General features: G+C 70.4%; 51 protein-coding genes (1 of these 51 only partly in view). 31 read left to right on the top strand and 20 right to left on the bottom strand.

Going from position 1 to position 57463, the window contains the following annotated elements:
* Positions 1–221: 221 nt before the first annotated feature.
* The 4 genes from tig to ACFQW8_RS01320 all read left to right on the top strand — a co-directional run bounded on the left by tig (position 222) and on the right by ACFQW8_RS01320 (position 4923).
* Positions 222–1592, top strand: a complete 1371-nt coding sequence (gene tig, locus ACFQW8_RS01335; RefSeq protein ID WP_380088552.1) for a trigger factor — start codon at positions 222–224, stop codon at positions 1590–1592.
* A 120-nt stretch (positions 1593–1712) separates the two neighbouring features.
* On the top strand, positions 1713–2180 hold the full coding sequence (locus ACFQW8_RS01330; RefSeq protein ID WP_380085180.1) for an SRPBCC family protein: 468 nt from the start codon (positions 1713–1715) through the stop codon (positions 2178–2180).
* Between the two features lie 242 nt (positions 2181–2422).
* Positions 2423–3904 carry a Gfo/Idh/MocA family protein gene (locus ACFQW8_RS01325; RefSeq protein WP_380085179.1) on the top strand — a complete coding sequence of 494 codons (1482 nt, stop codon included), beginning with the start codon at positions 2423–2425 and terminating at the stop codon, positions 3902–3904.
* The gene (locus tag ACFQW8_RS01320; protein WP_380085178.1) at positions 3901–4923 is read left to right on the top strand and encodes an NEW3 domain-containing protein; all 1023 of its coding nucleotides are present in this window, start codon (positions 3901–3903) and stop codon (positions 4921–4923) included. The genes ACFQW8_RS01325 and ACFQW8_RS01320 overlap by 4 nt, the downstream gene beginning before the upstream one ends.
* 92 nt (positions 4924–5015) lie before the next feature.
* Here the strand turns inward: ACFQW8_RS01320 and ACFQW8_RS01315 are convergent, their stop codons facing one another.
* Complete coding sequence (locus tag ACFQW8_RS01315) at positions 5016–6077, bottom strand: LacI family DNA-binding transcriptional regulator (protein ID WP_380085177.1); 1062 nt, start codon at positions 6075–6077, stop codon at positions 5016–5018.
* 170 nt (positions 6078–6247) lie between these two features.
* On the opposite strand from ACFQW8_RS01315, the gene ACFQW8_RS01310 reads away from it, so the two are divergent.
* From ACFQW8_RS01310 to ACFQW8_RS01300, 3 genes are all read left to right on the top strand, one after another.
* Positions 6248–7564: an MFS transporter gene (locus ACFQW8_RS01310; RefSeq protein WP_380085175.1), complete on the top strand. Its 1317-nt coding sequence runs from the start codon at positions 6248–6250 to the stop codon at positions 7562–7564.
* Positions 7565–7713: 149 nt separating this feature from the next.
* A complete protein-coding gene (locus tag ACFQW8_RS01305; RefSeq protein ID WP_380085174.1) occupies positions 7714–8334 on the top strand; it encodes an ATP-dependent Clp protease proteolytic subunit in 621 nt (206 codons plus the stop codon).
* Positions 8335–8360: 26 nt separating this feature from the next.
* Positions 8361–9020 carry an ATP-dependent Clp protease proteolytic subunit gene (locus tag ACFQW8_RS01300; protein ID WP_380085173.1) on the top strand — a complete coding sequence of 220 codons (660 nt, stop codon included), beginning with the start codon at positions 8361–8363 and terminating at the stop codon, positions 9018–9020.
* 93 nt (positions 9021–9113) lie between these two features.
* On the opposite strand, the gene ACFQW8_RS01295 is transcribed toward ACFQW8_RS01300, so the two are convergent.
* Entirely contained in the window at positions 9114–10511 is a 1398-nt protein-coding gene (locus ACFQW8_RS01295; protein ID WP_380085172.1) for a hypothetical protein, read from the bottom strand.
* Positions 10512–10798: 287 nt separating this feature from the next.
* On the opposite strand from ACFQW8_RS01295, the gene clpX reads away from it, so the two are divergent.
* Positions 10799–12073, top strand: coding sequence for an ATP-dependent Clp protease ATP-binding subunit ClpX (clpX, locus tag ACFQW8_RS01290; RefSeq protein WP_380085171.1), 1275 nt, complete (start codon positions 10799–10801; stop codon positions 12071–12073).
* 62 nt (positions 12074–12135) lie between these two features.
* Positions 12136–12558 (top strand): hemerythrin domain-containing protein, encoded by a 423-nt coding sequence (locus tag ACFQW8_RS01285; RefSeq protein WP_380085170.1) that lies wholly within the window; start codon positions 12136–12138, stop codon positions 12556–12558.
* Between the two features lie 79 nt (positions 12559–12637).
* Here ACFQW8_RS01285 and ACFQW8_RS01280 read toward each other — a convergent pair whose 3' ends face one another.
* Genes ACFQW8_RS01280 through ACFQW8_RS01260 form a run of 5 tightly spaced genes read right to left on the bottom strand, consistent with a single transcriptional unit; the run spans position 12638 to position 16837 of the window.
* Entirely contained in the window at positions 12638–13183 is a 546-nt protein-coding gene (locus ACFQW8_RS01280; protein ID WP_380085169.1) for a hypothetical protein, read from the bottom strand.
* Complete coding sequence (locus ACFQW8_RS01275) at positions 13180–14634, bottom strand: DUF58 domain-containing protein (RefSeq protein WP_380085168.1); 1455 nt, start codon at positions 14632–14634, stop codon at positions 13180–13182. Before ACFQW8_RS01275 ends, ACFQW8_RS01280 begins: the two co-directional genes overlap by 4 nt.
* Complete coding sequence (locus tag ACFQW8_RS01270; protein ID WP_380085167.1) at positions 14631–15644, bottom strand: AAA family ATPase; 1014 nt, start codon at positions 15642–15644, stop codon at positions 14631–14633. The genes ACFQW8_RS01275 and ACFQW8_RS01270 overlap by 4 nt, the downstream gene beginning before the upstream one ends.
* A complete protein-coding gene (locus tag ACFQW8_RS01265) occupies positions 15645–16139 on the bottom strand; it encodes a hypothetical protein (RefSeq protein WP_380085166.1) in 495 nt (164 codons plus the stop codon).
* Entirely contained in the window at positions 16136–16837 is a 702-nt protein-coding gene (locus ACFQW8_RS01260) for a DUF4129 domain-containing protein (protein ID WP_380085165.1), read from the bottom strand. The genes ACFQW8_RS01265 and ACFQW8_RS01260 overlap by 4 nt, the downstream gene beginning before the upstream one ends.
* 108 nt (positions 16838–16945) lie before the next feature.
* Here ACFQW8_RS01260 and ACFQW8_RS01255 point away from each other — a divergent pair, with 108 nt between their 5' ends.
* Positions 16946–17635, top strand: coding sequence for a hypothetical protein (locus ACFQW8_RS01255; protein WP_380085164.1), 690 nt, complete (start codon positions 16946–16948; stop codon positions 17633–17635).
* Here ACFQW8_RS01255 and ACFQW8_RS01250 read toward each other — a convergent pair.
* The 5 genes from ACFQW8_RS01250 to eccD all read right to left on the bottom strand — a co-directional run bounded on the left by ACFQW8_RS01250 (position 17624) and on the right by eccD (position 24990).
* Complete coding sequence (locus tag ACFQW8_RS01250; protein WP_380085163.1) at positions 17624–18331, bottom strand: lysoplasmalogenase family protein; 708 nt, start codon at positions 18329–18331, stop codon at positions 17624–17626. The two genes, ACFQW8_RS01255 and ACFQW8_RS01250, sit on opposite strands and share 12 nt — an antisense overlap.
* Entirely contained in the window at positions 18328–20982 is a 2655-nt protein-coding gene (gene valS / locus ACFQW8_RS01245) for a valine--tRNA ligase (RefSeq protein WP_380085162.1), read from the bottom strand. The genes ACFQW8_RS01250 and valS overlap by 4 nt, the downstream gene beginning before the upstream one ends.
* Before the next feature lie 112 nt (positions 20983–21094).
* Entirely contained in the window at positions 21095–22312 is a 1218-nt protein-coding gene (locus ACFQW8_RS01240) for a S8 family serine peptidase (protein ID WP_380085161.1), read from the bottom strand.
* Entirely contained in the window at positions 22309–23649 is a 1341-nt protein-coding gene (gene eccB / locus ACFQW8_RS01235; RefSeq protein ID WP_380085160.1) for a type VII secretion protein EccB, read from the bottom strand. The genes ACFQW8_RS01240 and eccB overlap by 4 nt, the downstream gene beginning before the upstream one ends.
* Before the next feature lie 9 nt (positions 23650–23658).
* The gene (gene eccD, locus ACFQW8_RS01230) at positions 23659–24990 is read right to left on the bottom strand and encodes a type VII secretion integral membrane protein EccD (RefSeq protein WP_380085159.1); all 1332 of its coding nucleotides are present in this window, start codon (positions 24988–24990) and stop codon (positions 23659–23661) included.
* A gap of 222 nt (positions 24991–25212) precedes the next feature.
* On the opposite strand from eccD, the gene ACFQW8_RS01225 reads away from it, so the two are divergent.
* From ACFQW8_RS01225 to ACFQW8_RS01205, 5 genes are all read left to right on the top strand, one after another.
* Positions 25213–25533: a WXG100 family type VII secretion target gene (locus tag ACFQW8_RS01225; RefSeq protein ID WP_380085158.1), complete on the top strand. Its 321-nt coding sequence runs from the start codon at positions 25213–25215 to the stop codon at positions 25531–25533.
* Complete coding sequence (locus ACFQW8_RS01220) at positions 25533–25826, top strand: WXG100 family type VII secretion target (RefSeq protein WP_380085157.1); 294 nt, start codon at positions 25533–25535, stop codon at positions 25824–25826. Before ACFQW8_RS01225 ends, ACFQW8_RS01220 begins: the two co-directional genes overlap by 1 nt.
* Before the next feature lie 160 nt (positions 25827–25986).
* Entirely contained in the window at positions 25987–26547 is a 561-nt protein-coding gene (locus ACFQW8_RS01215; RefSeq protein WP_380085156.1) for a hypothetical protein, read from the top strand.
* Positions 26548–26549: 2 nt separating this feature from the next.
* Positions 26550–28067: a S8 family peptidase gene (locus ACFQW8_RS01210; RefSeq protein ID WP_380085155.1), complete on the top strand. Its 1518-nt coding sequence runs from the start codon at positions 26550–26552 to the stop codon at positions 28065–28067.
* Positions 28054–29577, top strand: coding sequence for a WXG100 family type VII secretion target (locus ACFQW8_RS01205; protein WP_380085154.1), 1524 nt, complete (start codon positions 28054–28056; stop codon positions 29575–29577). Before ACFQW8_RS01210 ends, ACFQW8_RS01205 begins: the two co-directional genes overlap by 14 nt.
* Before the next feature lie 54 nt (positions 29578–29631).
* Here ACFQW8_RS01205 and ACFQW8_RS01200 read toward each other — a convergent pair whose 3' ends face one another.
* Complete coding sequence (locus ACFQW8_RS01200) at positions 29632–31266, bottom strand: hypothetical protein (RefSeq protein ID WP_380085153.1); 1635 nt, start codon at positions 31264–31266, stop codon at positions 29632–29634.
* A 139-nt stretch (positions 31267–31405) separates the two neighbouring features.
* On the opposite strand from ACFQW8_RS01200, the gene eccCa reads away from it, so the two are divergent.
* From eccCa to ACFQW8_RS01185, 3 genes are all read left to right on the top strand, one after another.
* Positions 31406–35374 carry a type VII secretion protein EccCa gene (gene eccCa / locus ACFQW8_RS01195; protein ID WP_380085152.1) on the top strand — a complete coding sequence of 1323 codons (3969 nt, stop codon included), beginning with the start codon at positions 31406–31408 and terminating at the stop codon, positions 35372–35374.
* Between the two features lie 28 nt (positions 35375–35402).
* Entirely contained in the window at positions 35403–35606 is a 204-nt protein-coding gene (locus ACFQW8_RS01190) for a hypothetical protein (protein ID WP_380085151.1), read from the top strand.
* A gap of 77 nt (positions 35607–35683) precedes the next feature.
* Positions 35684–36448 (top strand): lysophospholipid acyltransferase family protein, encoded by a 765-nt coding sequence (locus ACFQW8_RS01185; RefSeq protein ID WP_380085150.1) that lies wholly within the window; start codon positions 35684–35686, stop codon positions 36446–36448.
* Between the two features lie 177 nt (positions 36449–36625).
* Here the strand turns inward: ACFQW8_RS01185 and ACFQW8_RS01180 are convergent, their stop codons facing one another.
* Entirely contained in the window at positions 36626–37165 is a 540-nt protein-coding gene (locus ACFQW8_RS01180; protein ID WP_380085149.1) for an NUDIX hydrolase family protein, read from the bottom strand.
* 166 nt (positions 37166–37331) lie between these two features.
* Positions 37332–37859, bottom strand: coding sequence for a DUF2243 domain-containing protein (locus ACFQW8_RS01175; RefSeq protein ID WP_380085148.1), 528 nt, complete (start codon positions 37857–37859; stop codon positions 37332–37334).
* Between the two features lie 99 nt (positions 37860–37958).
* Between ACFQW8_RS01175 and ACFQW8_RS01170 the strand changes: the two genes are divergently transcribed.
* A complete protein-coding gene (locus ACFQW8_RS01170; RefSeq protein ID WP_380088550.1) occupies positions 37959–39416 on the top strand; it encodes a protein adenylyltransferase SelO in 1458 nt (485 codons plus the stop codon).
* A 138-nt stretch (positions 39417–39554) separates the two neighbouring features.
* Here the strand turns inward: ACFQW8_RS01170 and ACFQW8_RS01165 are convergent, their stop codons facing one another.
* The 4 genes from ACFQW8_RS01165 to ACFQW8_RS01150 are packed head-to-tail and all read right to left on the bottom strand — an operon-like array spanning position 39555 to position 43335.
* The gene (locus ACFQW8_RS01165) at positions 39555–40403 is read right to left on the bottom strand and encodes an ECF transporter S component (RefSeq protein WP_380085147.1); all 849 of its coding nucleotides are present in this window, start codon (positions 40401–40403) and stop codon (positions 39555–39557) included.
* A complete protein-coding gene (locus ACFQW8_RS01160; RefSeq protein ID WP_380085146.1) occupies positions 40400–42016 on the bottom strand; it encodes an ABC transporter ATP-binding protein in 1617 nt (538 codons plus the stop codon). Before ACFQW8_RS01160 ends, ACFQW8_RS01165 begins: the two co-directional genes overlap by 4 nt.
* Entirely contained in the window at positions 42013–43149 is a 1137-nt protein-coding gene (locus tag ACFQW8_RS01155) for an energy-coupling factor transporter transmembrane component T (RefSeq protein WP_380085145.1), read from the bottom strand. The genes ACFQW8_RS01160 and ACFQW8_RS01155 overlap by 4 nt, the downstream gene beginning before the upstream one ends.
* Positions 43150–43170: 21 nt before the next feature.
* The gene (locus tag ACFQW8_RS01150) at positions 43171–43335 is read right to left on the bottom strand and encodes a hypothetical protein (protein WP_380085144.1); all 165 of its coding nucleotides are present in this window, start codon (positions 43333–43335) and stop codon (positions 43171–43173) included.
* Positions 43336–43345: 10 nt separating this feature from the next.
* On the opposite strand from ACFQW8_RS01150, the gene ACFQW8_RS01145 reads away from it, so the two are divergent.
* Positions 43346–43765 (top strand): hypothetical protein, encoded by a 420-nt coding sequence (locus tag ACFQW8_RS01145; protein WP_380085143.1) that lies wholly within the window; start codon positions 43346–43348, stop codon positions 43763–43765.
* Between the two features lie 367 nt (positions 43766–44132).
* Here ACFQW8_RS01145 and ACFQW8_RS01140 read toward each other — a convergent pair whose 3' ends face one another.
* The gene (locus ACFQW8_RS01140; protein WP_380085142.1) at positions 44133–45704 is read right to left on the bottom strand and encodes a hypothetical protein; all 1572 of its coding nucleotides are present in this window, start codon (positions 45702–45704) and stop codon (positions 44133–44135) included.
* A gap of 517 nt (positions 45705–46221) precedes the next feature.
* Here ACFQW8_RS01140 and ileS point away from each other — a divergent pair.
* From ileS to mreB, 11 genes are all read left to right on the top strand, one after another.
* Positions 46222–49581, top strand: coding sequence for an isoleucine--tRNA ligase (gene ileS / locus ACFQW8_RS01135; RefSeq protein ID WP_380088548.1), 3360 nt, complete (start codon positions 46222–46224; stop codon positions 49579–49581).
* A 55-nt stretch (positions 49582–49636) separates the two neighbouring features.
* On the top strand, positions 49637–50110 hold the full coding sequence (locus tag ACFQW8_RS01130; protein ID WP_380085141.1) for a helix-turn-helix transcriptional regulator: 474 nt from the start codon (positions 49637–49639) through the stop codon (positions 50108–50110).
* Positions 50111–50133: 23 nt separating this feature from the next.
* Positions 50134–50577, top strand: coding sequence for a VOC family protein (locus ACFQW8_RS01125; RefSeq protein WP_380085140.1), 444 nt, complete (start codon positions 50134–50136; stop codon positions 50575–50577).
* Positions 50578–50619: 42 nt separating this feature from the next.
* Positions 50620–52020 carry a bifunctional folylpolyglutamate synthase/dihydrofolate synthase gene (locus ACFQW8_RS01120; RefSeq protein WP_380085139.1) on the top strand — a complete coding sequence of 467 codons (1401 nt, stop codon included), beginning with the start codon at positions 50620–50622 and terminating at the stop codon, positions 52018–52020.
* Positions 52021–52179: 159 nt separating this feature from the next.
* Entirely contained in the window at positions 52180–52446 is a 267-nt protein-coding gene (locus ACFQW8_RS01115; protein WP_380085138.1) for a hypothetical protein, read from the top strand.
* Entirely contained in the window at positions 52443–52838 is a 396-nt protein-coding gene (locus ACFQW8_RS01110) for a DUF4233 domain-containing protein (RefSeq protein WP_380085137.1), read from the top strand. The genes ACFQW8_RS01115 and ACFQW8_RS01110 overlap by 4 nt, the downstream gene beginning before the upstream one ends.
* Positions 52839–52847: 9 nt before the next feature.
* Positions 52848–53270 (top strand): nucleoside-diphosphate kinase, encoded by a 423-nt coding sequence (gene ndk / locus ACFQW8_RS01105; protein WP_380085136.1) that lies wholly within the window; start codon positions 52848–52850, stop codon positions 53268–53270.
* 127 nt (positions 53271–53397) lie between these two features.
* Complete coding sequence (locus ACFQW8_RS01100; RefSeq protein WP_380085135.1) at positions 53398–55491, top strand: M14 family zinc carboxypeptidase; 2094 nt, start codon at positions 53398–53400, stop codon at positions 55489–55491.
* 142 nt (positions 55492–55633) lie between these two features.
* On the top strand, positions 55634–56245 hold the full coding sequence (locus tag ACFQW8_RS01095) for a sulfite oxidase-like oxidoreductase (protein ID WP_380085134.1): 612 nt from the start codon (positions 55634–55636) through the stop codon (positions 56243–56245).
* Complete coding sequence (locus tag ACFQW8_RS01090) at positions 56242–56964, top strand: FAD-binding oxidoreductase (RefSeq protein WP_380085132.1); 723 nt, start codon at positions 56242–56244, stop codon at positions 56962–56964. The genes ACFQW8_RS01095 and ACFQW8_RS01090 overlap by 4 nt, the downstream gene beginning before the upstream one ends.
* Before the next feature lie 96 nt (positions 56965–57060).
* Positions 57061–57463 carry the 5' portion of a rod shape-determining protein gene (gene mreB, locus ACFQW8_RS01085; protein ID WP_380085131.1) on the top strand. The gene runs 629 nt beyond the window's last position, so only the first 403 of its 1032 coding nucleotides appear in the window; its start codon is at positions 57061–57063; its stop codon lies beyond the right edge, outside the window.

The following is a 57463-nucleotide window of genomic DNA, read 5'->3' as shown; positions in this document are numbered from 1 at the left end:
TCGGCGAAACGGGTTGCGCGGTGACCATTCGCCTCGGCGATTCGGCCCACGTGGCGCTTGCCCGTTAGCATGTTCGCGAGTTTGATTTCTTTTCGGTATGCCGTGTGCTGACGATCCGTGGTTCGCGGGCAGTGTCCTGCGACCGGCACGCCGATCCTGATCTCACCCGCGAGGTCTCCTCGCAATCATCCGTGATCCCAACACCCTGTGGAGTGCCTGAAGTGAAGAGTGCCGTCGAGACCCTCAGCCCGACCCGGGTGAAGCTCATCGTCGAGGTGCCGTTCGACGAGCTGAAGCCCGACCTCGACGCGGCGTACCAGACGATCGGGTCGCAGATCCAGATCCCCGGTTTCCGCAAGGGCAAGGTTCCCGCTCGCATCATCGACCAGCGCGTCGGCCGTGGCGCCGTCGTGCAGGAGGCCGTGAACGAGGCCCTCCCACGCTTCTTCTCGCAGGCCGTCGACGCCGAGGGCATCAAGGCCATCGGCCAGCCCGACGTAGACGTCACGGCGGTGCCCCTCGAGGACGGCCAGGACCTCGAGTTCACCGTCGAGACCGACGTGCGTCCCGAGATCGAGCTCCCCGAGCTCGACGGCATCGCGGTCGAGGTCGACGAGGTCAAGGCCACCGACGAGGACATCGAGGAGCGCCTCACCTCGCTCCGCCAGCGCTTCGGCACCCTCACCGCCGTCGAGCGTGCGGTCGAGACCGGCGACGTGCTCTCCATCGACCTCAAGGCCGTCATCGACGACGAGGAGATCGACAGCGTCGAGGGCGTCACCTACGAGGTCGGCTCGGGCAACATGCTCGAGGGCCTGGACGACGCCGTCCTCGGCGCCAACGCGGGTGACACCAAGACCTTCACGGCGCCGTTGGCCGGTGGCGACAACGAGGGTCAGGACGCCGAGTGCACCGTGACCGTCCAGTCCGTCAAGACGCGCGAGCTCCCCGAGCTCGACGACGACTTCGCCCAGCTCGCCTCGCAGTTCGACACCTTCGACGAGCTGCGTGCCGACATCGTCACCCAGGCCGAGCAGGCCAAGAAGTTCGAGCAGGGCGTCCAGGCCCGCGACAAGGTCCTCGAGCACCTGCTCGAGGTCACCGAGGTCGCCGTGCCCGAGGGCATCGTCGAGGCCGAGGTGACGAGCCACCTCGAGGGCGAGAACCGCCTCGAGGACGACACGCACCGCGCCGAGGTCGACGAGAGCACCCGCAAGGCGCTCAAGGGACAGTTCCTCCTCGACGCCCTCGCCGAGAAGCTCGAGATCGAGGTCGAGCAGCCCGAGCTCATCGAGTACCTCATCATGAGCGCGCAGCAGTACGGCATGGACCCCAACCAGTTCGCACAGGCCATCGACCAGCAGGGCCAGGTGCCCGCCATGGTCCAGGAGGTCTCGCGCCGCAAGGCCCTGGCCGCCGTCCTCGAGAAGGCGGTCGTCACCGACACCGCCGGCAACTCGATCGACCTCAACGAGCTCGTGCCCCAGGCGGACGTGGTCGAGCCCGAGCTCGAGGACGAGGGCGACCTCGACGAGCTGACCGACGAGGTCGAGGTCGTCGACACCGAGACCGAAGAGCCCGCCAAGGCCTGACGCTGCACCGCACGACCACGACGTATGCCGTGTGCCCACCGCGAGGTGAGCACACGGCATACGTCGTTCCCACTCCGGCGGAGCTTGCGCTTCCGCGTGATCCGTGATGAGGGTGGAGGCATGACCAACGACACGCAGATCACTGTTTCGCGCACGATCGACGCGCCTGCCCAGGCGATCTTCGACGTGCTCAGCAACCCGCAGCGGCACCCGGACCTCGACGGCTCCGGCTTCGTCCGGTCCGTCGAACAGGCCGACCGCATCAAGCAGGTCGGGGACGTGTTCACGATGAACATGACCGGCGACCACATGGGCGGCGACTACCAGACCGACAACCACGTCACCGGCTATGACGAGAACTCCCTCCTGGCGTGGCAGAGCACTCCGGCCGGCGCCGAGCCGTTCGGGTGGGAGTGGGTCTGGCGCCTGGAGCAGCAGGGCCCGGGCCAGACGCTCGTGACCCACACCTACGACTGGTCCAAGGTCACCGACAAGGAGATCCTGCAGAAGGTGAGCTTCCCGCTCGTCTCGCAGGGCCAGCTCGAGGACTCGCTCGCCAGGCTCGCCGAGGTGTCGGCGGGGTCCTGAGGGCGGACCGTGCCCGAGCGATGCCGGGTGCTCACCATGGGGTGAGCACCCGGCATCCGGCGTCCAGGGCGCGGATGCACAACGGGCCCGGGTGAACGATCGCTGCTCATTTGCTCGAATCTGATCATTTAGCGGTCAATTCGTGCAGATATGTTGACACAGGGGATCCCGTGGGCAAGATTCGGTGCCCACAGGGCACTGGCCCCACCGGAGCGGTCGGCCCCCGATGGAAGTGGTTCATCATGACTAGTCACCTTCAACCCAGCCGCCGCGTCCTGCTCGGCGGCACGCTCGCTGCCGGCGCGGTCGGACTCACGACGGGGGGCCCCGCGGCCGCCGTGGTCACGTCCACGGGCAAGATCCCTGCGGCACCCAGGGGCCGCCGGACGATGATCGGCGTCCCCTACGACGTCCACGAGACCGTCCGCATCGGTGTCGTGGGCCTCGGCAACCGCGGCATGGGCATGCTCGGCGGCTGGGTCGCCGTCCCCGGTGCCCGCGTCACCGCAGTGTGTGACGTGCGCGCACCTCGGGCCAAGACGGCTGCCGACCGGGTCGAGGCCGCCGGTCGTCCGCGCCCGGCCGAGTTCAGTGGCACCGCGGGCTATGCGCAGATGCTCGCGCGCGACGACATCGACTTCGTCTACGTCGCGACGCCGTGGGAGTTCCACCACAGCCAGGCCAAGGCGGCGATGCTCTCGGGCCGACACGTCGGCATCGAGCTGCCCATCGCGACGGAGCTGCGCGAGCTGTGGGACCTCGTCGACACCTCGGAGGCCACCAGGCGCCACGCCTTCCTCATGGAGAACTGCAGCTACGGCCGCAACGAGCTCGCCATGCTCAAGATGGCCCACGCCGGTGTCTTCGGTGAGGTGACCAACGGACACGGCGGCTACCTCCACGACCTGCGTGACCTGCTCTTCTCGGACACCTACTACACCGACGCCTGGCGCCGGAAGTGGCACACCCGGAGCACCGCCAGCTTCTACCCGATGCACGGTCTCGCACCGATCGCGGCGGCGATGGACATCAACCGCGGTGACCGCTTCACCACCCTCGCCGCCACCGCGACCCCCGCCAAGGGGCTCGCCGACTACCGCGCTCGCAACGTGCCGGCAGGGCACCCGTCCTGGAGCGAGACCTACGTCAACGGCGACCTCGTCACCTGCCTCATCGAGACCGACAGGGGCCGCATCCTCCGGGCCGAGCACGACGTCTCGACGCCTCGTCCCTACAGCCGGATCAACTCCCTGGCCGGGACCAGGGGCATCATCGAGGACTACGTCGGCACGGACTCCACCGGCGCCCGGGTTTACGTCGAGCCGAACCACTCCGGGCACTCCTGGCGCGGCTTCTCGACGATGCGCGCCGAGTTCGACCACTGGATCTGGAAGAAGGTCGGCGACGACGCGGCCCAGAACGGCGGACACGGCGGGATGGACTACATCCTCCAGTGGCGCGTCGTGCAGCAGATGCGGACCGGGCAGGTGCCCGACATCGACGTCTACGACTCCGCAGCCTGGTGCTCGCCGGTGCCGCTGAGCGTCGCCTCGCTCGAGGCCGACGGTGAGCCGGTGGCCGTCCCCGACTTCACGCGTGGGGACTGGTCCACGCTGCGGATCGGGCTCGACTCGCGCGAGAGCGACATGCCGCCCACCGCCGATGCCCCGGTCGCGGCGACCGGGCTCGACAGCACGCCGACGACGCGGCGGGTGGCGTCATGAGCTCGGTGATGGTGCGCAGTGTGGTCGGCGCCGCTCTCGGTCTCTGCCTGGCGGTGGGGGCGACAGCCCCTGCCGCCGCCGGCGCCCCCGGCTCCGCCTCCGGCTCCTCGGTCCGGGCCGCGCCGGCCGTGGCCGAGCAGGCGGTGAGCATGAGCGTGAGCGAGGTCGACCTTGACGGCCCGGCGGTCAACCCGATCACGGTGACGATCCGGAACGACTCGTCGAAGTCCATGAGCAAGGTCACCGCGAGCATCAGTGGCCCGGTCGGCTGGACCGTGTCCGGGAGCCAGACGCTCCCCAGCCAGATCCGGCCGGGCGCCTCGACCGAGCTGACCTTCTGGGTCCAGGTGCCCGAGAGGCGGCCGGGCTTCCGGACCTACACGTTCTCGGCCACGGCGACCTACCGCGGAGGGGACGGGGCAGGTTCGGTCACGGCGTCGCGCGCGACACACTCCGGGACCGTCCTGCCCAACCTGGCGGCGGCATACAACAACGTCGGCGTCACGAACGAGACGGCGACGACGGCGGGCAACTTCGACGGCGAGGGCAACTCGTTCTCGGCGCAGAAGCTCGCCGACAAGGGGCTGACCCCCGGCGCCGCGGTGTCAGCGCTCGGGGCCTCGTTCACCTGGCCGAGCGCGGCAGCAGGCACTCCCGGCAACGTCGCAAGCGCCGGTCAGGCCGTGGCCCTCTCGGGCAAGGGCAGCCGACTGGCCTTCCTCGGGTCGGGCGCGGGCACCTCGGCGACGGGGATCGCGACGGTCCACTACACGGACGGCACGTCCTCGACCGGCTCGTTCGGCTTCCCGAACTGGTCCTTCCAGGACGCGACGGCCCACGGGGCGACTTTGGTCGCCTCGAGTGTCGGACGCAACCGGCCGAGTGGCTACGGCGACGCCGCCTACGCCTACCGTGTCTTCGCGAACTCGATCACGATCGACCCCACCAAGACGGTCGAGTTCGTCATCCTGCCGTCCAACGGCGCGGTGCACGTCTTCGACATGAAGCTGGTCCCGTGACCTGATCCGGCTGGCGCACAGGCGCATCCACGTATGCCGTGTGCTCACCCTCGAGGTGGGCGCACGGCATACGTGCATCTGGGGACCTGCTCTCAGGCCGGGGGAGCGGTGGTGTCGCCGATGCGCAGACGCACCTCGAACGGTGCGTCGTCGGGTGCCTCGCCAGCGAGAGCTCGACGAGTGAGGGAGCCAAGGAGCCGACCCTTGGCCTCACCCGGCTGCTCGACCGTCGTCAGTCGCCGGTCGAGCCAAGGGAGGTCGACCCCGTCGAAGCCCGTGACGGACACGTCCTGCGGGACCCGCAGCCCGAGACCCTCGGCGGCACGAATCACGCCTGCTGCCAACAGGTCTGACTGGGCGACGATGCCGGTGGGGCGCCGGCGAGCCGGTGCGTCGAGCAGGATCCGGCCGGCCACTTCGCCCTGTGCGACGTCCGGGAACTCGGCCTCGACGAGGGGACTCCCGGGGCCGGCGACCTCGAGGAAGCCGAGGCCTCGGTCACGAGCGTCGGGGTAGGCCGCATGCTCCAGCTCGGCTTCGTCCATCCGATGTGTCGCTCGATGGCGCCCGATCGGCATGAGCACGTGGGCGAGGGCGCTGTGACCGAGGTCGACGAGGTGCTGGGTCACCGTCGCGGACGCCCCGCGCTCGTCGATGACGACATGGACGACCTCGTCGTGGACGGGCGCACCGGCGCCGACCATGGGGATGCGCCGGGCCAGGAGGTGGTCGACGAGGGGACTGACGGTGCGCCCGCAGAGCGGGAAGATCGCGGCGTCGATGGCGTGGGCGGCGAGCGGGTTGGGCTGGCTGTCGCCGTGGTCGGCGACGAGCAGCATGCTCGTCCCCATGTCGTCGAGCTCCTGGGCGAGCCCGTCTAGCACCGCGAGGGCGAACGGGTCACGGAACGCATGGAGCAGCCGGTCCTCGACGATGACGGCCACCGTCCCCGCGCGCCCCTGCCGCAACGAGCTGGCCAAGGGGTCCGGCCCGGCATAGGCGAGCTCGGCCGCTGCGGCGTGCACCCGGCCGGCAGTCGCGGCGGCCACCGGCCCCCTGCCGCTGAAGACGAGCGACGCGGTGCTGATCGAGACGCCGGCCCGCTCGGCGACGTCACGCAGCGTCACCTTGCGCGTTTGACGAGAGGGGCTCATGGGGACCAGACTATCGAATCGATTCGACTGCTCGCGAAACAGCAGCAGGTCGAGTCGAGTGTGCACGACCCGCCGTGGGCCGAGAGCGCCTGCGGCACGTCGCGCACTCTCGACCCGGACCAGCGCAGCCGACCGGACATCGCCAGCCAGACCAGAACCCGAGGACACCCGTGACCAGCCCCGCCGCCCTGCCCCGCGAACGCGTCGTGAGCGCCCGCACCGCAGTCTTCGTCGTCTTCGCCCTCGCCGGCGTCGCCTTCGCCTCGTGGGCCTCGCGCATCGCGGACGCCAAGTCCGGTCTCGACCTCACTGCGGGCCAGCTCGGCGCGACCCTCTTCGCCATGTCGGCCGGCTCCTTGATCGCCATGCCCTCGACCGGGCGCATCGCCGGCCGGATCGGGGTCGTCAACACGATCCGCATCGGCATGCTCATCGGCGTCGTCGGGTTCGCCACCGTGGGTGCAGGGGTGGACCTCGCGCAGTCCCGGCTCGTCGTCGGTGCCGGCCTCTTCCTCATCGGCAGCGGCATCGGTGTCTGGGACGTCGCCATGAACCTCGAGGGCGCCAGTGTCGAACGACTGCTCGGACAGACCGTCATGCCGCAGTTCCACGCCGCGTTCAGCGGGGGGACCGTGGCGTCGGCGCTCGTCGGGTCGGCCATGTCGTGGGCGCAGGTGCCGCTCCTGCCGCACCTGCTCGGCTCCGCGCTGTTCGTGACCGTGGGCGGCTTCTGGGCCATGAGGACCTTCCTGCCACGCGCCGTCGAGGACGCCGACGCCGATGAGGCCCAGCACGACGGCCGCATGATCGGGTCACCCGATCATGCGGCGCTCGACCAGACCAGCCAACCCGGGTCGAGAGGTGCGACGTCGGGTGGAGCGGGCTCGGAGCGCTCGGCCTGGCTCGAGCCGCGCACCCTCCTCATCGGCCTCGTCACCCTCGTCGCCGCCTTCACCGAGGGCACGGCCAACGACTGGCTCGCCGTCGCCTTCGTCGAGGGCCACGACCTGCCCGCATGGGCCGGGGTCCTGGGCTTCGCCACCTTCCTGTCCTTCATGACGATCGGGCGGCTGCTCGGCACGAGGTGGCTCGACACCTATGGCCGCGTCCCGGTCCTGCGCGCCACCTTCGCCCTCGCTGTCCTCGGGTCGGTGCTCGTCATCTTCGGTGCCCCGTGGATGGCCTTCATCGGTGCCGCCATCTGGGGCGTGGGCGTCTCGCTCGGCTTCCCCGTGGGCATGAGCGCCAGTGCCGACGACCCCGCTCGGGCCGGGGCGCGGATGTCGGTCGTAGCCACCATCGGCTACCTCGCCTTCATCGCCGGTCCGCCGGCCCTGGGCTTCCTCGGCGACCACGTCGGCGTCCTGCGCAGCCTGCTCGCCGTGGGCACGATGGCGCTGCTCGTCCAGGTCATCCTCGAGCACGTGCGCGAGCCCGATCGCGACACGACCACGGCGGAGCCGGCGGCAGCGCGCGACGTCCGCTGACCGGCATACCGGATGGTCCGCCGGTCCGTCCCAGCACCGGCGTTGTGCTCACGGCGAACACGGGCCGGCACCGGGAGTGCGGGGGAGGACCCGCGCGTTAAGGTCTGCGAAAGGCAAGACCCCCCACATCACGGCAGGAGCAGATCAGCGTGAGCAGCAACGAGATCGTCGCAGCCGGACCGGGCGAGAAGCTCGGGCTCGACGACAGCATCTACAACCGCCTCCTCAAGGAGCGGATCATCTTCCTCGGCTCCGAGGTGCGCGACGACAACGCCAACGCCATCTGCGCGCAGATGCTCCTGCTCGCCGCGGAGGACTCCGACAAGGACATCTGGCTCTACATCAACAGCCCCGGTGGGTCCGTGACCGCCGGCATGGCGATCTTCGACACCATGCAGTGGGTGCCCAACGACGTCGCCACGGTCGCGATGGGCATGGCCGCCTCGATGGGACAGTTCCTCCTGTCGGCCGGCACCCCGGGCAAGCGCCACGCGACGCCGCACGCCCGCGTCATGATGCACCAGCCCTCGGGCGGCATCGGCGGCACCGCGTCCGACATCAAGATCCAGGCCGAGCAGCTCCTGCACATCAAGAAGCAGATGGCCGAGCTCATCGCCGAGCACACCGGTCAGACGCCGGAGCAGATCGAGGAGGACTCCGACCGCGACCGATGGTTCACGGCGCAGGAGGCCAAGGAGTACGGCTTCGTCGACCACGTGTTCTCGCGTGCGGACCAGGCTGCCAGCACCGACAACCCGGTCACCGACTGACCCGGCGACCAGGAGACGACACAGACATGAACGCGAACTACCCGACCCGCCCCAGCGCTCACAGCGCCCCGGCCCCGTCGAGCCGCTACATCCTTCCGCAGTTCGAGGAGCGCACCTCCTACGGCATGAAGCGGACCGACCCCTACACCAAGCTCTTCGAGGACCGCATCATCTTCCTCGGCGTGCAGGTCGACGACGCGTCCGCCGACGACGTCATCGCCCAGCTCATCGTGCTCGAGTCGCAGGACCCGGACCGCGACATCCTCATGTACATCAACAGCCCCGGTGGCTCGTTCACGGCGATGACCGCGATCTACGACACGATGCAGTACATCCGGCCCGACGTGCAGACGTTCGTCGTCGGCCAAGCCGCCTCGGCTGCGGCCGTGCTGCTCGGCGCCGGCGCCAAGGGCAAGCGCTATGCCCTGCCCAACGCCCGCGTGCTCATCCACCAGCCGGCGATCGAGGGCACGGGCGGCATGGCCTCCGACCTCGAGATCCAGGCCAACGAGGTGCTCCGCATGCGGGGCTGGCTCGAGGACACCATCGCGCAGCACTCCGGTCGCGACGTCGAGCTCGTCCGCAAGGACATCGAGCGCGACAAGATCCTCTCGGCGGCGCAGGCCAAGGAGTACGGCCTGATCGACGAGGTCCTCCTCTCCCGCAAGGGCACTCTCGAGGACTGAGCTCGAGGGGTCCTTCACGGACCCACACGCAAGAACAGGTATGCCGTCCGCTCACTGAGCGGACGGCATACCTGTTCTTGGGCGACCCGAGGGTCAGCGAGAGGTGCGGGCGTCCTCGACCGCGGCCGTGATGGCGGCTCGCTTCTGCTCGAGGTGGTGAGCCGCCGACTGCCGCGCATCGGCCTTGGCGGCCGAGCCGGCGAGGAACTCCGGGAAGGCGTAGTCGAAGGCGCCGAAGGCGTCGACGATCGTGGGCGTCGAGCCGACCGCGTTGTGCACGCGGTACTGCAGGTTCTCGTCCAGGTCGATGAACGTCGAGTTGGCACCGACGGCACCCTTGGAGACGTTGAGGTTGCTCGACTCCGGACGCTCGAAACCGTTGGGGTAGAGCGTCAGGTAGGTGCTGGCCGTGGGCCGCACCGCGGTGGTGTTCGCGACGACGGTGAAGGTGTCGACGTTCGCGACCGTCGCGGGAGCGGTCTGCAGGCGTGCCTCGCCCGCACCCAGCGGCGTCTTCGCGGTCCCGACGCCGGACCGGGTGTCCATGATGCGCTGAGGCGCGACCGGGCGGAAGCGGAGGAACTCGTCGCCGGAGGAGTCGTAGATCCCCACGAGGTCGACGATGACGTGGACGGTGCCGGGTCCACGGTTGACCACATTGAAGCCCAACCCTCCACCGGCGATCGGGTTGGCCTTGACCACGGCCATGTTGGCGAGGGACTGGCCCTTGGTGTAGTTGAGGATCGACGTGCTCGCGGACTCGGTGGAGATGTACCCCGAGCCGGTCGCGCCGGTCACGGTGACGTTCACGGCGACGGCCGCGAGCTTGGCGTCCTCGACCGGGTCTCCTGATCCGAGGTCGATCGCCACGGACTCGCCCGGGGCGAAGGCACCGTCGCCCTGCCGGGAGTCGTAGTAGCGGACCGGCCCGATGTTGAGGTACTGGCTCTGGCGCCCGGCGGTGCTGGGGGTCGCCAGCCCCTGGTAGTAGCCGACGACGTCCGCGAGGATGTGTGTCGTGCCGGCGCTGTTGTAGATCCGCACGCGGCCGTCGCTGCCGACGGGCAGGGTGACGAGGTTGGCCCGGTTGGTGCTCGCCACGACGTTGAGGTTGGAGGTCGAGGGGCGCGTCGTCCCCGACGGGTAGGCCGTCAGGTAGGTGGTGGTCGACGGGGTCACGGCAGTGAGGTTGAGGACGACGGCCGAGAGGCCGCTGGGGACCCCACCGCGACCGGCGATGAGCACGGACACCTCGCCGCCCGCACCCACCAGACCCTTGGGCGCACCATTGCCGCTGCGGGTGTCGAGGAAGCGCGTGGCGTTGATGGGCTCATACGTACCCTGCGCGCCCACGAAGTCCGCGCCGGCGGCGCTCGGCGCGGTGGTCGCTGCGGATGAGACGGGCGCGGCCTGGGCGGCGCTTCCGGCGATGGCGGCGCACAGCGTCGCCGTGGCAGCAACGGCTGCCAGACTGCGAGTCCTGTTGGACATTGATGTTTCCCCTCGGGTCATGGCCAGCTCCATGGCTGGCGATCGAAATGTAGACGACTCGCGCCGTCGGTGCGGCGGTTCGGGCGAACTCGGCATGTCACGGACCGGCGGGGGAGGTTCTGCCCTGAGCGGACAAGGGCGACTCGCGCCGTGTCGGGGGCGTTCAATGGGTTGCGTCGACGGTGCTGCGAGGTAGCGTCGGTCGCGTCGCTCGACGGGTGTTGGCCCGAGCAGTTGCCGATGGCCCAGGAGCGCACCCACCGTCTGGACGAAGGGACCCAAGGCAAGTGGCACGAGTTGGAGAGACCAGCGATCTGCTGAAGTGCTCGTTCTGTGGCAAGTCCCAGAAGCAGGTCAAGAAGCTCATCGCCGGACCGGCGGTCTACATCTGTGACGAGTGCATCGAGCTCTGCAACGAGATCATCGAGGAGGAGCTGGCGGAGTCCTCCGACCTCGGCGGCCTCGACGAGCTCCCCAAGCCCCGTGAGATCTTCGACTTCCTGCAGCAGTACATCATCGGCCAGGACGTTGCCAAGCGCTCGCTCGCCGTCGCCGTCTACAACCACTACAAGCGCATCCAGGCCGGTGAGGGTGTCGGCAAGAAGGACGCCGACCACGTCGAGATCGCCAAGTCCAACATCCTGCTCATCGGGCCGACCGGCTGTGGCAAGACCTACCTCGCCCAGACCCTCGCCAAGATGCTCAACGTCCCCTTCGCCATCGCGGACGCCACGGCCCTGACCGAGGCCGGCTACGTCGGCGAGGACGTCGAGAACATCCTCCTCAAGCTCATCCAGGCCGCGGACTACGACGTCAAGAAGGCCGAGACGGGCATCATCTACATCGACGAGGTCGACAAGATCGCCCGCAAGAGCGAGAACCCGTCGATCACCCGCGACGTGTCCGGTGAGGGCGTGCAGCAGGCGCTGCTCAAGATCCTCGAGGGCACGACGGCCAGCGTTCCTCCGCAGGGTGGTCGCAAGCACCCGCACCAGGAGTTCATCCAGATCGACACGACCAACGTGCTCTTCATCGTCGGCGGCGCGTTCGCCGGCCTCGAGAAGCTCATCGAGTCGCGCAACGGCAAGAAGGGGCTGGGCTTCGGCTCGGAGCTGCACAACCCCAAGGACCTCGCGGAGTCGATCCACGAGGTCATGCCCGAGGACCTCATGAAGTTCGGGCTCATCCCCGAGTTCATCGGTCGCCTCCCCGTCATCACGACGGTCGCGCCGCTCGACACCAGTGCCCTCACCGAGATCCTCACCGAGCCCCGCAACGCACTCGTCAAGCAGTACCAGAAGATGTTCCGCATCGACGGCGTCGAGCTGGAGTTCACCGACGAGGCCGTCGTGGCGATCGCCGAGCAGGCCCAGGCACGCGGCACCGGCGCCCGTGGGCTGCGCGCGATCATGGAGGAGGTCCTCCTCCCCGTGATGTTCGACGTCCCGAGCGACGACGAGATCACCAAGGTCGTCGTCACCGACGAGGTCGTCCGCAAGAACGTCCTGCCGACGATCGTGCGTCGCGACGCCGGTCCCAAGCGTCGCAAGCGCACCGCCTGACTCCCGCGGCGAGCGACGCCGACCGGGACCGCACGCTGGCCTGGTCGGTCGAGCTGCGCACGGTGCACGGTCGTCTTCGGCAAGCACTGGAGCTGGCCCGTGAGGCGATCGAGGACGGCGCCGCAAGGGGGTCCGTCGCGGCGGACCTGCTTCTCCACTGCCACGGCTTCTGCGCCGCACTGGACGGTCACCACCGCAGCGAGGACGCGGGCCTCTTCCCGCAGATCGCCGCCGCTCGACCCGACCTGGCGCCGGTGCTCGCCAGGCTGAGCCAGGACCACAGCATGATGAGCCACCTCATCGGCAACCTCCAGAAGGCGCTCACCTCAGGCGCGGACCCTGGCACGCTGCACGGCCACCTCGACGGCATCGAAGCCATCATGGAGAGCCATTTCCGCTACGAGGAGCGATCTCTCCTCACCGTGCTCGACGGCATACCCCTCGTCCTCGAGAGGCGCGACGCCTTCGGCGCGATCGCCGACTGACCGCGACCCCTGGACGTATGCCGGGTGCCCACCTGGGCGGCACCGCCCACCTCCAGTCCGGGTCAGGGGTCCCGGCGCGTCAGCGCTCCGCCCGAGTCACGGGACTTCGTGGAGACCTGGGATGTTGCACCCGCCAGAACGCGAGCGCGAGGACGGCAAGGGACACGACCGCGGCATACGTGGCCAGGGAGTCTCCAGCAGGAGTGCTCGAGGACTGGATGACGAGCACGGCCCACACCGGGGTCGACAACCCGACCACTGCGAGTCCTCGGCGCCCCCACCGCAGCAGCGTGGGTCGTGGGAGCGGCGCCGACGGTGGCAGTGCCGTCGTCAGGGCTGCGGCGAGATGGATGACGAGCAGCACGGTCGCGGCCACAATGGTGAGCATCCACTCGCCTGAGCGGGTGGGGACAGACGTGCTGGCGAGCCAGTTCACGCTGTGCAGGGCGATGAGCAGGGCGGTGAGACGCGAGCCGGGGTCGAGCACGACGAAGGCCGTGAGCCCGACGAGCACGACCGCGCCGACGACGTTTCCGAAGGGCGTGACAAAGGCAGCGGCCAGTGCCAGCCCTGTGGACGAGACGGCGATGAGCGCCCTCAGTGCCCGGTGCGACGGTGCGATCATCGCGACCTCACCCGTGGCGAGCGTCGTTGGCGACCGATGTCCCGCAGGACGAGGTCGAGGGTGCCGGGGCCGTCCCAGATGACGATGGGCACTCCGCTCTGCCTCGTCCGTGCCAGCTCGCGGGCGCGCTCGAGCAGGCGCAGTCGCCACGCCAGACTCGCGGCGGTGGACACGCCCTGTCCGGGGACGAGCCCGTCCAGCAGCTCGTCGGGGAGCCGCGGGTCGGACATGGTCCGCGGAAGCGTGTCGACGACCACCGTCGACCTTCCCTGACGGGCCAGGGCACAGGCGTGGGCCAGGACCTCGACGGAGACGGCCGGGGTGAGGATGACGACGAGCGTGCCGGCCGAGACCGGATGACGCAGCTGGCCTCGCAGGCGTCTGTGGTCGACGACGCCACCATCTGCGACGCGGACCCGGGCGAGCACGTCGAGGAGCCTGCGCAGCTGGTTGCTGCCGGGGGCGGGCGGCAGGCGCGGACTCTCGTGCGCCCCGAGGGCCTGCAGCCCCACCCGGTCCCCGACCCGCAGATAGTGCTCGGCGACAGCCGCGGCGGCCCGCACACCGTTGTCGAGGCTGCTGGCGTCACCGTCGAACCCCGAGCTGCGACCGAGGTCCTGCATCGCGTCGACGAGGATGAGGATCTCGCTGTCCTGGTCGGCGTGGGTCGTCGTGACGTGGAGCTCACCGGTGCGCACCGACACCGGCCAGTGGATCCGCCGCAGTCGGTCCCCGAAGCGGAAGGCGCGTACATCGGCGATCTCGCTGCCGTCGCCCTGATGGCGCGAGCGGCTGCGTCCCACGAGCCCGTCGGGGTCGGGGACGGGCGTGCGACCCGAGAAGGTGGCGGGCAGGGGGACCGTGGGCACGAGCGGCGCCTCGACCTGCTCGGGCTCCCACGTGAACGCCCCGAACGCACTGCTGACGGCGCACGTCGCCGGGCCGAGGCGACGCAGCCCCCAGCGGGTGCTCTCGCAGAGGACGTCCAGCTGCCGAGCGCTCCGGCCGACGTCACCGACGGACACGGTCAGGCTCGTGGGGGTGTAGCGGGTGTGGTCGGTCTCGGTCACGCTGAGCCCCACGTCCTCGACACCGTCGCCGGGCTCGACGATCGCGGTCCAGGCGGTCGTCTGCCCCTCGCGCAGGACCGAGTGCCGCAGCCACGCGTGCACGGTCGGTGTGGCGGTGGGGCGTCGCAGCACCGACCACGCGGCGACGACAACGAGGGGGGTGCCGAGTGCGACGGCGTCCGGGCGCCGCAGCAGGACGCCGACGGCGAGCATGAGCAGGCCCAGGGCCACGGCCCTGACGTGCGCCGGCGTGGACCGCCAGCGCGCCGAGAGCTGGCTCCCGGCAGGAGCCCGGGTCGTGATCCGGGAGTGCTCGTCGCCGGTGCCGGTCGCGTCCTGGGTGTCCCCGACGAAGCGGTCGAGGTGTCGGCTGTCGGTCACGGCCGCTCGTACCCGGTCCGTCTCTCTCCCTCGGTCGGGGAGGGGGTCGGGACGCTCGCGAGGATCGAGCCGATGACGCTCTCGGCGGTGACGTCGTTGATCCAGAGCTCGGGCCGCACCGTCACCCGGTGGTCGAGGGCAGCGTGCGCAACCGCCTTGACGTCCTCGGGGGTGACGTAGTCGCGGCGCCGGATCACGGCATACGCGCGGCTGGCCAGCATGAGCGCGAGCGAACCTCGCGGTGAGGCTCCCAGCACCAGGCTCGGGTGCGAGCGCGTCGCCGAGGCGAGGCGCACGCAGTAGCGCCCCACGCTCTCGTCGAGCGTGACGGTCTCCACCGCCCGCTGGAGGGCGAGCAGACCAGCCGCGTCGGTCACGGTGGGCACGGTCTGCGTCTCGCGCTGCCGCTCGACGCGTCGCCGGAGGACCTCCCACTCCTCGTCGCCGGTGGGATAGCCGAAGGACACCCGCAGCAGGAAGCGGTCGAGCTGGGCCTCGGGGAGCGGGTAGGTGCCTTCGTACTCGACCGGGTTGGCCGTGGCCAGGACGTGGAACGGCTGCTGCAGGCCGAACGTCTCGCCCTCGACGGTGATCTGGCCCTCCTGCATCGCCTCGAGCAGCGCGGACTGGGTCTTGGGCGGGGTCCGGTTGATCTCGTCCGCGAGGAGGATCTCGGTGAAGAGCGGGCCCTGCCGGAACACGAACTCCCGGGTGCGCTGGTCATAGATGAACGCCCCGGTCAGGTCGCTGGGCAGCAGGTCAGGGGTGAACTGTGCCCGGGCGAAGTCGAGTCCGAGCGCCTGGGCGAACGAGCGTGCCGCCAGCGTCTTGCCCAGACCCGGGAAGTCCTCCATGAGGATGTGCCCGCCGGCAAGGACGCCGGCGAGGACGAGCTCGAGGCCGGCTCGCTTGCCGACGACGGCCTGCTCGACCGCGTCGAGGATCCGACTCGACACGTCGATGACCTCGTGCAGCGAGGGGTTGTCCGTGCTGACGGGTGTGTCTGTCACCTAGCGCTCCTCGAGGGTGGTCATGAACGATGCGAGCCCGGCCGCGTCGACGCGCCGAGGACCAGACACCAGGTATGCCGTGAGGTCCCGTCCCAGCACCGCTTCGGTCTGGTCCCGGGGGCTGTCGAGGTCGAGTCCGAGTGGAGCGAGGCGGGCCTGCGCCAGCGACCGCAGGACCGACTGGACCGACCGGGAGGCATCCGGGTCGCCCGTGAGGCACGCATCGATGGTGCGGGTCAGGGCGATGAGCCGGTGGTCGGTGCCTCGGACCCGCTGCGCGGTGCCCCCGTAGGTCGACCACCGCAGCTCGTGGTGGTCGCGCACGAGCCAGGCCACGAGACCCACGAGCACGACGAGAAGCCCCGTGCCCGCCGCGATGAGGAGGACCCGGTCGAGTGCGGGTGCGAGCATCAGGGCCAGACCCAGAACGGCGGCGACCCCCAGGGTCGTGACGACCTCGCGTCCGTGGACCAGCTCCACGAGTCGTGCCCTCATCGCTCGGCCACCTCACCCAGGGCACCCAGCGGTCGGGTGAGGTCGGCCCGGACCCGGGCCAGGGCCAGGCGGGCTGCGGCTCGGTGCTCCTCGCCGATCGGGTGGACCGAGAACCGTGCCTCGCGATAGAGCGACGCAAGACGCTCGATCGCCTCAGGGTCGACGGCATGGCTGCCGAGCACCGCGCGCACGAGCTCGGCCGGGGTCCTCGACCGGTCGTCGTCGATGCCGACCGTGACGGCTGCACGCTCGAGCGCCAGCCAGGCGTTGATGACCGCCTCGCTCGAGGAACCGAGGTCGAGCTGTGCCTCACCCTCGCGAACCCCGGCGACGAGCACGTCGGGCAGGACCTCGGCACGCACCTCGTCCTTGAGGGGGTCTGGGGCGAGGCGGAGGCGACGCCAGAGGGCCCGGAGGACGACGAGGAGGATCGCAGCCGCGACGAGGACGAGCAGCGCACGAAGCGTCCACATGAGGATCGTCGTGAGGAGAGGGTCGTCGTCCGAGAGCCGGGACCGGTCGACACGCGGTGATGCGCGGTCGACCCCCTCCTGGTCGAAGATGTCGCCTCGATCCTCGGCCCAGGGCCGGCGTGACGACGGGCTGAAGGCGTTGATCTCCCCGGCCCCGGAGACCCAGGCGGCGAGCAGGAGCGCGCTCCCGGCTCCGAGAGCCCACAACCATGCGCGTCGCCCCATGATGGTGAGACTACGACGGGTTCGCCCGGATGGCGGGGTGCTTCATGCTGGCGCCACCACGGTGGCCCGGTGGTGGCGCGAAGGTCAGGCGCGCGACAGGATGACGGTGTGGCCACGGCATACCGACTTCGCGCAGGTGACACGGGTCCGGTGCAGCAGTCGCCGACGACCTGTGGCTCCGCCTGCCTGACCGTGGCGCGCATGCTCGTCGACCCGATCTTCGCCTCGTGGGTGCGCACCGGGAGCCCGCGCCTGCCGGGCTCGCCCGAGGGTGACACCGAGGCCGAGCGGTTCGCGGCCTACGAACGCGTCGTCATGCACCGGACCAACAGCGCGTTCCCACGACGTCATCGTCTGGGGCTGCCCTGGCCGCGTGCGCTCGGCACACCTCCGTGGGGTGCCAAACGCGAGCTCGAGTACGGCGCAGCCTCGTCGGGCACGCGCTACGACGTCGCGCTCGTCCGACCGCTGACGGACGGTGGCCTGCGCGACGCCTTCGACCACCTCGTCGATGTCGTCGCCGAGGGTGAGCCCGGCCTGCTCTACGTCGGCTCCGCCCACCTGCCCCGCCACGTGGTCCTCGTCCTGCCGGGCGACGGCGACCGGGTCCTGGACGTCTACGACCCGGGCACCGGACGGGTCGACCACCTCCGTCGTGACACCGTCGTCGAGCGTCGGGTCGGGCTCAGTGGCTGGCAGGTCCCGTGGTTCGTCGTCCAGCCGACCGGCCACCGACGGATCCGTGCCTACTCCACCTCACCGTCGCTCAACGGCGCGCGGGTGACCTCAGGCGCGTGACCCCAGCCGGCGGACCACGCCGAGGGTGAGGAGCAGGACCGCGCTGAGATACGTCGCCATGACCCAGAAGCCGGGCAGTGGCACGGCCACGGAGGGCACGAACTCGTCGACGGCGATGAGCCCGTCGGAGACGAGGAAGAGTGCCCCGCCGACACCGGCGAGACGGTGGACACCCGCTGACAGCGACGCCATCAGCGCCAGGGCGGCGGCATACCCGGCGATGCCGAGCGTCAGTGCACCCGCACGCGGCGCGCACACGACGACCATGACGACCGCCAGCGCCCCGTAGCCCCACGCCCAACGGCTCCGTAGCAACGACTCCCGGCGCCACGGCCAGAAGCCGGCGACGAAGAGCACGTGTGCCACGAGGAACGACGCCATCAGCACGATGAACGCCACCGACTCGGGGACGAGGTCCGGTGCCGTGTCGCCCAGCCACGACCACATCAGCCCACCGGCCGCGAACCGCGACAGCCGTGACCGCAGCCCGGTCTGGACGACCAGAGCCAGCAGCAACCACGGAACCGCGAACCACTGGGTCGCGTTCGCGACCGCCTCGGCGTCGGCCAGGTGTGCGACCAGGTGGACGACGACGACGACGGCGTATGCCGCCAGCGCACCTGCCGCTCCCGGCACCAGTCGCTCGCCCAGCGGGGTGTCGGGCGTCGTGGCAGGGACTGGCGCCGCGGTGCTCACGACTGCGGCTTGGGCTTCTCCACGGGGATGAGCTCGACGTCGCTCGCACTCCAGGTGTCGGCTGCCACGAGGTCGAGGGACCCGGTGATCTTGCCGGCGGATCGCAGGTCCTGCTCGCCGGCACGGACGTGCGCGAGCAGCGCCTCCGGTCCACCGAGGACGATGTGGGCGACCTCGGCCCGCATCGACAGCTTGGCCTCGGACTTGCTCTTGCGGACGGTGGCCAGGGCGGCACCCATGGCGCCGAGCATCGCGGGGTCCACGGCCTCGTCACCCGAGACAGCCACCTCGTCGGGCGTCGGCCACGCCGTGACGTGCACCGAGCCGTCGTGCCACCACGACCACACCTCTTCGGTGACGTAGGGGAGGAAGGGAGCGAGCAGCCGCAGCTGGACGTCGAGCGCGATGCGAAGCGTGGCCCGGGCCGAGGCCGCCTCGGCGTCGCCCTGCGAGCCGTAGGCCCTGTCCTTGACGAGCTCGAGGTAGTCGTCGCAGAAGGTCCAGAAGAACGTCTCGGTCGCTTCGAGCGAGCGCGTGTAGTCCCACGACTCGAACCCCGCAGTCGCCTTCTCGACGACGTCGCGCAGGCCCGCGAGGAGCGCCCGGTCGAGCGGGTTCGTCACGTGTGAGACCAGCTCGCCGTCCACCTCTCCGAACGTCAGAGCGAACTTCGACGCGTTGAGCACCTTGATCGCGAGGCGGCGGCCGACCTTCATCTGGCCCACGTCGTAGGCCGCGTCGGTGCCCAGGCGGCCGGAGGCGGCCCAGTAGCGGACCGCGTCGGCGCTGTGCTCACGCAGCACGTCCTCGGGCGTGACGACGTTGCCCTTGGACTTGCTCATCTTCTTGCGGTCGGGGTCGAGGATCCAGCCGCTGATGGCGGCGTTGGTCCACGGCACCGTGCCGTGCTCGAAGTGCGAGCGCACGACCGTGGCGAAGAGCCAGGTGCGGATGATGTCGTGGGCCTGGGGGCGCACGTCCATCGGGAACACCTTGTCGAAGATCGGATCCGTTGTGACAGAACCGGACTCATCGATGCTGCGCCATCCAGCGGCGATCTGAGGGGACAGGGACGACGTTGCCCAGGTGTCGAGCACGTCGGCGTCGCCGATGAACCCGCCCGGCTGGTCGCGCTGCGACTCCTCGAACCCCTCGGGGGCCTGGGCGGCAGGGTCGACCGGCAGAGAGGCCTCTGACGGCACGATCGCCCTGTCCCACACCGGCTCACCGTTGCCGTCGAGCGGGTACCAGACCGGGATCGGCACACCGAAGAAGCGCTGGCGCGAGACGAGCCAGTCGCCGTTGAGGCCGGCGACCCAGTTCTTGTAGCGGGCGCGCATGAAGTCCGGGTGGAACGCGACCTCGTCACCGCGGGCCACGAGTGCGGCGTTGATCTCGGCGTCGCGGCCACCGTTGCGGACGTACCACTGGCGCGAGGTCACGATCTCGAGGGGCTTCTCGCCCCGCTCGTAGAAGTTGGCCTTGCGCTGGGTGGCCTTGGGCTCACCGTCGAGGTCGCCGGACTCGCGCAGGGCGGACACCACGACCTCGCGTGCCGAGTGCACGGTCTTGCCGGCTAGCTCAGCGAACAGCTCGGCGCCGGGCCCGGCGGCGAGCCACTCGGGTGTCTCGGCCTGGATGCGGCCCTGGCGGGTGATCACCGAGCGGGTCGGCAGCTGGAGCTCGCGCCACCAGATGACGTCGGTGAGGTCACCGAAGGTGCAGCACATCGCGATGCCCGCGCCCTTGTCCATCTCGGCCAGGGGGTGCGCCACCACGGGCACCTCGACGCCGAACAGCGGTGAGCGGACCGTGGAGCCGAACAGGCCGGCATACCGGGGGTCGTCCGGGTGCGCGATGAGCGCGACGACCGACGGGATCAGCTCGGGCCGGGTGGTCTCGACGTGCACCGGTCCGTCGGTGGAGTGGAAGGCCACGCGGTGGTAGGCACCGGGGTAGTCGCGCGCCTCGAGCTCGGCCTGCGCCACGGCGGTCTGGAACGTCACGTCCCACAGCCCCGGAGCCTCGGCCTGGTAGGCCTCGCCGCGAGCGAGGTTGCGCAGGAACGCCTGCTGCGCCGTCGCCCGCGAGTGGTCGTCGATCGTGCGGTAGGAGATCGACCAGTCGAAGGACTGGCCGAGGCGACGGAACAGCGACTCGAACGCCTTCTCGTCCTCGACGGTCAGCTCGTCACAGAGCTCGATGAAGTTCTGGCGCGAGATCGGCATCGCGTCACCGGCCCGCAGGCTCTTGGCGTCGCCGCGGTGGGGCGGCTCGAAGGCCGGGTCGTGGGGGAGCGAGGCATCGCCGCGCACGCCGTAGAAGTTCTGGACCCGCTTCTCGGTCGGCAGGCCGTTGTCGTCCCAGCCGATCGGGTAGAAGACGTTGAAGCCGACCATGCGCTTGTAGCGGGCCATGCAGTCGGTGTGGGTGTAGGAGAACACGTGGCCCATGTGCAGGCTGCCCGACGCGGTCGGGGGCGGGGTGTCGATCGAGAAGACCTGCGAGCGGTCGCCGGCCAGCGCCGCCTCGCGGTCGAACGCGAAGGTCTGCTGCTGCGCCCATACCTGCCCCCACTTGTCCTCGAGGCCGTCCAGCGAGGGGCGCTCGGGAATCGTGGCAGCGCGAGATGGGGTGAGGTCAGCAGGCATGCGCGTGATTCTCCCAGAACGTCACCCGTGCACCCAACCGGGATACCCCCATGGCGTATGCCGCCCGCTCACCCGATCGCTCGGGTGCGTCGATCCGTGCCCGGACCGACGGTCAGGCCGGCGGGGACCTGCGCAGCATGCGCGCCATCGCCAGCCCCAGGACCGAGGCGGCGGCGCCGAGCAGGAGCCATTGGACGGCGGCGCGGTCGGGGGCGCGGGGGTCGGGCGGCGGGGTGAGGTCGACCGCCGACGCCTGCGGCGGTGGGGTGGCCCGGGGCTTCCCGCCGGGCGGGACCGGCCCGGCGACGCTCTCGTCGAGCACGGCCGTCATCGCCTCATAGGGCTGCACGACGCCCCACCCCGACACGTCGTCGCGGACCGTCCGAGAGCCTCGTGACGCGGTGGTCTCGAGTCGATAGGCGATCTCGGCGGGCGAGGCCTTGGGGAACCGCTGCCGGAGCAGGGCGACCGCCCCGCTGACGTAGGCGGTCGCATAGCTGGTCGACTGCTGCTGCTGGGAGAAGACGCAGTCGCCCCAGGCCCGGAAGGTCGTGATGACGTTGTCTCCCGGTGCCGAGACATCGACCTGCGGACCGTGGATGGAGTCGTCGGTGACGACATCGGCGGAGCTGGTCGCGGCGACACCGATGACACCGGGGAGGGCCGCGGGGTAGCGGATCCCGTCCCTGACCTCGGCCGCCTGGTCCCGGTTGCCTCCGGAGGCGACGACGACGATGCCGGCCTTCACGGCCGACGCCACGGCCGCGCGGACGTCGCCCCGGTTGGACGTCGTCGACAGCGACAGGTTGATGACGTCGGCACCGGCCGACACGGCATACGCGATCCCCTTGGCGAGGTTGGCCGACCGCTGCCGCTCCTCGTCACCGCCGTTCTCGCCTCCGGAGATCTTGACGGGGAGGATGAGCGCGTCCTTGGCGATCCCCACGACACCGGACTTCTCGCCGATCTCGCGCGCCGCGATGATGCCCGCCAGGGCTGTGCCGTGACCGTTCTCGTCGACCGTGGCCGCGCCTCCGACGAAGCTGCGGCCGGCGAGGACCGAGCCCCGCGGGAAGTGCACGTTGGCGGCCGAGACGCCGGAGTCGACGATCGCGACGACGACGCCCCTGCCCGTGGCCAGGGACCACGACTGACGCGCCGCCAGGCGCCCCAGTGCCGGCGGGGCGTCGGCGACGAAACGGGTCTGGTTCTCGGTGCACTGCCGGACCTCGGCGTGGGCGGGCGGTGAGGCAGCCGGAGCCACGAGGGCGCTGGCAAGCACCCCGAACGCGCCGAGCGTCGCAGCGGCACCGATCCGACGCACGGTCACGACGCGGCGGCCACGGTGGTCTGGGCGGACTTGACGCTGAGGACCGGGCCGACCCGGAAGAGCTCAGCCCACGACTGGGGCACGGGAGCGACGTCCGTGGCCTCATAACCCAGTCGCTGCAACAGATCTGGTGTCGAACCGTCGATGGCGTAGGCCGTGCCGGTCTGGTCGATGGCCAGCAGCGGGCCGGAGCTCAGGGACCCGGCGCCGACGGCCCGCACCAGGGAGCCGGTCCCCAGGTCGACGGCGACCTTGGTGACTCCGGGGTCGGCCTTGACCGCGGTGGAGGTCGACAGAGCGACCTTGGGCTGCTGCCCACGGGCCGCGGTGAGGGTCGCGCAGGGTGGTTCGCGGACCAGCGTCGGCAGGGCGGCCGGCCACGCCTGCGGTGCGACGCGCTGCGGCTGGACCTCGAGCTGGGTCACCTGCGCCGGGGTCACGGGCAGGTCCTGGGTGGTGCTGCCGGAGCCGAGTCCGTAGAGCGCGTGGGCGAGGTACGGCAGCGGCTCGAGATCGCCGGCCGTGTTGACGAGGTAGCGGCGAGCCTCCTGACCGCTGTTGGCGACGGCGAGGACGGAGCCGACCGTGGCGCCGGGAGGCAGCCCCGGCGCGGACTTGCCGAAGCCGGAGATGGTCAGCGGCTTCATCTCCGGTCCGAGGGTGAAGAGGTTGGTCCACACCGCTGGGGCCTGGCGTGGCGGTTGTCCGTCGAGGCCGAGGGTCAGCGAGACGAGGGAGAGGTTGGCCGCGGAGACCGGGTATCGCATCCCGCCGGCGATGACGAAGGCCTGCCGACCGGTCGTGACCACCGAGGCGCCCGGTGCTGCCGGGGTGCTCCTGGCCGAGGCGCCCACCGCGGTCGCGACTCCACCCTCGGGACCGAGGCATGAGACCCATCCGCTGTTGGTCAGCGACTCGGGCGGCGTGAGGGAGTCGGGCGCACCGGGGATGCCGATCGTGCTCCCGCGCTTCTTGGTGGCGAGCTTGTCGTCGGCCACGGTGATGACCTCGAAGCTGTTGGCGGGGATGAGGAGGCGGGCGCTGGTCGTGTTGAGGACCGGGTGGAGCGTCTCCTTGATGGAGACGTAGCGGGCACCACTCGTCTTGGCGATGACGAGCTTGTTGTTGCCCCAGTTCTGCGGCAGGGAGCCCTTGAGCCAGCCGAAGGCCAGGCTGCCGAGGACGAGCACCACGGTGAGCGCGAGTCCGCCGATGACGGCCTTCATCGGCCGGTGCGGCTCGACCTCACGACCCCCGGGGGCGCCGCTGACGAAGGCCGTCGTGAGCCGACGCCTGCTGAACGACTGGGCCTCGACGAGGTCCTTCTTGGTGGCCACCCCGCCGCCTCAGAGAAGCCCGACGGCGAAGGCCGCGAGCGGGACGAGGGCAGCGAGGGCGACACCCTCGACGGCATCGGCGACGCGGCCGAGCTGCACGCGGGTCCTCGGGAGGACGAGAGCCATGCCGACGACGAGCGCCGCCGCGCCGGCGAGCGCCAGCGCGAGGACGGGCCGCCAGTCGGGGTGGGTCTGGGCGGCGGTGACCGCTGCGACGGCGACCCCGGTCACGCCGGCGATCATGGCGATGAGCACCGTCGTGCGGGTGCGGCTGTGCCGGGTGCGCAGCAGCGTGGCGACGAACCCGACGAAGGTGAGCAGCGCACCCCACACACCCGAGGCGACGAGCTGGGGCGTGCACAGGACCATCACGGCGGCGCTCGCCACGCCGAGCGAGACCATGAGCTCGTGGCCGGCCGCCACCTGGCGCCGGACCTGGTCGCGCTCGACCTCGGGGGCGTCGGTGAAGATCTCCAGGTCGGACTTCGGCGGGTGCGTCGTGAGGCGGCTCGACGAGATCCCGACCCAGGGCAGCACGTTGCCGATGACCGCGGCGACGACGAAGGTCACCGCGGCGATCGAGGTGAGGCCCCACCCGACGAAGTGGCTCAACGCGCCGAGCGCGACCATGGCGAGTCCCAGGGCGGCCGTGGCGCCGACGAGGAGCCGGTGGTGGGTGACGGCCACGGCACCCAGGATGCCGACGACGCTCACTCCGGCGCCGGCATACAGCAGGCCTTCGCCCCACAGCGGAACGTCGGGCACGGCCGCATAGCCGGACACGCCGGCATACGCGACCGCCGTCAGGGCCAGGGCGACGGCAGCCGATGGTTGTCGACGCACGTGCGCGAGAACAGCCGCAGCGCCCACGAGGAGGACGGCGCACACCCCGGCGAGCGCCGCGATGAGGATGCCGCTGTCGCGTGCCGTGAAGAGCGCGTATGCCGCGGCGAGGAAGAGGACGACTGCGGCACCGACCGCGGTGCCCGCGCTGTGCGACGGGGTCCACGGCGTGAACTGGGTCTCGACGAGGTCGGCCACGGCCTCGACGACATCGTCGTAGACCTTCTCGTCGTCGGGTCGGTTGGGCTCCAGCGCCAGGACGGATCCATCCTCGATCCCCTGTGCCGCAAGGCTTCTGTCACTCTCGACGACATGACCGTCAGACCGGACGAGGCGGTATCCCATGCTGGCGGAGTGCGCGTCCAGGACGCCGAGCTCGCGCGCGAGGTCGGGGATGACCTCCGCGACCGGGATGGAGCCGGGGATGCCGAGGTCTGCCCGTCGCGTCCCCGATGTGACGGACAGCCTGACGAGCGACGTCGCCGTGCTCTGACTCACGAGTGTGATCCTCCCCGATCGCGCATGTGCTGGAACGCCTCCGCCGCAACGGAGATCGTCCCGAGCATAGACGGGGAGTTCTCCCCATTGGCCGGTGCGTCATCCGCCCGTATGGTCATCCCTGTCAGGACTTCGGGGGAACTGCAAGCCGGGGTCCAACCACCATGAGTGGTCGGTAGGACCACCGAGGTCCTTGAGGACCATTGAGAGAAGGGAAGTGGCATGGGCAACACGACACACAGCGTTGGCGCTGGCGCTATCGCCAAGAGCGCCGGCATCGTCGACCAGACGAGGACCGACCTCAAGACCAGGCTCAACACGCTGCAGGGGCAGATGGAAGAGGTCAAGGCGCACTGGGAGGGTGCAGGTGCCGGTGCCTTCCAGAACGTCCAGAACGCGTGGACGGTCCAGGCCAAGGATCTTGTCGACATCCTCGACAACTTCCGCGAGAACCTGATCGCCAACGACAAGCAGTACACCGCGGACGACCAGGGCGCGGCCGACATGCTCAGCAAGTACACGTCGCAGATGGGTGGTAAGTGATGAGTGGCCAGAACATCAAGGTCGCCGGTGGCGGACTCGACACGCTGATCGACGCCATGGTCAAGGGCGTCAACGACCTCAAGGGCAAGGTCACCGACATGGAGAACGACATGAAGCCCCACATGGGTGAGTGGGAGGCCGGCACCAAGCTCGCGTTCGAGGACGTCAAGCGCAAGTGGAACGGTGAGGTCGAGGACCTCAACCAGCTCCTGCTCGACATCAAGACCGCCGTGCAGCAGTCCAAAGAGGCTTACCTCGCGGGTGAGCTCAAGAACAAGAACAGCTGGGGCTGACCTTCCGGTCATGAACAGCGCATGCCGTGCCGACACCCCGCAGGCGGGGTGTCGGCACGCACTGCGTGACAGCGAGGCGTACGCGGCGAGCGCAGTGACGCGATGACCAGCAACGACGACGTGCAGCACTGACGCAAGAGAGAGTTCAGGGGAGGCAGCCATGGCGGGCGAGGACGTGGAGTACCCGACTGAGTACATGAACACCTTGGCCAACACCAAGCAGACGAAGTGGGAGAACGACTCAACCGACGGCATCAAGTACCTGCGTGACGCACTCGCAGACGAGAGCTCGTTCGGTGACGTCCCCGCCCTCGCGTCCTACGGTCGGGTGTTCACGGAGGTGCGCACGATCTATCTCGAGACGATGCGCGGTGCCAAGTCCGACCTCGATGCGGTCGCCCAGGGGATCAAGACGTCCGCTCAGCAGATGGCGAACAACGACGACGCCGCGGGTGCCGCCTTCCTCGCGCTCTGGCAGAGGTGGGAGAACGGCCCCCTCGACACGACGCGCCACCATGAGCAGGCGGCATCGACCACCGGGGCCCAGCAGGCTGCAGCGGACGCGGACGCCGCCGAGGCCGCGCCGGAGGGTGCCGCGCCGCCCGAGCCGGCCGCCACGGACGACGCCGGAGCGAACCCCGACACTCGTGACGAAGGGGCTGTGCCGGTCGAGGCAGCGCCCGGGGACTCGACCGGGCAACCGGACGCACCTCTCCCGTGACCATGCCCGGCCCTGTCCTGCACCACTTTCGTCGCGGCGCCGTCGCGACGGTGCTCGGCGCTGTCATCTCCACGACGATGTTCGCCGTGGCGCCGACCGCGTCGGCGGACGCCCTGGACGACGGCCAGTGGTGGCGTGCTGCCATGGGCGTCGAGGAGCTGCACCGCACTGGGACGGGCAAGGGCGTGACCGTGGCCCTCATCGACGGGCCGATCGACTCCAGCGTTCCCGAGCTCGAGGGACGGATCGCCTCGTCCACCACCGAGTGCCTCGCGCCGGGTGGTGAGCTCCGACCGAGCACCATGAAGGGGGTCATCTCCGAGCACGCCACGAGCATGGCGGCGCTGATCGTGGGCAGTGGCAAGGGGACGGCCTCGGGCGGACGAGGTATTGCCGGCATCGCACCCGAGGCGACCCTGCGCCACTACGCAGCCGCCTACCGATCCGCAGGGGCCGAGTCGAAGCTCACCTGCGGGCTCGAGTACGCGGACCTCGACGTCGCGTCAGAGGCGATCGCGAGGTCCATCCGGCAGGCCGTCAAGGACGGTGCCAAGGTCATCAGCATCAGCCTGACCGCCGGCTACGACGACGAGTTCATCCCTGCTCTGCTCGAAGCCTACGAAGCGGGCGCCATCGTCGTGGCCTCGACGAACAACGAGACCCGTCAGGTCTTCTGGCCGGGCATCGGCAACGGGGTCGTCACCGTCACCCATGTCGATGCTGCGGGCAACCTCGACAGCTCCGCGATGCGCAAGAGCTCGTTCGTGGACTTCGCGGCACCCGGGACCAAGATCGCCACCGGTGGGTCGACCTCCTCGGGCTGGAAGAGCGACGTCCTCTCGGACGGCAGCTCACAGGCCACCGCGATCACCGCCGGCGGGCTCGCCGCTCTCTGGTCGGCCCACCCCGGAGCGACCGGGAACCAGGTGCTGCAGGCTGCGAAGGACGCCATCGGCCTGCGCGCCGAAGACGGCAAGTTCCTCACGTGGTTCCGCAGGGTCGGCGACAACCTGCCAGATGCCTCGGGCAAGACCGAGTCCTACGGGTTCGGGATCGCCTCACCCGCAGATGCCGTCAAGCTCGACGTGGAGTCCTTGCCGGACAAGAACCCCATGGTCGAGCAGAAGGGAGTCGGGATGCCGACGGCCCAGCAGATTGCTGCGGCGACGGGCGTCACCCCCACTCCCACCTCTTCGGCGGGGTCGAGCACACCCAGCCCGTCCCAGCCCTCAGCCTCTGCGACATACCAGGCGTCCGGTGTGGCCGAGCCGACCCAGGAGACCGGATCGTCGACGTCGCGCTGGCTCGGCGCCGGCGCGCTGGTCATCGCGCTTCTCGTCGGCCTCGCCCTCTTCCTCCGGCGACGGGCAAAGCCGGTCCACCTGACAGCGCCGGCACCTGATGCCGGATCTCCGCCCCGACCCTCCGAGACCTCACCACCACACGACAGGCACGACATCCAGGCCGCGGCGGATGGGGCCGCGGCCACGACGAAGGAGCACAGCCATGGTCAGAGTTGACGATGGTGGGGGAGGCCCCACCCTGAATCCCAAGGCCAAGCACTACGAGCGCGAGCTGTTCAAGGTCTTCGGTGTCCAGACAGGCTCGATCTATCTCACGCAGACCGACTGGCAGAACGCCAAGAAGCAGCTCGAGGGCCTCGCCAAGGACGTCCGCACCGTGCACGGTGAGCTGGCCGCGCCGTCCGACGGGAGCAACGGCTGGTCCGGGCCCGCTGCGGAGGCCGCGCGGGCGAGCCTCGAGAAGCTGAGCTCCACCCTCGACACCCGCGCTGGCGAGATCGGTGAGGTCGACACGAGCCTGGGGCAGGTCTACAAAGCCGTCAGCGACGCAAAGGCCGCCTGGTACGCCGAGGTCGCGAGCATCTCGACCTACGTCGACCCCGACGACCACAAGCGACTGCCCGCTCCGTATCTCCCCACGGCCGAGAACGCCGACAAGTACAGCGTCCGTGACCCGGCCGCCGCCGCGGCTGCTGAGGACGCGTTGTGGGAGCAGCGCAACCAGGCGGCCAAGAAGGTCCTTGACCAGCTGACCGTCGACACGCAGTCCGCCAAGGGCACGATGCCGATCGACGTCAAGGACGACACCCAGACGCCCTACGACAACCGGGGCCCTGCCTCCACCGACCGCACCCCGGGGTCGGCCATCCAGTCGTCCTCCTCCGGCGGCTACATCGAGGGCGGTCACCACGTGGGGACGATCCTCGACCCGGACGGCAACGGGGACGGCGACTCGAACGACGACCCACCCGTGATCCTGACCCCCAACCCCGTGGACCCGGAGATCGTCATCTGCGGCCCGGACATCCTCGACCCTGACCCGGTCGACACCGACGTGTTCGACCCGATCAGCTCCGACGGCGACGTCACGGGTTCCACGGGGGTCAACACCGGGACGGGGCCGGGGGGATCCCAGGGCTCCTACCCGACCGGCTCCGGTGGCGGCGGGATGGGCGCCGGTGGCCTGGCCGCCGGTGGCATCGGGGGCGCTGCTGGTCTGGGTGGACTGCTCCGCCGTGGTGGCGGTCTGGCGGGTGGCGGCTCGAGTGCGGTCCGCGGCGGCGCTGCGGGCACTCGTGGCTCAGCGGCTCGATCGGGTGGCGCTGCCCGCGGAGGATCTGCCGTCCCCGGTGGGGCCGGACGTGGCGGGACCGTGGTGCCCGGCAGTGGGGGCGGGGCGCGAGGTGGGGCATCCGGTCGCACGAGCGCGGTCAAGGGCGCCACGGGTTCGGGCCGCTACGGAGTCCCCAAGCTCGCCGGCAAGGGCGGACCAGGCGTGGTGCCCGCCGGTGGCGGGCAGGCTGGACGCGGCACGGGCTCGGGCAAAGGCGGTGCGCGCTCCGGAGGCCAGGCCGGCGGCCGGGGGGCGGTGGGGGCGGCCGGCGGCGGTGGCACTCGCAAGGGCCCCAAGGACGGTCAGTCCCAGGACGTCGACAAGCTGACGCACGAGGATGAGGAGACCTGGTTCGACGGGACCGAGGAGTCCAGCCCCCAGGTGTGGCAGTGACAGGCGGGCACCAGCTCGGCTGACGGCGGTCAGCCACTCACCCGGCGGATGCCCTCAACCCGAGGTCATCCGCCGGATTGCTTCGACGCCACCGGCGGCCACGATGCCGAGCGGCAGTGAGAGGGCGACCGTCAAGGTCTCGACGGCGTCGGCGAAGCGGGACATCCGGGTGGAGCGGTAGCCCCGCACGATGGCGGTGGCGCTGACCACGCTGGTCCACGCGATCGCCGACGCGACGAGGAAGACGACGAGGGTGGCGCCGGACCAACCGGTGGCGAGCAGCGCGAACGCCGCGGCCAGGAGCAACGAGCCGCAGGCCGCCAGCATGCTGTAGCGCGGCAACCGGTCGCGCACCGTGCGCGACTGGTAGCCACATGCGAGGGCGGCCACGAGGAGCAGGGCGATGGTGCCCCAGCGCGTCACCGTGTCGCGCGCCGGCGTGGTCACGAGGAGCCAGCCGCCGACCGCGGTGGCCAGCGAGAGGTATGCCGTGCCGATGGCCACGATCTCGCGCGCAGCTTCGAAGCGTGCCCGCATGTCAGAGCGGTTGATCCGCCTGCGCCGTTGGGGGCCCCGCTCCCGGACCGACCAGATCGTCGTCGAGAGACGTTCGGTGTCGACGAGCTGGTTGAGGTCGACGGTGAGACTCGTGGTGGGGAGCAGACGCATGAGCAGCGGACCGAGGCCGGTCACGAGGGCGGCGATGGCGGGACCTCCCCAGTCGAGCATCGTGCCGAGCCCCACGAGCAGACCGAGGCCTCCGATGGCCGACATGACCGTCCGGTCCCCGGGGGAGTCGACCTCCACCCGGGTCCGGGTGATGGCCAGGGCGAGGACGGCAACGGCACATCCGGCGACGACGGCGACAGACTCGCGCCCGGGAGTCGTCCCCAACGGCAGGGTGAGTCCGGCGGCAAGGCCCAGTGCCGGGGCCGTGGCGGCGGTTGCGAACCGGTGCAACCGCTGCGTGCTCAGTGCGGCGAGCCCGATGGCACCCACTGCGAGGAGCGCTGCAGCCACGGTCGGCATCCAGGACGCCGTGAGTCCCGAGAGGCCGGGGGAGGACGGGGTGGAGGTGGGGTCGGGTCCGCCGCGGGCCAGGCTCCACGCGGCGACGAGGCTGATGACGCCTCCGAAGGCGGCAGCCAGCCAGATGAGCTGGGCGGCGGTGGAGGGGAGGGCAGCCGCAGTCGAGGGGCGGCGCTCGCTGCGAGCAGCACGCACCGGCTGTGGGGCGCCAAGGCTCGAGCGGGGAGCGGTGACGTCGGAGGCGTCGCTGGCGGGGGCCTCGCCGCGGCGTCGGGTGGACTCGTCGACCTCGGGTCGGCGCGGCGCCTCGACCTGCTCCCGGTGACGACCGCCCGAGCCGGCCGGCGCCGGCGCGCTCGCCCGCGCACCGCCGGCGCCACGGCCGCGGTCGAGGTTGAGGATGTCGCGCGTCACGGCGTGCGTCGTCACCGGCACCACGCTGAGGATGGATCCCGTGGGGACCGACTCGTCGAACGTGTCGAGCGGCCCGAGCACCCGGCCGCTGGGGGTCGCGATGGCGTGCGGGTTGGCGCGGGAGGCGATGCCGAGGACCGACAGGACCTCGGTGACCTGGGCGCCGACGGGCACGACGAGGTCGTAGCGGCGCGTGCCTGCGGTGAGGCTGATCTGGAGCCCCGCGCTCGCATCCGTACCCGGCATACCCATCCCCTCCTCGTCCACACGGCCCCGGCCACCTCGAAGGATAGGCGGCGTAAGCGACTCGTAGTGCGGCACCCTCGGTCCCCTCCACGGTCTCGGGATACGTTGTTCTCCGTCATCAGCACACGGGAGGGGAAGCGTGACAGCGACAGTCGGAGGGACGCGGCAGGAGGCTCCATCGGTCCCCACGGGACGGATCGTCCTGCAGCCACCGCCGGAGATCACCCCGGCCGAGGGCATCAGCAACACCCTGATGCAGGCCGTCCCGATGCTCGGCAGCGTGGGCTCCATGGGCTTCGTCGCCCTGTCGTCGCCGGGGCCCAAAGGCATCATCGGTGCCGGCATGTTCCTCGTCGCCTCTCTCGGGTTCGTCTTCTCGAGCGGTCTGCGCACCCGCCAGCAGCACAACGCCGAGGTCATCTCCAATCGACGGGAGTACCTTGCCTACCTCGCCGAGGTCCGCGGGACCGTGCGAGACGCCGCGGCCAAGCAGCGCGAGGCGGGCCTGTGGAACTACCCTGCTCCGGCGTCACTGGCCCTGCTCGCTGAGGAGAAGAGCCGCGTCTGGGAGCGACTGCCCAAGGACGAGGACTTCCTGCACGTGCGCATGGGCACGACGTCGCAGCCGCTGTGCCTCACCCTCGAACCCGCCGAGACCCCGCCGCTGGCGCAGCTCGACCCCGTGGCGGCGTCCGGCCTGCACCGCCTGCTCACGACCCACCGCGTGCAGCACGGCCTGCCGGCCTCGGTCTCGTTGCCGGCCTGGTCCCGCGTCCAGGTCACCGGCGAGGCCGGACCGGCCAGGGCCCTCGCCCGCTCCCTCGTCGTCAACGCGGCGCTGATGCACTCGCCCGACTCGCTCATCGTCGCCGCCATCACGGGACCCGACGCGCGCGAGGAGTGGGACTGGCTCAAGTGGCTCCCGCACGCGCTGAGCCCGCGCGAACGCGACGCCATCGGGCCGATGCGTCTGGTCGCCGACTCCGTCGACGAGCTCCTCGAGCTGTTGCCCGAGGACATCACCGACCGGCCGAGGTTCGGACCGACCAGCCAGATGCCGACCCCGCACGTGCTCGTCATCGTCGACGGCGCCCGGCTCCCTCGCCACAACCCGCTCGTCACCGACGACGGCGTGCTCGGTGTCACCGTGCTCGACCTGCCCGAGCAGTGGGGGGAGCTCGACTCGACCTCCACGCTGCGGCTCGCGGTCGACCCGGCTCGACAGGGTATGCCGGCCGGTCAGGTTCCGTTCGAGATCCTCAGCCTGAGCCGTGGCGGAGCGAGGGGCCTCGCGGACCAGATGAGCGTGACCCAGGCCGAGGCCGCCGCGCGACGTCTCGCCCCGATGTTCGTCAGCGGTGAGGTCGAGGTGCGCGACGCCCTCACGTCCAGCACCGAGCTCGTCGACCTCCTCGGCCTCGGCGACGTGCGCGACTTCGACCCGGCCACCGCCTGGCGGCCACGGCTCCAGCGCGACCGCCTGCGCGTGCCGATCGGTGTCGGAGCCAGCGGCCAGGTCGTCGCCCTCGACATCAAGGAGTCCGCGCAGCAGGGCATGGGCCCGCACGGGCTCGTCATCGGTGCCACGGGCTCCGGCAAGTCCGAGCTACTGCGCACGCTCGTCCTCGCGCTCGCGATGACGCACTCGTCCGAGCAGCTGAACTTCGTCCTCGTCGACTTCAAGGGTGGCGCGACCTTCGCCGGCATGGCCGACATGCCGCACGTCTCGGCCGTCATCACCAACCTCGGCCAGGAGCTGACGCTCGTCGAGCGCATGCAGGACGCCCTGCAGGGCGAGATGACCCGACGGCAGGAGCTCCTCCGCTCGGCCGGCAACTTCGCCAACGTCACCGACTACGAGAAGGCGCGAGCCGGCGGCGCCGACCTCGAGCCGCTGCCCGCCCTGCTCATCGTCGCCGACGAGTTCTCCGAGCTGCTCTCGGCCAAGCCGGAGTTCGCCGACCTCTTCGTCGCGATCGGACGGCTCGGCCGTTCCCTCTCCATGCACCTGCTCCTCTCCTCGCAGCGGCTCGAGGAGGGCCGCCTGCGCGGGCTCGAGTCGCACCTGTCCTACCGGATCGGTCTGCGCACCTTCTCGGCCGGTGAGTCGCGCACCGTCATCGGTGTCCCCGACGCCTACGAGCTGCCCCCCGTCCCGGGGCTGGGCTACCTCAAGCCGGACCAGACGACGTTGCTCAAGTTCAAGGCGGCATACGTCTCGGGTCCGCCCAAGGGGCGGCGCCGTCGAGCGGCGGCCGCCGGCAACGGCTCCAACATGCAGGTGCTGCCGTTCACCTCCACCAAGGCCGTGTCCTCGCTCCCGCGCGTCGAGGAGGTGCCGCAGTCGGCCAACGGGCCCGAGGAGACGCCGGCCGTCTTCGACATCGCCGTCGAGCGGATGAAGGGCAAGGGTCGGCCCGCGCACCAGGTCTGGCTGGCCCCCCTCGACGTGCCCAACTCCATGGACCAGCTCCTGGGCGACCTCGCGCCTGATCCGCAGCTCGGGCTCGTCAGCAAGCGCTGGCGCTCGCAGGGCTCCTACGTCATCCCGATGGGCATCGTCGACCGGCCGCTCGAGCAGCGACGCGAGCTCTTCGTCCTGCACCTCGGAGGCGCCGCCGGACACGTCGCCGTCGTCGGGGGCCCGAGGACGGGTCGCAGCACGTTCGCTCGCACCCTCGTCACCTCCCTGGCGCTCACGACCACGCCGCTCGAGACCCAGATCTATGTCCTCGACTTCGGTGGCGGCACGTTCACGCCCTTCGCCGGGCTGCCGCACATCGCCGGTGTCGCGAACCGCAACGAGCCCGACGTCGTGCGCCGCACGGTCGCCGAGATCACCGGCATCATCGACAAGCGCGAGGCCTACTTCCGGGCCCACGGGATCGACTCGATCGAGACCTATCGCAGCCGTCGTGCCGAGGGCCGGGTCGACGACGGCTACGGCGACGTCTTCCTCGTCGTCGACGGCTGGCCGACGATCCGCGCGGAGTTCGACGAGCTCGAGCAGACCATCAGCGGCATCGCCGGGCGAGGCCTGACCTTCGGGATCCACGTCGTCATCACGACGTCGCGCTGGATGGACTTCCGCATGCAGATCCGCGACGTCCTGGGCACCCGCGTCGAGCTCGGACTCGGTGACCCCGGCGACTCCGAGATCGACCGCAAGGTCGCTGCCAACGTGCCCAAGGGCCGCCCCGGCCGGGGAATCACGACGACCAAGCACCACTTCCTCGCCGGCATCCCGCGCATCGACGACTCGGGCCGGGTCGACGACCTCGGCGATGGTGTCGAGGACCTCGTCGCCAAGGTCTCGGCCGCGTGGAAGGGACCTCGGGGTCCCAAGCTGCGCCTGCTGCCCGAGCAGATCTCGCTCGAGACGGTCCGGTCGCAGGCCGATGCCGGCGACAAGCGGGTGCTCCTCGGCATCAACGAGTCCAACCTCGAGCCGGTGGGCATCAACGTCGCCGAGGAGTCGCACCTCTACCTCTTCGGTGACAGCGACTCCGGCAAGTCCGCGATGCTGCGCGCCTATGCCAGTGAGGTCGCCCGCCTCTACACGCCAGCCGAGGCCAAGCTCTTCGTCGTCGACTACCGCCGCGCGCTGCTCGGCGAGCTGCCGACGGAGCACCTGGCCGAGTACATGACGACCGAGGAGCAGGTGACCGCCGAGATCGAGGGCCTGTCGGCCTTCCTGCGCACGCGGCTCCCGGGGCCTGACGTCACCCCCGACCAGCTCCGCTCGCGTTCGTGGTGGTCCGGCTCCGAGGCGTTCATCCTCGTGGACGACTACGACCTCGTCGTGACGTCGGCGGGGTCACCGCTCCGGCCGCTCATCCCGCTGCTCGCGCAGGCCGCCGACGTGGGCCTCCACCTCGTGCTGACCCGGCGTGCCGGAGGCGCCTCGCGCGCGAGCTACGAGCCCGTCCTCCAGGCGATGCGTGACCTCGCGAGCCCCGGCATCATGCTCAGCACCCCGCCCGACGAGGGTGCGCTCGTCGGCAACGTCAAGGGTTCCCTGCAGCCACCCGGACGGGGCCGGCTCGTCACCCGCGACCAGGGCAACCAGGTCGTCCAGCTGGCCTGGCTCCCGGCCCAGCACTCCTGATCGACAGGAGCTGACGGAGTCCAACGCCGTGAAGAGGCGCGAGGTGCTGCGCCTCGGCGGTGCGCTCGTGACGGCGCTCGTCGGAGGCGCAGTCGCGGTCCTCGCGCGCTCCGCCGTGACCCCAGGAATCCCGGAGCCGGCAGGCGTCCTATGGCGGGTGGGAGCCGTTGCAGGCGTCGCGGCGTGTCTGCTCGTGGCCGGCTCCTCGATCATGCGTCGGCAGCGGCCGTGATGCTGGCGTGGGTGGGACGCGGGCTGGTCGACCGATCGCAGCCATGACGCAACCTACGGACCCGTAGGCTGACGTCCATGGAACCCGTCTACACCCCGGTCATCACCACCGCCCGTGTCGTGTTCGCGGCCCAAGGGCTGAAGTTCAGGATCGAGGGGGCTGACAACGTTCCACGGTCGGGTGGCGCCGTCATGGCGATCAACCACACCGGCTATTTCGACTTCACGTATGCCGGTCTGGCTGCCATCGACTCGAAGCGTCTCGTGCGTTTCATGGCCAAGCAGTCGATCTTCTCCCACAGGGTCGCCGGACCGCTCATGCGCGGGATGAAGCACATCCCGGTCGACCGCAGGGACGGCCGTGGCTCCTTCAACCGGGCCGTCCAGTCGCTCAAGGACGGCGAGATCGTCGGCGTCTTCCCCGAGGCCACGATGTCGCGCTCGTTCGAGCTCAAGGAGTTCAAGCCGGGCGCCGTCCGCATGGCCCAGGAGGCCGACGTGCCGATCCTGCCGACGACGATCTGGGGATCCCAGCGCGTGTGGAGCAAGAACACTCCCAAGCACCTGGGGCGCAAGCGGATCCCGATCTTCATCACCGTCGGTGACCCGATCCGCGTCGACCCGGCCGAGAACCGCGTCGAGGCGACGGTGCGCCTCCAGGCGGTGATGCAGGCCCAGCTCGAGGCCCAGCAGGCCGCCTACCCGCCCATGACCGGTGACGACCTGGTCTTCCTTCCGGCGCGCCTGGGAGGCAAGGCCCCGACGCCCGAAGAGGCCAAGGCCGAGGACGACGCCGACATGACCCGCACCGTCGACAAGTTCAACAAGGGCCGCAAGGCCTGACCCGTCTCACTCAGGTGGGACCAACTCCGCGCTCTGCGCGCAAAAAGTGCCCGTTCGCCGCAGTCCCATCCGCGCTGCGCGCGTAGACCGCACTCCGCGCTCCCGCCAGGCCCAGCCAGCGGCGAACGGGCACTTTTTGCGCTTGGCGGGTTGCGTGCCCTTTCGCTCGCAGCCCTCTCAGACGGGGTGGCCCAGGTGCGCAAGGGCTTGGCGCAGGAGGACTCCGTGGCCGCGTTCCATCTCGGCAAGGACGCCGGGGGCGAGGGCTTCGTCGGGGGTGAGCCAGGCCAGGTCGAGGGCGTCCTGCTGGGGGGCACAGTCGCCGGTGACGGGCACGACGAAGGCGAGTGACACGGCGTGCTGGCGTGGGTCGTGGAACGGCGTGACGCCCGGGGTGGGGAAGTACTCGGCCACGGTGAAGGGGACGGGTGAGGTGGGGACCTGCGGGAGGGCCATGGGGCCGAGGTCCTTCTCGAGGTGGCGGAGCAGGGCGTCACGGACGCGCTCGTGATAGAGCACTCGGCCCGAGACGAGCTCGCGCTGGATGTCTCCGTCCGTCGAGGCCCGCAGCAGGAGTCCCACCGCCGCGACGGCTCCCCGCTCGTCGACGCGGACCGGCACGGCATCGACATAGAGGATCGGCAGGCGCTCACGTGCGTTGTCGAGCTCCTCACGGCTCAGCCAGGCGCGGGCGTTGTCGAGCTCGAGGTCACTCATGGCCGCGATTGTGCCAGTGGACCCGGTCGGTCACGTGCAGGTGGTCGACGAGGCCGCAGGTTGGCCGGGTCGGGGCGTCGGACTCCCCAGCGCGAGCGAGAGCAGGACCCCTAGACCGGACAGGAGGGCCCTGCCCGCGGCCATCCGCCCGCCGGGAGCTGGTCCGTCACGGGTTCGGGAGGCGTTGCGAGGCCTGCAGTCGCATGCGGGCGAGTCCACGGTTGTGCAGCAGCCATCCACCGATGATGAGGAGCACACCGAGCAACAGGAAACCGACGTCCCACGACAGCGGCCCACCCAGGTCGTCGCGCACGTGGTGAATCCCGAGAAGGTGATGGTTCACCAGTCCCTCGACCACGTTGAAGACTCCCCAGCCGCACAGGACCAGGCCGAAGTGGAACGACCAGCTGGGCGCGACCCGTCCCGCGCGCCAGGCATGTATCGCGGTGACGGAGCCTGCTAGGACCAGGAACCACGTGGCCAGGTGGAAGAAGCCGTCGGCGAGGGTGTTCACCTCGAGCCCGGCCAATGTGGTCATCGGGTACCTCTCGACGTCACTCACCATGTGGTGCCACTGCAGCACCTGGTGGAGGATGATGCCGTCGACGAAGCCGCCCAGCCCGAGGCCGAACAACAGTCCGGACGCCTTGGACGGCATGAGCCGCTCGGTGGTGGCGGGCAGGTGGATTCCCATGCGCAGCCCCTACCCGTGCGCCGACGGAGGAAACCGAGGTCGGCTGCGCTGGTGGAGGAAGCCACTCGGGACGGTCCGGTCGGTACGCTTGACGGGGTGATGCCGACCTTCGAGACGTTCCCCTTCACCAAGCGCTTCGCTGCCGAGCTCCCTGAGCTGTCGCTCGAGTGGCAGGCGGAGGAGTCGCCTGATCCGCGGTTGCTGCTGCTCAACGATGCATTGGCCGCTGAGCTCGGCCTCGACCCGACGGCGCTTCGCGGTGTGAAGGGCCTCGGCCTGCTCACCGGCACACTGGTGCCCCTTGGTGCCACCCCGGTTGCCCAGGCCTACGCCGGCCACCAGTTCGGCGGCTACTCGCCGCGGCTCGGTGACGGTCGGGCACTCCTGATCGGCGAGCTGACCGACCGCCAGGGACGACTGCACGACCTCCATCTGAAGGGCTCAGGGCGCACGCCGTTCTCGCGTGGGGGCGACGGCCGGGCGACAGTCGGCCCGATGGTGCGTGAGTTCGTGGTGAGCGAGGCCATGCATGCTCTGGGCGTCCCCACGACCCGGGCGCTGGCGGTGGTCGCCACCGGCCGGCGTGTCAGCCGCGAGACTGTTCTCCCCGGGGCGGTGCTGGCCCGCGTGGCAAGCAGCCACCTTCGCGTAGGCAGCTTCCAGTACGCCGCCTCGAGCGGCGACGTCGACCTGGTGCGACGCCTGGCGGATCACGCCATCGAGCGCCACCACCCCGCGGCAGCCTCTGCGCAGCACCCGTACCGTGCTCTGCTCGATGCCGTGGTGACGGCTCAGGCCCGCCTCGTGGCGCAGTGGATGCTCGTCGGCTTCGTCCACGGCGTCATGAACACCGACAACATGACGATCTCCGGTGAAACGATCGACTACGGACCGTGCGCGTTCATGGAGGCGTTCGACCCCGACGCCGTCTACAGCTCGATCGACGTCGGCGGCCGCTACGCCTACGGGAACCAGCCGGTCGTTGCGGAGTGGAACCTCGCGCGGTTCGCAGAGACCCTCCTCCCGCTTCTCGCCGAGGATCAGGACCAGGCGGTGACGGTTGCGCAGGCGTCGCTGAACACGTTCGCCGGCAGCTACTCGGCCACCTACTCGGCGGGCCTCCGAGCGAAGCTCGGGCTGCCCACGACGCTGCAGCACTCGGTCAGCGACGAGCTTGGCGCGGAGCTGCTGCACCTTGTCCGCGTCAACCACGTCGACTGGACCAGCGGCTTTCGCGCCCTTGGGGCGGTGGCCCGTGGTGACACGCGGCCCGAACGTGGACCGTCTCTCGATCCCGCCACCATGCGTGACTGGCTCACCCGCTGGCGGCGGCTCGGCCCGGACCCAGCACTGATGGACCGCACCAACCCCGTCTACATCCCGCGCAACCACCTGGTGGAGGAGGCGCTCGACGCTGCCACCGCTGGCGATCTTGAGCCGGTCCAACGGCTGGTGGAGGTCGTTCAGCACCCCTTCGAGGAGCGTCCCGGCCTGGAGCGCTACGCCGGACCAGCACCAGAGGATTTCGGGAGTTACACCACCTACTGCGGCACCTGAGTGGCCCGCGCGCGAGCCATATGCCTCGCCCCGCCTCGCGTCAGGCGGAGGCGGCTCGTGCTCCTGTCGACGGCCCTTGCGGCTGCGGTGGTGCCGGTCGTGACGGAGGGGTTGGTCGGGATCGAGAGGTCACTGGTGCTACCCGTCTGAGGGACGGACGGTGTGTGGAGTGAACTCGACCGGCGTCTCGAACGCAGCCCTGCGGGCCGCGCGGCGCAGGGTGCGCAGGACGACGCTGCCGGTGAGACCGACGAGGACGATGTTGGTGATGGCGCGGCCGATGTCCCAGCCGAGGGAGGTCGCGAACGAGTACACGAGGAAGCGGTGGAGGTTGTCGAGGACCGGCGCTCCGGCGACGAAGGACAGCTCGCTCTCGACGCCGGTGGTGAACGGCCAGAACATGAGGTTGAGGGCGACGCCATAGAGCAGCCCCGACAGCGCCCCGTAGGCCGCGAGCAGCGCGATCTCGGCCCTGCCCTTCAGGGGCGGGAGCAGGCCGGCGCCCAGGCCGACCCAGGCGGCGCCCAGCATCTGGAAGGGCAGCCACGGTCCCACGCCTCCGGTGATGAGCGAGGAGGCGAAGAGCGTCGTCGCGCCGAGGACGAAGCCGAAGCCGGCACCGAAGACACGCCCGCCCAGGATGAGCAGGAAGAAGACGGTCTCGAGCCCCGCCGTCCCGGCGCCCACCGGTCGCAGCGCGGCGCCGACCGCGGAGAGGACGCCGAGCATGGCGATCGCCTTGACGTCGAGGCCCCCCTCGGAGATCTCGGCCAGCACCACGGCGAGCAGCAGGGGCATGATCAGCGAGAAGAGCAGGGGTGCGTCGGTCGAGTGGCCGAGGGCCGTCCCGGGATCGACGATGAGCGGCCAGCCGAAGGCGACCACACCGGCAAGGCTCACGGCCACGATCGCGAGGACCGAGCGGGGTCGTAGGCGGATCGCCCGGGTGCGACCTCCGCGCACCGTAGGAGCAGTGAGCACCGTCATGAGCCGCCCTCCACGGCATACCGGACGTCGTCGACGGTGAGCCACGGCTGGGGTGCGGTGATCTTGGCGACCTGGGGCGCGAACGCGGGGCTGGAGACGACGACGCGGGCGGTCGGGCCGTCGGCGACGAGCTCGCCGGCCGCCATGACGACGACGCGGTCGGCCGTCTCGGCGACGAACTCGACGTCGTGGGTCGACACGACGACGCAGCGCCCGCGCGCGGTCAGGTCGTGAAGCGCCCGGCGGAGAGCGGCCTTGCCGCTGTAGTCGAGGCCGCGAGTGGGCTCGTCGAGCAGGAGGACCGGTGGGTCGGCGGTGAGCTGGACGGCAAGGACGACGGCGAGCCGCTGTCCTTCGGACAGGTCTCGCGGGTGACGGTCGTCCGGTATGCCGGGTGCCAGGTCGTCGAGCAGGCTGCGGCAGGTGCCGAGTGGGCGATCGCTCTCGCGGTCGGCCTGGTGGCACTCGGCACCGACCGTGTCGAGGTAGAGGAGGTCGGACGCGGACTGGGGCACGAGGCCGACATGGCGGCGGCGCTGCGCGGCGTCGAGCCGGTGCACGTCGACCTCTGGCCGGCCCGAGCCCGAGACGTGGACGCTGCCCGAGCGCAACGGCCCCGAACCTTGCAGGCCCCAGAGGAGTGAGGACTTGCCCGCGCCGTTGCGTCCCATGAGCGCCGTGATCTCACCGCCGCGGAGCGAGAGGTCGACACCCACGACGGCGAGGACGGCGTCGTGCTGGATGACGACGTCCTTGGCGGCGACCAGGACGGGGCCGTCACCGGGTGTCTCGGTCCGAGGCGCGACAGGGAGGGTCCGCCATGCCACGGCGTGTCGGCGGGCGTCGCGCACGGCCAGGGGCAGGGGTGACCAGCCCGCCCAACGCCCGAGCTCGACGACCGGCGGTGCCACATCGGCGTTGATCATCACGTCCGCCGGGTCGCCCTGCGAGACCACGCCGTCGACGCCGACATGGATCACCGTGTCCGCGTACTGGAGGACGCGCTCGATGCGGTGCTCGGCGACGACGACCGTGACCGCGAGGTCGTGCACGAGGCGGGTGATCGTCGCGAGGACGTCCTCGGCCCCGGTCGGGTCGAGTGCCGAGGTGGGTTCGTCGAGCACGATGACCTTGGGGTGCGCCGTGAGGACCGAGCCGATGGCGACCCGCTGCTGCTGGCCACCCGACAGGTCACGCAGTGCTGCCCCGCGCAGGTCGGCGATCCCGAGGACGTCGAGGGTCTCCTCGACCCGCTTGCGCATGGTCGACGCCGACAGGCCGAGCTGCTCCATGCCGTAGGCGAGCTCCTCCTCGACCGTGTCCGTGACGAAACCGGCGAGCGGGTCCTGTCCGACGACGCCGACGAGGTCGGCGAGGTCTCGTGGGCGGTGCTCCCTGGTGTCGCGACCGTGGACACGGACGTGCCCGGCGAGCGTCCCGCCCGTGAAGTGCGGGACGTGGCCGGTCATCGTGCCGAGCAGGGTGGACTTGCCTGATCCGGTGCGACCGATGACGAGGACCAGCTCGCCCTCGTCGATGCGTAGCGAGACGTCCCGCAGCGTTGGCTTGGTGGCACCGTCGAAGGTCACCGAGACGCGGTCGAGCTCGATCACGACGTCCCCTTCCGCGTCTCTGTCAACGAGGCACGAAGTCGATCCGGGCTCCGTGTCGCGGGGGCGGGCGGCTCAGGCGTGAGGAAGGCGGGGAGCCCGGCGACGAGAAGGCCGGCCACCGCCACGAGGGGCAGGGCCGGCACGGCAAGGGGGCCGAGCGGCATACCCAGGGACGCGGCATCGCCGCGCGCCACGACGTGCACGGCAACGGCAGCGACCAGACCGGCGGCCACCGTCAGCCACTCCGGCCACTGCCAGGGGTCGGGCCGGTAGGTCGAGCGCGCGTTGCTGCGACCGCCGAGCCAGATGCCGGTGAGGGACAGCCCGACTCCCACCGCGAGGACGGGGGCGCCCAGCCACTCCGGCGTCGTCGCATCGAGGATCCCGTAGATCCCGACGGCGCTCGCGAGGAGGCCACCGAGGGTGCAGACGGCGGTGAGGAGGCGCTGGGCCGGGGCGACCTCACGACGACGCCCGTAGCCGCGCGAGTCCATCGCGGACGCGAGCATGAGCGAGCGGTCGAGGGTGTCCTCGAGGACGGGGAGGGCAATGCGGGGGAGGGCACGGATCCCGCGGGCCGTGTCACCACGCAGGGCGCGAGCCCGCATGACGCGCTGGACGCTCTCGGCCAGCTGGGGTGCGACCGTGATCGTCACGACCACCGCCGACCCGATCTCGCTCAGCGCACCGGGCAGGCTGCGCAGCAGGCGCTTGGGGTTCGCCAGGGCGTTGGCGGCACCGATGCACGCGATCATCACGGCGAGTCGCAACCCGTCGGTCATGGCGCCGAGCAGCCCTTCGAGGCGGACGTCGCCGAGGATGTTGATCCCCGCAGCCCAGCCCGGAAGGGTCACCTCGGGCAGGGGGAGCACGACGGTCTCGCCGACCTTGAGCCCCACGAGGACGTGGAGGAGCGTGCGCACCGCGACGATGAAGACTCCGAGCCAGAGATAGAGGCGGAACGACCTCGCCCACGGGGAGCTGCCCCGTCGTGACGTGACCACGAGCGCCGCGACCCCCAGGGCGGTGAGGAGGAGGAAGGGGTTCGTCACGGTGCTCACGGCGACGGCGAGCCCGATGGCCCACCCCCACCACGCGGCGGGGTGCACCGCGCGAGGCAGGAGCGGGCTCATCGGCTCGTCATCAGGGCAGCGTCACGGCGTCAGCGTGGCCTCTGGGGCAGCACCATCGCGTCGTCGCTTCAGGGCGACGGCACCGATGGCGGTTGCCAGGGCGAGGAGCAGGACGCCTCCGCCGACGAGTCGGCCGGAGCCCCCGGAGCCTCCTGAGCCGGTGCCGGCTGCCTTCTGGGCGATCACGTCGTCAGAGGTGACGGACGAGGTGGGCGCGGGTGAGCTGCTGGCCGTGGAGGAGCTGGGTGACGACGTCGAGGGTGATGCGCCGGTCGAAGGCGATGCTGGCGAACTGGGGGGCACCGAGGTGGACCCGGACGGTGGCGTCGTCGGGCCGGACGGGCGCGTGGTGGAGCCGGACGTCGAGCCGCGTGAGGGCACGGTGCTGGTGCCGGGTGCCGCAGTCGTCGTGCGCGGTGCGGAGGTCGTCGTGCGTGGTGCCGCGGTCGTGGCCCTGGGGGCGGCCGTCGTGGGTCGGGGTGCGGCTGTCGTCGGCCTCGGCCTGGCCGTGGCCGGCTTCGGTGCGGGCGCCGGTGCGGCCGGTCTCACCGAGGGGGGTTGGTTGCTGCCGGAGCCGAGGCGGAAGGCGACCGAGCTGCCGGGTCTGGGGTCGTAGCCGCCGGCGCCGACATTGGCGAAGTTCCACGACCCTCCGGCGCTGGCGTGCCAGAACGCCCAGAAGGAGTTGGTGGGTGGCGGCGCAGCACAGGCGTTCGTGGGGAGCCCGTCGATGCGGCAGATCAGCCCGGTGCGGTCGGCTTCGAGGTTGTGACCCACCTGCCGAAAGGCCGCCAAGGCTGATGACGGGTCACCGCTGGCGCATCGCGTCGACGCGCCATTGGCTGACTGGACGACGACGGTGACGCCGCTCGTGCCCGAGCACGCCGCGGCCTGGGCCGGAGCAGCTGCTCCGACGACCAGGGCCGCCGCGATGGTCGTACTCCCGGTGAGGGCGAGGAGTCGGACGGTGAGGTTGCTCGGACTCACTGGTGAGCACCTCGGCGGCGTGAGACGAGGATCGTCGCAGCGCCGGCGAGGAGGAGGAGCACCGCGATCAGCAGCGGCATCCGGGGCGAGGCGCCGGTGTAGGCCAGACCCTGCCCCGGCACGTCCACCGCCGGACCGCCGGCCTCCGGAGAGATCGGGTCGCCCGTGGCGGGACCGCCCGCCGTGGGTCCACCGGTGGTCGGACCACTGGTGGGTGGGCCGGTCACGGTCGGAGTCGTCGAGACGGACGGGGTCGGTGTCGCCGTGGAGGAGGTGGTGGGTGCGGCGCACGGCGTTGCTGTCGTGCCGGCGGCCATGCCGTCGTTCTCGACGGTGACGAGCGATCCCCCGACGAGACCGAGGACGGCCTGCGGCGTCGCTCGGATCGCCTTCTCGAGGTTGGCGGTGGTCGCTGCGCGGTCAGCGCTGGTGAACGTGATGCCACCGCGGTACGTGCTGGGCACCTCGCACTTCCACTGCAGGCTCATGATGAAGCTTGCGGCCTTGAGGTAGGGCACCTCGCGACCTCCGAGGGCGAACGCCTGGGCGGCAACGCCGGTGGTGTTGGCGTTGGCACCCTCACCGCTGGCGTTCGTCAGCGCTCCGTCGGCGCGCTGGCGTGACTCGAGGTAGGTCAGGGCGGCCGTGGCGTGGGTGGTGTCGCCGGCGGCGAGGAAGGCCTGCGCCGCGAACGCGGTGGCGTCCGGGTCGCTGACGCAGGCGGTCTCGTCGAGGCTGCCCCGGACACCGCCGTCGGGGCACTGCTGCTCGGCCAGGAAGGCAAGGCTGGAGTCCGGGATGGCGACGCCTGCCCGGTGGAGACCGATCATCGGGAGCGCCTGGTTGATCGTCACGCCGTAGTCGTTGTCCGCACTGCCGAAGCGACCTTCCGCCGTGACGAGGTCCTGGAGCGTGGCGACGAGGTCGAGGCCACCGAAGGCGCGGGGGTCGCGATCCTGGACGGCGGCAAGCACCAGCGCCTTGCCCGCCCCACCGACACTGGCCGGCGCGCCGGGAGCGTAGCTGACGTAGGAGCCGACGTTCCGCTCCACCCAGGCCGTTGCGGCAGTGGCGGCGGTGCCGCCCGTGCCGGTGGCGTCGAGCGCGAGGATGGCGTCGATCGTGTTGCCGGTGTCGGCATAGAGGTCCCCACCGGTGTCGGGGAAGTTCAGGTGGTCACCCGTGGCCTTCAGCTGCGTGGCCAGGAAGTGCGCGGCGTAGCGACCCTGCTGCTGCTCGAGGTTGCCCACCGGGACGAGAGTGAATGTCGGTTCCGCGGCGGCCTTGGGCGCGGCCGGGGCTGCGGGCGTGGAGCCAGAGGGGGTCGTGGTCTGCGGAGCCGGGGTGCTCGTGGCCGTCCCGCTGGGAGACGGGCTCGTCGAGGGGGAGGACGTCGGAGACCCGGACTCGGTGGCGCTCACCGAGGGGCTCGGGGTGCCGGTCGTGCTCGCGAAGGTCGTGGGGCTGGGAGTCGGGGTGGTGTCGGCAACCGCGACGGACGGCATACCCAGCGTGAGGGCGGCGAGCGCCAGGGGCGCGACTCGCAGGCGGAGGGAAGGACGGTGCATGTCTGGGACAGCCTTTGCAGGAGCGGTTCGTGACGAATGCCCGAAACCGGCCCAAAAGGCTGTCCGGGCTCCGTCCCGTGACCTCGACGGGTGATGTGGAGCCGCTCGCGCCTACGAGGAGGTCCGGCTCGCCACCCTCACGGGAGGCCTACGGTTGCGGGTCAGCGCCGGACTCGGACCGGCTTTCCCCCGCGGACGCGGTTGGTGTCACCGAAGGATCGGCAACGCTGGCGAGTCTAGCGCGCTCCGGAGTGCCCCCCAACTGCCGTTAGACTGGGCTCACAGGCGTTCGAGCCGTCATCAGCGGCGAGCCTCCGGAAGAACGGCGTCCCACGGGGCGCTCACTAGAACCGGACGACCGGGTCACGTGACGACCTACGGCAAGAGCGGTTGTATGCCGCGGACTCGAGAGAGTGCGCGGGTGCGGCAAGCGGGGTGGTACCGCGGTGCCACCGGGATCGGTCCCGGTGACGTCGTCCTCGGTCAGCAGGAACGACCAGCAGAGGACGAGACGACGATGACCTACCCCAAGGTCCCTTCCAGCCACCCCCGCGCTGCCCTCGGTGTGCCCTCGGTGGGAGTGCCATCGAGCCCGCGCTTCCCGCAGATCGAGGAGGCCGTCCTCGCCTACTGGGACGCCGACGGCACCTTCCAGGCGTCGATCGACCAGCGCGACGCCGGCGAGAACGGCGACAACGAGTTCGTCTTCTACGACGGCCCTCCCTTCGCCAACGGTCTTCCGCACTACGGCCACCTGCTCACCGGCTACGTCAAGGACCTCGTGCCGCGCTTCCAGACGATGCGCGGTCGTCGGGTCGAGCGCCGCTTCGGCTGGGACACCCACGGCCTGCCCGCCGAGCTCGAGGCGATGAGCCAGCTCGGCATCAAGACCAAGGACGAGATCCTCGAGCTCGGCATCGAGAAGTTCAACGACGCCTGCCGTTCCTCGGTCCTGAAGTACACCGACGAGTGGCGCGACTACGTGACCCGGCAGGCGCGCTGGGTCGACTTCGACAACGACTACAAGACGCTCAACGCGCCCTACATGGAGTCGGTCATGTGGGCGTTCAAGTCGCTCTACGACAAGGGTTTGGTCTACGAGGGCTTCCGCGTCCTGCCCTACTGCTGGAACGACCAGACGCCGCTGTCCAACCACGAGCTCCGCATGGACGACGAGGTCTACCAGCAGCGCCAGGACCCGGCCGTCACCGTCGGGCTGCGCCTCGAGACCGGCGAGCTCGCACTCATCTGGACGACGACGCCGTGGACGCTGCCGAGCAACCTCGCGATCATGGTCGGCCCCGACATCGACTACGTCGTCGTGTCGTCCGATGTCACCGGCACGACCGAGCGCTACGTCATCGCGGAAGCCCGGCTCGCGGCCTACGCCAAGGACCTGGGCCTCGACGCCGGCGCGCTCGAGGACGCCGTGGTGGAGCGCCTCACGGGCGCGGACCTGCTCGGTCGCAGCTACACCCCGCCGTTCTCCTACTACGCCGGTCACGAGAACGCCTTCCGGGTCGTCGAGGCGGACTTCGTCACGACCACCGACGGCACCGGGCTCGTGCACAGCGCCGGCGCGTTCGGTGAAGAGGACAAGATCGTCACCGACCGCGAGGGCATCGAGCCGGTCATGCCTGTGGGCGCCGACGGTGCCTTCACCTTCCCCGTGACCGAGTACGAAGGTCTGCTCGTCTTCGACGCCAACGCGCCGATCATCGAGCACCTCAAGGCGGCGACGCGTGGTTCGGTCGAGGCCGGTTCGGTGACGGCTGGCACGGTGCTGCTGCGCCGCGAGACCTACGACCACTCGTACCCGCACTGCTGGCGCTGCCGGCAGCCCCTCATCTACAAGGGTGTGTCGTCCTGGTTCGTCGAGGTGACGAAGTTCAAGGACCGCATGGTCGAGCTCAACCAGCAGATCGAGTGGGTTCCCGAGCACGTCAAGGACGGCCAGTTCGGCCGCTGGCTCGAGAACGCCCGTGACTGGTCGATCACGCGAAACCGCTTCTGGGGCAGCCCTGTTCCCGTCTGGCAGTCCGATGACCCGGCCCACCCGCGCATCGACGTCTACGGCTCCTTCGAGGAGATCGAGCGCGACTTCGGACGCCTGCCGCTGAACGCGCAGGGCGAGCCGGACCTGCACCGCCCGTTCGTCGACTCGCTCACCCGGCCCAACCCCGACGACCCCACCGGGAAGTCGACGATGCGGCGCGTGGAGGACGTCCTCGACGTCTGGTTCGACTCCGGCTCGATGAGCTATGCCCAGGTCCACTACCCCTTCGAGAACGCCGAGTGGTTCGAGCACCACTTCCCGGCCGACTTCATCGTCGAGTACATCGGGCAGACCCGCGGCTGGTTCTACATGCTGCACATCCTGTCGACGGCGCTGTTCGACCGGCCGGCGTTCAGCTCGGTGATCTCGCACGGCATCGTCCTGGGCTCCGACGGCCAGAAGATGAGCAAGTCGCTGAGGAACTACCCCGACGTGCGCGAGGTCTTCGACCGCGACGGCGCCGACGCGATGCGCTGGTTCCTCATGGCGTCGCCGATCCTGCGTGGCGGCAACCTCATCGTCACCGAGGAGGCCATCCGCGAAGGGGTGCGCCAGGTCCAGATCCCGCTGTGGAACAGCTGGTACTTCTTCTCCCTCTATGCCAACGCGTACGGCAGTGGAGGGGAGAGCTCTGGCAACGGTGCCGACGGACAGGGCGGGTATGCCGCGTCGTCGTCGACCGCGTCCACCGCACCGTTGGACCGTTATCTCCTGGCCAAGCTGCGGCAGCTGGTCGAGACGACGACGGCCCAGCTCGACGGCCTCGACGTCGCGGGGGCGTGCGACTCGGTGCGCGGGTTCGTTGACGTGCTCACCAACTGGTACATCCGCAGGTCGCGAGAGCGCTTCTGGGACACGGCTTCTGGTGACGGCTCTGATGGTTCGGACGCTGACACGCGCGCCGCGTTCGACACGCTCTACACGACGCTGGAGGTCCTGACCCGGATCACGGCGCCGTTGCTGCCGCTGGTCTCCGAGGAGATCTGGCGCGGGCTGACGGGGGAGCGGTCGGTGCACCTCACCGACTGGCCGTCGCCGGAGGAGCTGCCCGCCGACGACTCCCTCGTGGCCGGCATGGACCAGGCGCGCGTCATCTGCTCCGTCGCGTCGTCGCTGCGCAAGTCCGAGAAGCTGCGCGTGCGCCTGCCGCTGCGCGACCTCACCGTCGTCGTGCCCGGCGCGGCTGCCCTGCAGGACTTCGCGGGCATCATCGCCGACGAGGTCAACGTCCGCCAGGTCTCGCTGCTCGACCTTGACGCGGCCGGCGACAGCGACTTCGGGGTGACGCAGAAGCTCACCGTCAACGCCCGAGCCGCAGGTCCGCGACTGGGGCGTGAGGTGCAGACCGCGATCAAGGGCTCGAAGTCGGGTGACTGGTCGGTCGGTGAGGACGGCACCGTCACCAGCGGCGGGCTCGAGCTCCTCGAGGGTGAGTACTCGCTCGAGACCGTCGTCGAGGGCGGTGGCGAGTCGTCGCGGGCGACGGCGGTCCTGCCCGGTGGTGGCTTCGTCGTCCTCGACACCGAGGTCACGCCCGAGCTGGCGGCCGAGGGTCTGGCGCGCGACGTCATCCGCGCCGTCCAGCAGGCCCGACGAGAGGCCGGCCTGGACGTGAGCGACCGCATCTCCCTGACGGTGACGGGCTCCCAGGTCGTGTGGGAGGCGACGGTGGCGCACCAGGCGCTCATCGTCGACGAGACCCTCGCGACCCAGTTCGGCTCGGCCCCCCAGCTCGACGCGATCCCGGCCGGCAACGGCGCGACCGAGGCCACTGTGGGTGACGGTGAAACAGTCCGCATCCTCGTCACGAAGCTCCACTGACCGGCACACCCGCCTTTCGGAGGGGCAGCTGCCGGAGGCTGGCTACTCTGGGCCGGTGCCCGAGCCCACGCGTCGAGTCCCCGGTGACGTGCTCGTGCACCTGCGCCGAGCCCGCGACCACATCGACCGCGGGTTCGCGCAGGAGCTCGACCTCGACGAGCTCGCCACCATCGCCCGGTTGAGCAAGTTCCACTTCCTGCGGTCGTTCGCGAAGGTCTACGGACTCACCCCGCTCGCCTACCTCGGGGAGCGGCGCGTCGAACGCGCGCAGGACCTCCTGCGGACGACGAACCTCACCGTGACGGAGGTCTGCCACGCCGTCGGCTACTCGAGCCTCGGCTCCTTCAGCAGTCGGTTCCGCGAGATCGTCGGTGAGACTCCCAGTGCCTTCCAGGCGAGGTATGCCGTGAGCGGCGCCCCACGCATTCCTGGCTGTTGGGTCTTCATGACCGGTCTCGTCGAGAGGCGCGGCGACTCGGGAACCGAAGAGGGCGGCATACCGAGCAATTCGGGAGAAGCGGGGCGCTGACCCGGCGGCATACCGTCGAGCCCATGATCACCAACGTGTCCCTCGTGTCCGTCTGGGTGAAGGATCTCGACGAGTCCCTCGCCTTCTACACCGACGTCCTCGGCTTCGCCGCCGGCGACGACATCGTCCTCGGGGAGGACTTCCGCTGGGTGACCGTCACCCATCCTGACCAACCCGAGCTCTCGCTCCACCTCACGACCCCGAGCAAGCCTCTCTCGGACGACCTCATCTCGGCGATGCAGCGGGCGCAGGCCGAGGGCGGCCTCCCCGGGGTGGGCCTCCATGTCGACGACTGCCGCAAGACGGTCGAGGAGCTCAAGGCCAAGGGGGTCGAGTTCCTCCAGCAGCCCGAGGACCGTCCCTATGGCGTCGAGGCGCTCATGCGTGACAACTCCGGCAACTGGATGGTGCTCGTCGAGCCGCGTGAGTACACCCCCGAGGACTTCGACGGCGCCTCCTTCGACTGAGCCCGTCGGCAGCGTCCGGGAGCCGGCGTCCGGGCTGAGAGAATGGGTTCCATGGCACCGGCTCCCGACTCTTCCCAGCGCGAAGCAGCGCGCACCCTCGAGATCATGCAGCGGTTGCGTGAGGTCGAGGAGTCGATCCTCGCCCGCGCGCCCGAGCACGACCTCGAGCCTTCGCTCGACCGCATCCAGGCCGTCATGGAGCTGGCCGGTGACCCACAGCGCACCTATCCGGTCATCCACCTCACGGGGACCAACGGCAAGACGACGACCGCTCGGGTGGTCGAGTCGATCCTGCGCGAGATGGGGCTGACGACAGGCCGGTTCACCTCGCCGCACATGCACACGATGCTCGAGCGGATCGCCATCGGCGGGCGCCCGATCGAGGCCGAGAAGTTCCTGCGCGCCTACGCCGAGGTCCTTCCGCTCATCGAGCTCGTCGACGCGAGGTCGGCGGAGGACGACGAGCCGCGGATGACCTACTTCGAGGTCCTCGTGGCTGTCGCCTACGCGGCGTTCGCCGACGCCCCCGTCGACGTCGCGATCATTGAGGTCGGCATGGGCGGGAGCTGGGACGCGACCAACGTCGCTGACGGGGTCGTCTCGGTCATCACGCCCATCGCCCTCGACCACCAGCACTTCCTCGGCAACACCGTGGGGGCGATCGCGCTCGAGAAGGCCGGGATCATCAAGGCCGACGGCATCGTCATCTCGGCGGAGCAGGACGACCCGGCCGTCATGGCGATCCTCGCCGAGCGCGCCGACGAGGTGGGCGCCCAGATCGCGGTGGAGGGACAGCAGTTCGGGCTCGAGGGTGCAGACGTCGCCGTCGGGGGACAGGCGCTCAGCGTGCGTGGGCTGGCGACGACCTATGGCGACCTCTTCCTCCCGTTCCACGGCGCGCACATGGCGCAGAACGCGACCCTCGCGATCGCCGCCGTCGAGGCCTTCATCGGCGGCGGGGAGCAGGAGCTGGACCTTGACGTGCTCAAGGCAGGGCTCGCGGCGGCGACCTCGCCGGGTCGGCTCGAGGTCGTGCGCCGCAGCCCCACCGTCCTCGTCGACGCGGCGCACAACCCGGCCGGTGCCATCGCCCTGCGCGATGGTCTGCAGGAAGCCTTCACCTTCACCAAGCTCGTCGGTGTCGTCGCGATCCTCAAGGACAAGGACGCGTCCCAGATGCTCGAGATCCTCGAGCCGGTCCTCGACGAGGTCATCGTCACGCGCACGACGTCGGCGCGGGCGATGCGCCCCAACGACCTCGGCGAGATCGCCAAGGGCATCTTCGGTGAGGGTCGCGTGACCGTGGTCGACGACCTCCCCGATGCCCTCGACCGCGCGGCCGGCATCGCCGACGAGAGCGGGGTCGGCGGGGGAGTCCTCGCGACGGGTTCGGTCATCACCGCCGCCGAGGTGCGCATGCTCCTCGGCGTCACCGACGCCTGACCCCGGTCAGGCGTGATGGCTGCGCGGTTGGCGCCGTCCGCGCAGATCGTGGTCCCGCGCGCTCTCGTGGCTGCGCGGCTGGTCAGGGTCTGCACCCCTGACGCCGGCCGCAACGGGCACCCGTCCAGTGAACGGGAGCGGGCCGCATACCCTCATGGCATGCACCCGATCACCAAACTGATCGTCCTCGTCGCCGTCGCGGCGCTGGTCTTCTGGCTCGTGACCAAGCTGCGCGAGAGCACCCGCGGCGACAAGATCAGCTTCCGGCCGGTCGAGGACCTGCCGGCCGAGGTGCAGCAGTCCATCGACCTCGCCCTCGCCAAGGGCAAGAAGGTCACCGCGATCAAGCTCTACCGCCAGGCGACCAAGGCGCCGCTCGAGGCCGCCAAGGCCGCGATCGACGTGCGGGAGTGGAAACGCGGATGACCCGCCTCCCGTTACTGGGGCGGACGGGCACGTTCACCTGGCGGATGCTGGCCACGGTGCTCGGAAGCCAGGCGCTCGTCATCCTGCTCGGCGCCCTGCTCGCCCGCAGCACCGCCATCGCCGACGGAGCCGACAACGCCAGGACCCTGCTGTGGGTGGGTTGCGGGCTCGCGCTCCTCGCGTTCGTCGCGGCCGGGCTGCTCCGCGGTCCGCTCGGGCTGCCGCTCGGCTGGCTCGTCCAGCTGCTCACTTGGCTCAGTGCGATCGTCGTCCCCGCGATGATCGGGGTCGGTCTGATCTTCACCGGGCTCTGGGTCCTCTGCCTCGTCAAGGGCCAGCAGGTCGACGCGATGATGGCGGCCCGCGAGCAGGACGCCGAGACCGGTCGCTAGGGTGGCCGCGTGACCACCGAACGCTCGCTCGTCCTCGTCAAGCCTGACGGCTACGCCCGCGGTCTCTCCGGGGAGGTGCTGCGGCGCATCGAGGCCAAGGGATACACCCTGGTGGCCCTCGCCGTGACGTCCCCGACCCGCGAGATGCTCGCCGCGCACTACGCCGAGCACGAGGGCAAGCCCTTCTACGAGCCGCTCCTCGAGTTCATGTCGTCCGGCCCGGTGACCGCCGCGGTGATCGAGGGACAGGGCTGCATCCCCGGCTTCCGCTCCCTCGCCGGTGCGACGAACCCGACCGACGCCGCGCCCGGCAGCATCCGCGGTGACCTCGGTCGCGACTGGGGCGAGAAGGTGCAGAAGAACATCGTCCACGGTTCTGACTCCGCCGAGTCGGCCGCGCGCGAGATCGGGATCTGGTTCCCCCAGCTCTGAGCGATCTGCACCCTCGCGCCGGCCTCGCCACAAAGATGGCCCGCTCTCACCGGGCAGAACGGCCGGTAGCGCTCTAGGTTGAGGCTCGCGGCCCATCAGGCCGCGTCCCTTGATCGAAGGAGTGGGCATGAGGATCAGTCGAGTCGGGCCGGGGGTGGTGGGCGTCGTCGCGCTGGCCACCATCGGCCTCGTGGGTACGGGAGTCGCCACCGCGGCGCCGCGCCCCAACGCGCAGGACGACAAGGTGCAGATCGTCACCGTGCATGCGTCCACGCAGAAGGAGCGCTCGGCGGTCGACGCCCTGGGCCTCGACACCACGGAGCACGCCGACACCACCGGCGTCGACGTCGTTCTGCACGGAGCGGCCGACGTGGCCAAGCTGCGGGCGTCTGGCAAGAAGTGGACGGTGAAGGTTGCCGACCTGGCGGCCGTGGAGCGGGCCAACAAGGCCAAGGACAAGGCGTACGCCGCGAGCGTGGCCGAGTCCGAGCTCCCCAGTGGGCGCACGGGCTACCGCCACCTGGCCGACTACAACTCCGAGATGGCGGCCCTGGCCGCGAAGTACCCGACGAAGGTCAAGCCCCTCACCCTGGCGAACCCGTCCGTGCTGGGCAAGCCGATCCAGGGCATCGAGATCACCGACAACGCGTCCAACACCAAGGACGGCAAGCCGGTCTTCCTCCTCATGGGTGCCCACCACGCCCGCGAGTGGCCGTCGTCCGAGCACTCGCTGGAGTTCGCCTACGACCTCCTCGAGGGCGGGGACGCGCGCAACGCCGGCCTGCTCAAGAGCATGCGCACCATCGTCGTCCCCGTGGTCAACGTCGACGGGTTCGAGATCTCGCGCAAGGCCGCCCCACTGGGTGACTTCAGCAGGTTCGACTACGAGATGAAGCGCAAGAACTGCGCCATCAGCATCCAGACGCCAGCGGCGTCCCGGACCGGCACCTGCGACAACAACCTCGCGGGTCGTGAGCGCGGCACCGACCCGAACCGCAACTACCCCGGCTTCTGGGGTGGCCCCGGCGCCTCGACCAACTGGCGGAGCGACACCTTCCGCGGTGACGCCCCCGGCGGCGAGCCCGAGGTCGACGCGGTCCGCAAGCTGGTCAGCTCCCGCCAGGTGACCAACCTCATCACCAACCACACCTTCAGCAACCTCATCCTGCGCCCGCCGTCGCTGGCCTCGACCGGGTTCACCCCCGACGAGCTCAAGTACCGCGCGCTCGGCGCGGACATGGCGCAGCACAACGACTACGCCAACATCCCGTCGTTCGGTCTCTACGACACGTCGGGCTCGACCGAGGACTGGAGCTACTGGAACACCGGCGGCCTCGGCTTCACGTTCGAGATCGGCACGGAGGGCTTCCACCCGCCGTACGAGACCGGAGTCGTCGCGGAGTACGCCGGACTCGCCCCCGCAGCCGGGGCAGGCAAGGGTGGCAACCGTGAGGCGTACTACAAGATGGCGGCAGCCACGGTCGACAAGTCCCTGCACTCGACGATCACCGGCAAGGCGCCGGCCAACACCGACCTCACGATCCGCAAGACCTACCAGGGCATGACCTCCCCGGTCATCCAGGCGGATGGCTCCGTGGGAGCACCGATCCCCTTCACCGACGTCCTCACCTCGTCGCTCCAGGGCAAGGGTGGGTCGTTCTCGTGGGCGGTCAACCCGTCGACCCGACCGATCGTCGCCGGTCGCTACGGTCGTGACGCGGTCGCTCCGCAGCAGCCGAGCGCACCGATCCCCAACCCGGCCGGCCTGCCGCCGGTCGGTGGCTCGGAGTTCTCGAACGTCACGATCCAGGGCCTGCCGACCTACGACAACGGCAAGGTGCTCTTCACCTTCGGTTGGCAGGGTCCGAACCCGGATCCCAACGTCGACTGGGACTTCTTCATCTACGACTCGGCCGGCAACCAGGTCGCGTCTGCCGCAACCCTGGCCAACCCGGAGATCGCGGCCGCTCTCGACCCGGTGCCCGGTGGCTACCGCGTCGAGGCCGTGAACTACGGCGGCGGCTCGGCTGCCGACTGGACGGGCACGATGTCCTTCCAGGCGCCGGACCCGGCCATCGTCACCGGCGTCAAGGAGACGTGGAACCTCACCTGCGAGAACAAGCAGGGCAAGGTCCTCGGCACCCGCAGCATCGTCGTCGACCGCGGCGAGACCGTGGACGTCGGCAACCCCTGCAACCGGGGCAAGAACCCGAAGCAGTGACGCTGAAGAGCTGACAGACAGCGCAAGGTATGCCGTCCGCACCCGTGTGCGGGCGGCATACCTGCGTCTGTTCGCCGTGGTCCTGAGTAGGCTGCGGCAAGAACGACTTCTGGCGTGTGCCCCGTCCACGAGGAGAAGCCTGATGCCGGTGACCCGAGGGTTCTTCCGACGCCGCCCCGATGGCCCTGAGGGCCGGTTGCCTCCCGATCAATACGATGTCGGTGGTGGTTGGCCGGTCCTGACCGCCGAGGCCACACCGGGCATTCGGCTCGAGTCGTGGACCCTTCGCATCGACGGCCTCGTGGACCAGCCGACGACCTGGACGTGGGACACCATCCAGCAGCTCCCGAAGTCCGCGTTCCACGGTGACATCCACTGCGTGACGACCTGGTCGAAGTTCGACGTGAGCTTCGCCGGGGTCAGCGTCGACAGCCTGCTCAGCGCTGCGGAGCCGCAGGAGGAGGCACGGTTCGTGATCGCCCACTCCGAGACCGGCTACACCACCAACCTGCCCCTGGCTGACGTCACCGACGGGCGGGCGTGGGTGGTGTGGGAGTACGACGGCAGACCACTGACACCCGAGCACGGCGGCCCGGTTCGGCTGCTGGTTCCGCACCTGTACTTCTGGAAGTCCGCGAAGTGGATCAGCCGTCTCGAGCTGACGGCGGAGGACCGGCCCGGCTTCTGGGAGCGTAACGGCTACCACGACCGCGGCGACCCGTGGCGCGAACAACGCTACGAAGGCGACCAGTGACGACCGACAGCTCCGTAGCGTCCTCGAGCCCGGGCCCGACGGCCTGGACGACCGGCCGCATCATCACCAAGGACTTCCCCTCGCCGGATCTGGTGCGACTGCGCATGCTCGTCGAGGACCGCCATCGCCACTGGCCCGGACAGCACTACCTCGTCCGGTTACGTGCCCCGGACGACTACACGGCCCAGCGGTCGTACTCCATCGCGTCCGACGACAACGACCCACTCGTCGAGTTCCTCATCGAGCGGCTCCCGAACGGCGAGATCTCCGAGTTCCTGGCGGACGTCGCCGAGGTCGGCGACGTCCTCGAGATGCGCGGCCCGATCGGCCGATGGTTCAGGTGGGACACCAAGACCCCGGCGCTCTGCCTGGTCGGCGGGACCGGCGTCGTCCCCGCGGTCGCCATGACGCGCGCAGCTCGGCACCTCGGCCGCGAAGACCTGCTCCGCGTCGTTGCAGTCGCGCGACGCCCTGAGGAGCTGCCCTACGCCGAGGAGCTCGCGCAGGCGGGCGCCACGATCACCTTCACTCGTCTGGCGACGAGCGAACGTGCGGCAGGCGCCCCGACACGAGCGGAGATCGCGCCGCTCCTCGTGGGCATCCAGATCGCGTACGTCTGCGGCTCCTCGCGGTTCGCCCAGTTCGCCGAAGAGCCCTTGATCGAGTCCGGTCTCGAGCCGGCGGCGATCCGCGTCGAACAGTTCGGCGCCACCGGCTGACCACGACAGCGTGCTGTCCACCTCGACTGATGGAGGAGTCCGTGCCCCGCGCGTGTTGGCGAGGGACCGAGAGGCCCGCCGCGTAGCATCGCGAACGTGGCTGGACTGGACCGATGGGTGCGCGCGAGGGACCTCGCGATCGACCTCGGGACGGCCAACACGGTGATCTACGAGCGGGGCCGTGGGGTCGTCCTCGACGAGCCGTCGGTCGTCGCGGTGCGCAGCGGCACCTCCCAGCTCCTCGCCGCCGGCCACCGCGCCAAGGAGATGCTCGGCCGCACGCCCGACTCGGTCAGTGCCGTCCGTCCCCTTCGCGACGGGGTCATCTCCGACGCCGACGTCACGGAGCGGATGCTGCGCTACTTCGTCGACCAGGTGGCGCCCTCGCGCCTGTTCCGGCCGCGGATGGTCGTGTGCGTGCCGAGCGACATCACCAGCGTCGAGCGCCGGGCGCTCGAGGACTCCACACTGCGCTCCGGTGCGCGACGCGTCCACGTCA

Origin of the sequence: Knoellia altitudinis (genome assembly GCF_042666355.1) — a bacterium.
Taxonomy (GTDB): Bacteria; Actinomycetota; Actinomycetes; order Actinomycetales; family Dermatophilaceae; genus Knoellia; species Knoellia altitudinis.
The sequence above is the reverse complement of the archived record's forward strand: the minus strand, read 5'-3'. Positions and strand labels throughout refer to the sequence as shown.

Excerpts from the sequence above, each read along its gene's own strand:
- ACFQW8_RS01215 (WP_380085156.1), top strand. The coding sequence starts at position 25,987 with ATGGCGGGCGAGGACGTGGAGTACCCGACTGAGTACATGAACACCTTG.
- ACFQW8_RS01180 (WP_380085149.1), bottom strand. The coding sequence starts at position 37,165 with ATGAGTGACCTCGAGCTCGACAACGCCCGCGCCTGGCTGAGCCGTGAG.
- ACFQW8_RS01110 (WP_380085137.1), top strand. The coding sequence starts at position 52,443 with ATGACCCGCCTCCCGTTACTGGGGCGGACGGGCACGTTCACCTGGCGG.
- ACFQW8_RS01265 (WP_380085166.1), bottom strand. The coding sequence starts at position 16,139 with ATGAGGGCACGACTCGTGGAGCTGGTCCACGGACGCGAGGTCGTCACG.
- ACFQW8_RS01295 (WP_380085172.1), bottom strand. The coding sequence starts at position 10,511 with ATGTCCAACAGGACTCGCAGTCTGGCAGCCGTTGCTGCCACGGCGACG.
- ACFQW8_RS01170 (WP_380088550.1), top strand. The coding sequence starts at position 37,959 with ATGCCGACCTTCGAGACGTTCCCCTTCACCAAGCGCTTCGCTGCCGAG.
- ACFQW8_RS01220 (WP_380085157.1), top strand. The coding sequence starts at position 25,533 with ATGAGTGGCCAGAACATCAAGGTCGCCGGTGGCGGACTCGACACGCTG.
- ACFQW8_RS01315 (WP_380085177.1), bottom strand. The coding sequence starts at position 6,077 with ATGAGCCCCTCTCGTCAAACGCGCAAGGTGACGCTGCGTGACGTCGCC.
- ACFQW8_RS01115 (WP_380085138.1), top strand. The coding sequence starts at position 52,180 with ATGCACCCGATCACCAAACTGATCGTCCTCGTCGCCGTCGCGGCGCTG.
- ACFQW8_RS01325 (WP_380085179.1), top strand. The coding sequence starts at position 2,423 with ATGACTAGTCACCTTCAACCCAGCCGCCGCGTCCTGCTCGGCGGCACG.
- ileS (WP_380088548.1), top strand. The coding sequence starts at position 46,222 with ATGACCTACCCCAAGGTCCCTTCCAGCCACCCCCGCGCTGCCCTCGGT.
- ACFQW8_RS01140 (WP_380085142.1), bottom strand. The coding sequence starts at position 45,704 with ATGCACCGTCCTTCCCTCCGCCTGCGAGTCGCGCCCCTGGCGCTCGCC.
- ACFQW8_RS01095 (WP_380085134.1), top strand. The coding sequence starts at position 55,634 with ATGCCGGTGACCCGAGGGTTCTTCCGACGCCGCCCCGATGGCCCTGAG.
- ACFQW8_RS01125 (WP_380085140.1), top strand. The coding sequence starts at position 50,134 with ATGATCACCAACGTGTCCCTCGTGTCCGTCTGGGTGAAGGATCTCGAC.
- ACFQW8_RS01100 (WP_380085135.1), top strand. The coding sequence starts at position 53,398 with ATGAGGATCAGTCGAGTCGGGCCGGGGGTGGTGGGCGTCGTCGCGCTG.
- ACFQW8_RS01210 (WP_380085155.1), top strand. The coding sequence starts at position 26,550 with ATGCCCGGCCCTGTCCTGCACCACTTTCGTCGCGGCGCCGTCGCGACG.
- ACFQW8_RS01320 (WP_380085178.1), top strand. The coding sequence starts at position 3,901 with ATGAGCTCGGTGATGGTGCGCAGTGTGGTCGGCGCCGCTCTCGGTCTC.
- ACFQW8_RS01330 (WP_380085180.1), top strand. The coding sequence starts at position 1,713 with ATGACCAACGACACGCAGATCACTGTTTCGCGCACGATCGACGCGCCT.
- ACFQW8_RS01165 (WP_380085147.1), bottom strand. The coding sequence starts at position 40,403 with ATGACGGTGCTCACTGCTCCTACGGTGCGCGGAGGTCGCACCCGGGCG.
- ACFQW8_RS01225 (WP_380085158.1), top strand. The coding sequence starts at position 25,213 with ATGGGCAACACGACACACAGCGTTGGCGCTGGCGCTATCGCCAAGAGC.
- ACFQW8_RS01200 (WP_380085153.1), bottom strand. The coding sequence starts at position 31,266 with ATGCCGGGTACGGATGCGAGCGCGGGGCTCCAGATCAGCCTCACCGCA.
- ACFQW8_RS01120 (WP_380085139.1), top strand. The coding sequence starts at position 50,620 with ATGGGTTCCATGGCACCGGCTCCCGACTCTTCCCAGCGCGAAGCAGCG.
- ACFQW8_RS01280 (WP_380085169.1), bottom strand. The coding sequence starts at position 13,183 with ATGATCGCACCGTCGCACCGGGCACTGAGGGCGCTCATCGCCGTCTCG.
- ACFQW8_RS01175 (WP_380085148.1), bottom strand. The coding sequence starts at position 37,859 with ATGGGAATCCACCTGCCCGCCACCACCGAGCGGCTCATGCCGTCCAAG.
- ACFQW8_RS01300 (WP_380085173.1), top strand. The coding sequence starts at position 8,361 with ATGAACGCGAACTACCCGACCCGCCCCAGCGCTCACAGCGCCCCGGCC.
- ACFQW8_RS01260 (WP_380085165.1), bottom strand. The coding sequence starts at position 16,837 with ATGGGGCGACGCGCATGGTTGTGGGCTCTCGGAGCCGGGAGCGCGCTC.
- valS (WP_380085162.1), bottom strand. The coding sequence starts at position 20,982 with ATGCCTGCTGACCTCACCCCATCTCGCGCTGCCACGATTCCCGAGCGC.
- ACFQW8_RS01185 (WP_380085150.1), top strand. The coding sequence starts at position 35,684 with ATGGAACCCGTCTACACCCCGGTCATCACCACCGCCCGTGTCGTGTTC.
- ACFQW8_RS01155 (WP_380085145.1), bottom strand. The coding sequence starts at position 43,149 with ATGAGCCCGCTCCTGCCTCGCGCGGTGCACCCCGCCGCGTGGTGGGGG.
- ACFQW8_RS01205 (WP_380085154.1), top strand. The coding sequence starts at position 28,054 with ATGGTCAGAGTTGACGATGGTGGGGGAGGCCCCACCCTGAATCCCAAG.